Source organism: Escherichia sp. MR, from assembly GCF_005280595.1.
Taxonomy (GTDB): domain Bacteria; phylum Pseudomonadota; class Gammaproteobacteria; order Enterobacterales; family Enterobacteriaceae; genus Escherichia; species Escherichia ruysiae.
The window spans coordinates 1-56,797 of record NZ_SZVK01000009.1 but is presented as its reverse complement, the minus strand read 5'-3'; the positions used below and the strand labels follow the sequence as shown (position 1 = coordinate 56,797).

Genomic DNA, 56,797 nt, shown 5'->3' with positions numbered 1-56,797 from the left:
GGCAAGATGGTTCATATCTTGCCGAATTTCTCATTGAAAAAGGTTATGAAGTACATGGTATAAAACGGCGAGCATCGTCATTTAACACTGATAGAATTGATCATATTTATCAATCCCGATTCGTAGATGAGCCTAATTTTATATTACATTATGGAGATTTAACCGATACTTCAAATCTGATCCGTTTAATTCAGGAGATTCAACCAGATGAAATTTATAACCTTGGTGCACAATCTCATGTAGCTGTGTCATTTGAGTCACCAGAATATACAGCAGATGTAGATGCAATAGGGACGTTACGATTATTGGAAGCAATACGAATCTGTGGGTTGGAGAAAAAAACACGTTTCTATCAAGCATCTACTTCAGAACTTTTTGGTTTAGTTCAAGAGATTCCTCAACGTGAAACTACTCCATTCTATCCGCGTTCGCCATACGCTGTAGCGAAAATGTATGCTTATTGGATAACAGTTAACTACCGTGAGTCTTATGGCATATATGCGTGTAATGGAATTCTTTTTAACCATGAATCGCCACGCCGTGGAGAAACATTTGTCACTCGTAAGATTACTCGTGCAATAGCTAATATTTCACAGGGGATCGAGCAATGCCTATATTTGGGTAATCTAGATTCGTTGCGTGACTGGGGACATGCTAAAGATTATGTTCGCATGCAATGGATGATGCTTCAGCAAGATCATCCAGAGGATTTCGTCATTGCCACAGGTAAACAGATTTCTGTGCGTGAATTTGTCCGTATGGCAGCTAAAGAAGTCGGTCTTGAACTTGAATTCTCTGGTGAAGGTGTGGATGAGATAGCTACAGTAGTAAATAAAATTTCCGATTGTGCTATTGGTGTAAATGTTGGGGATGTTATAGTTCGGGTTGATCCTCGTTATTTCCGTCCTGCTGAAGTTGAAACCCTCTTAGGTGATCCTGCAAAAGCAAAAAATATATTAGGATGGGAGCCAGAGATTACAGTTGAAGAGATGTGCGCGGAAATGGTTGCTAGCGATTTGTTAAAAGCAAAACAACATGCACTTCTTAAAAGCCATGGCTATGATGTTTCGGTTTCTCTGGAGCGTTAATACATGATAAAGAAAAGAGTTTATGTCGCAGGACATCAAGGTATGGTGGGTTCTGCAATCTGTAGACAATTATCAGTACGTAATGATATTGAATTAATTGTTAAAACACATAAAGAACTCGATTTGACGATTCAGAAAGATGTTAAACATTTTTTTGAAGAGGAGTGTATTGATCAAGTTTATCTTGCCGCAGCAAAAGTCGGTGGGATCTATGCTAACAATACTTTTCCGGCAGAATTCATCTATCAGAATCTCATGATAGAGAGTAATATTATTCATTCAGCTCATAAAGTTGGAATTCAAAAATTACTATTCTTAGGTTCTAGCTGTATATATCCTAAGTTCGCAGATCAACCAATGAAAGAATCTGCGCTTTTAACAGGCATACTTGAACCAACAAATGAGCCGTATGCCATCGCAAAAATTGCGGGAATAAAATTATGTGAATCTTACAATCGGCAATATGGGCGTGATTATCGGAGCATAATGCCAACTAATTTGTATGGTATTAATGATAATTTTCATCCTGAAAATTCGCATGTTATTCCTGCCCTCATGCGTCGATTCCATGAGGCAAAAGAAAGCGGTGCACCAGAAGTTATTGTCTGGGGAACGGGAACTCCAATGCGTGAATTTTTATATGTTGATGATATGGCTGCAGCTTCGGTTTATGTTATGGAGCTTGAAGACAAAATTTATCAAGAACATACACAGCCAATGTTATCCCATATTAATGTAGGCACAGGTGTTGATTGTTCTATACGTGAAATGGCTGAAACAATGGCCTCTGTAGTTGGTTATCAAGGGAAAATTGTTTTTGATGCTACAAAACCAGATGGTACACCACGTAAATTAATGGACGTTACTCGCTTAAAAAATTTAGGTTGGGAATATCGCTATAGTTTATATGAAGGTTTATCATTGACATATCAATGGTTTCTCGAAAATAAAAATACTTTCCGAGGCTAATTGTGACTAAGAGATTAGAATTTGAGTTATTTAAAACAATAGTTGAGCATACTCCTCTAATCTCGATTGATCTCATAATTAGAAATGATAAAGGTGAGGTGCTGCTTGGGCAGCGCCTGAATCGCCCTGCGAAAAATTATTGGTTTGTACCTGGTGGGCGAATTTTTAAGGATGAGTCATTCGAGATAGCTTTTAAAAGGATAACATTTGAAGAATTAGGCTACCAAATCACTCTTGATCAGGCGAATTTTCTTGGGGTGTATGAACATTTCTATAATGATAATGTTTCTGGGACCGATTTTTCTACTCACTACATAGTGCATGGATACGAAACCCAATTTAATCCTCAGCAAATTCGACTACCAACGGCCCAGCATAATTCCTACAAGTGGTTTGATGTAGAAGCCTTACTTCATAGCACTATTGTTCATCAGTATACCAAAAATTATTTTATTCCAAGGTAATAAATATGCTACTTCCCGTTGTCATGGCCGGTGGTTCTGGGACCAGATTATGGCCTCTCTCACGTACACTTTATCCGAAACAGTTCCTGTCCTTAAATAGCCGGTTAACTATGTTGCAAGAGACTTTGCGACGGCTTGAAAAGGTTGAACACACTCCTGCTTTGATTATTTGTAATGAATCACATCGTTTTATCGTTGCTGAACAATTGCGTAAAGTAGGTTTAAAGCATAGTGGAATTTTGCTTGAGCCTGTTGGACGGAACACTGCACCTGCCGTTGCGCTTGCGGCACTTCAGGCAACGGTAGCTGGAGAGGATCCTATACTCTTGGTTCTTGCAGCTGACCATGAAATTCAGAATGAAGAAAGTTTTATTGCAGCAGTTTTGGCTGCTAAGGATTTCGCGACGCAAGGTAAGTTGGTTACCTTTGGCATAGTTCCAACTGCTCCAGAGACAGGATATGGTTATATTAAGTCAGGTGATTCACTTGGTGGGCAAGGTTATAAAGTTGCAGCTTTTGTTGAAAAGCCAGGGCTAGAATTAGCTCAGCGGTATTTGTCAGATGGTGGCTATCTTTGGAATAGTGGAATGTTTATGTTCAGAGCATCTGTATTTATTGATGAACTGAAAAAATTCCGCCCAGATATTTTAGAGAGTTGCCAACAATCCTTAGCTTCCTCGACACAAGATTTAGATTTTATCCGCTTGGATAACTCTTCTTTTTCTTGCTGCCCTGAAGAGTCAATTGATTATGCCGTTATGGAAAAAACATCTGAAGCTGTCGTCGTTCCGTTAAATGCGCAATGGAGTGATGTTGGGTCATGGTCTGCGTTATGGGAAATAAGCTCAAAAGATCAAAGCGGTAATGCCATTCGTGGTGACGTACTGGTCGAAGATGCTACAGATAGTTATCTTTATTCGCAGCATAGACTTATTGGTGCAGTGGGCATAAAGGATTTGGTTGTCGTTGAAACGAAAGATGCTGTATTGGTTGCACATAAAGACAAAGTTCAGCAAGTTAAGAATATAGTTGCACAGCTTAAAAAGAATAATCGAACAGAATATTTACAGCATCGGGAAATTTTTCGTCCTTGGGGTAGTCATGATACTATTGCTGAAGGGGAACGATTCCAGGTAAAGCATGTGATTGTATTACCTGGACACATTACGGCTAAACAGATCCATTATCATCGTACTGAACATTGGGTGGTTGTATCGGGGACAGCTAAGGTTCATCTTGAGGATAAGACCTATCTTGTTTCAGAAAATGAATCAACATATATTCCTGTTGGCGTTCCACATTCAATTGAAAATCCTGGCAAGATCTCACTTGAAATAATTGAAGTTAGATCCGGTGTCTACCTGGAAGAGGATGATGTTATAAGAGTTTCTTCATCAGGGGTTGGATACTAATGAGGATTTCTATTATTACAGCAACCTATAATAGTGAAAAAACTCTGCTTGATACATTGCTCTCTCTGGAAAAACAAACGCATCCAGATATAGAGTATATAATTATAGATGGGGCCTCTAACGATAATACAATTGAGCTAATTAAAAGTAATTGTACAAGAGTTTCAAAAATCATTTGCGAGCCAGATAAAGGTATTTACGATGCGCTGAATAAAGGTATTCAGGTAGCTACTGGTGATGTTATTGGATTTTTACATTCTGATGACTTACTTGCTTATGATGATGTTATTGCAGATATAGCAAAAACATTTGAAAATTCGGGGTGTGATGCTGTTTATGGTGATCTGGAATACGTTTCTCAGAATGATACGGCTAAACGTATTAGATTATGGAAAAGTGGCACGTTTAGCCGTGTGAGAATGAAATTAGGTTGGATGCCACCTCATCCATCATTTTATATGAAACGTGAATGTTATAATAAATTTGGTGATTTTTCATTAGATTATCGGATTTCTGCTGATTATGACTCATTATTGCGTTATATTCTAAAACAACGAGTTTCGGTAGCTTATTTACCTAAAGTATTAGTGAAGATGCGTGTTGGCGGAATTAGCAATCGCTCAATATCTTCAATGGTTAATAAGTCAATGGAAGATATTCGTGTTATGAGGAATAATGGTATTATCTGGCCATTAGCCTTAGCGTATAAAAATCTTTCAAAACTCCCTCAATTTATTAAAAAGTAATCATCATGTTAAATGCTAATAAAGTTATTGATCAAAGCAACATTGCTTTCGGCACTAGTGGTGCGCGCGGTTTAGTCGTTGATTTTACCCATGATGTATGCGCTGCGTTCACCCATGCTTTCCTTTCAGTTGTACAAAATAAATCTAACTTTAATACGGTAGCCTTAGCAATCGATAACCGTCCCAGTAGTTATAAAATTGCACAGGCATGCGCATATGCAATAAAACAACATGGGTTCAACGTTGAATATCATGGTGTCATTCCTACACCAGCGTTGGCATATTATTCGATGCAGAAAGGCATACCATGCATTATGGTTACCGGAAGTCATATCCCATTTGATCGCAATGGATTGAAATTCTATCGACCAGATGGGGAAATTACAAAAGAAGATGAAGTTGCGATAGCAAATAGTCAATATACGTTTTCTCCTGTAACTGCATTACCTCATTTGGAAACTAGTTCTCAAGGTGCTAATTCATACATAGCACGATATGTGTCATTATTTGATGAAAATATTCTAAAAGGCAAAAAAATCGGTATTTACGAACACTCTAGTGCCGGTAGGGATTTATATGCCCCATTATTTAGTCAATTAGGTGCTGAAGTCGTATCTTTGGGCAGAAGTGATGAATTTGTTCCCATTGATACAGAGGCAGTTAGTGAGGAAGATCGAGTAAGAGCGCGTGAATGGTCGGAGAAATTTAAGCTGGACGCTATCTTCTCCACCGATGGAGATGGTGACCGACCGCTTGTAGCAGATGAAAAAGGTGAGTGGTTAAGAGGTGATATCCTGGGACTTCTAACTGCTGATGCTTTAAAAATTCAGGCATTAGCGATTCCAGTCAGTTGTAATACCGCAGTTGAGCTATCAAACAAATTCACATGTATTCAACGTACAAAAATCGGTTCCCCGTATGTTATTGCTGCGTTTGAAGAACTTAAGAATCGATACGACGCTATTGCTGGTTTTGAGGCCAATGGTGGTTTTCTTCTGGCATCAGACCTGTTGATTAATGGAAAAACGTTAAAGGCGTTACCAACCCGCGACGCGATATTACCTGTATTAATGTTATTAACGACAGCCAGTAAAGGTAAAATATCAACATTAGTTGAAAGTCTTCCTCAGCGTTTTACTTGGTCCGATCGTGTAAAAGATTTCCCAAGCGTTGAAAGCAAAAAAATAATTAATGATGCGATTTCAGCGCCCGATGCTTTTTTAAATAAGTTGGGATTTTCAACACTGACTTGCATTGATATTGATGAAACAGATGGTGCAAGATTTACACTTTCAAACGGTGCTGTTATTCATCTTCGCCCATCAGGTAATGCGCCTGAGCTTCGTTGCTATACTGAAGCTAATGATGAGAGTCAGGCGAAAACATATGTCAATACAGTATTAAGTAATATTGTTCTTTTACGTAACTGACATAATCTTATGTAACAATGTATGCAAACGAGGGTATGCTCAACACTTAACAACCAACAGATATAAACAGTTTGTTGGGATGACTATGATATACAGCACTACACACATATATGTAACTTGAGTTAACATCTGTTTCATATTTCAAGCCGCGCAACCCCGCGGTGACCACCCCTGACAGGAGTAAACAATGTCAAAGCAACAGATTGGCGTCGTCGGTATGGCAGTGATGGGGCGCAACCTTGCGCTCAACATCGAAAGCCGTGGTTATACCGTCTCTATTTTCAACCGTTCCCGTGAGAAGACGGAAGAAGTGATTGCTGAAAATCCAGGCAAAAAACTGGTTCCTTACTATACGGTGAAAGAGTTTGTTGAATCTCTTGAAACGCCTCGTCGCATCCTGTTAATGGTGAAAGCAGGTGCAGGCACGGATGCTGCTATTGATTCCCTGAAACCATACCTCGATAAAGGCGACATCATCATTGATGGTGGTAATACTTTCTTCCAGGACACCATTCGTCGCAACCGTGAGCTTTCCGCAGAAGGTTTTAATTTCATCGGTACTGGTGTTTCCGGTGGAGAAGAGGGCGCGCTGAAAGGGCCTTCCATCATGCCTGGTGGTCAGAAAGAAGCCTATGAACTGGTTGCGCCAATCCTCACCAAAATTGCTGCCGTAGCTGAAGATGGCGAACCGTGTGTTACCTATATTGGTGCCGATGGTGCAGGTCACTACGTAAAAATGGTTCACAACGGTATTGAATACGGCGATATGCAGCTGATTGCGGAAGCCTATTCTCTGCTGAAAGGTGGCCTGAACCTTTCCAACGAAGAACTGGCTCATACTTTCACCGAGTGGAATAACGGTGAGCTGAGCAGCTACCTGATCGACATCACTAAAGATATCTTCACTAAAAAAGATGAAGACGGTAACTACCTGGTCGATGTGATTCTGGATGAGGCAGCTAACAAAGGTACTGGTAAGTGGACCAGCCAGAGCGCACTGGATCTCGGTGAGCCTCTGTCACTGATCACTGAATCAGTGTTTGCTCGTTACATCTCTTCTCTCAAAGAGCAGCGTGTTGCGGCGTCTAAAGTACTGTCCGGCCCGCAAGCACAACCTGCAGGCGACAAAGCTGAATTCATTGAGAAAGTTCGTCGTGCGCTTTATCTGGGTAAGATTGTTTCTTACGCTCAGGGCTTCTCACAGCTACGTGCCGCGTCTGAAGAGTACAACTGGGATCTGAACTATGGTGAAATCGCGAAGATCTTCCGTGCTGGCTGTATCATCCGCGCTCAGTTCCTGCAGAAAATCACTGATGCTTACGCTGAAAATCCGAAGATCGCTAACTTGCTGTTAGCGCCGTACTTCAAGAAAATCGCCGACGATTACCAGCAAGCTCTGCGTGATGTAGTAGCCTATGCGGTACAGAACGGTATCCCGGTTCCGACCTTCGCCGCTGCGGTTGCCTATTACGACAGCTACCGTGCTGCGGTACTGCCTGCGAATCTGATCCAGGCACAGCGTGACTATTTCGGTGCGCATACTTATAAACGCATTGATAAAGAAGGTGTATTCCACACCGAATGGTTGGATTAATCTGATTTAATCAGTAATAAACTAAGGCCCGGCATTTATCGCTGGGCTTTTTTTTGCCATAAATCTTATAGACTAAATTTCATTGCTTAATATTAACTTAATAAATATTAGCTATCCTTATAAAGAAAATCTGAATTGTTTTTCGTTGCGTTGACCAGTCATCATCGTAGCGTTAAAACTTTTAACTCTTATCAGGATGCTAAAAACATCATGATTCATAGTTAAGTTAATTCTGAGAGCATGAAATGAAAATCACCATTTCCGGTACTGGTTATGTAGGCCTTTCAAATGGGCTTTTAATCGCACAAAATCATGAGGTTGTAGCATTAGATATTTTACCAGCACGCGTCGCAATGCTGAATGATAGGATATCTCCTATTGTTGACAAGGAGATTCAGCAGTATTTGCAATCAGATAAAATATGCTTTAATGCCACTTTAGATAAAAATGAAGCCTACCGGAATACAGATTATGTGATTATCGCAACTCCGACTGACTATGATCCTAAAACTAATTATTTCAATACATCCAGCGTAGAATCAGTAATTAAAGATGTAACAGAGATAAATCCCCAGGCGGTAATGGTTATCAAATCCACGGTTCCGGTAGGTTTTACCGCCGCTATGCATAAGAAATACCACACCGAAAATATTATTTTCTCCCCCGAATTCCTTCGCGAAGGTAAAGCCCTTTACGATAATCTTCATCCTTCTCGTATCGTGATCGGCGAACGTTCTGAACGTGCAGAGCGTTTTGCCGCGTTATTACAAGAAGGGGCAATCAAACAAAATATTCCGACCCTGTTTACTGATTCAACAGAAGCTGAAGCAATTAAACTTTTTGCTAATACCTATCTCGCGATGCGTGTGGCGTACTTTAACGAACTGGATAGTTATGCAGAAAGTTTAGGATTGAACACCCGTCAAATTATTGAAGGCGTTTGTCTTGATCCGCGCATCGGCAACCACTACAACAATCCATCATTTGGTTACGGTGGCTACTGTCTACCGAAAGATACTAAGCAGCTGTTGGCAAACTATCAGTCTGTTCCCAATAATATTATCTCCGCCATCGTTGAGGCTAATCGTACCCGGAAAGACTTCATCGCTGATGCTATCTTGTCGCGCAAACCTAAAGTAGTTGGAATATATCGTCTGATTATGAAGAGTGGTTCGGATAACTTCCGCGCTTCGTCCATTCAGGGGATTATGAAGCGGATCAAAGCTAAGGGTGTTGAAGTTATCATTTATGAACCAGTGATGAAGGAAGAATCGTTCTTCAACTCGCGACTGGAACGTGACCTCACAACGTTTAAGCAACAGGCTGATGTCATCATTTCTAATCGTATGTCTGAAGAGCTTAAGGATGTAGCAAATAAGGTCTATACCCGTGATCTTTTCGGTAGTGACTAACCTATTGTTATCATGATGGTTTTCTGTACGCACGTCATTTAATGTTTGTGGATTAATTCAGTATTTTTATTGTTACTCCTATAGCATTCATGCAAATTATCGCTAAACTATGGCGACCTGAAATTTTCCGTCTGTTAGGGTAATGATGAGAGTTGAAAATAATAATATTCCTGGGCATAACCATGACCCGGAACAGATTGATTTAATTGATTTACTGATGCAGTTGTGGCGTGGGAAGGTGACCATCTTCATCACTGTTATTGTGGCAATCGCTCTGGCTATCGGATATCTGGCGGTAGCGAAAGAGAAATGGACGTCGACAGCCATTATTACTCAGCCAGATGTGGGGCAAATTGCTGGTTATAACAATGCCATGAATGTTATCTATGGTCCGGCTGCACCGAAAGTGTCGGATTTACAGGAGGCGTTAATTGGTCGCTTCAGTTCTGCCTTCTCTGCATTAGCTGAAACGCTGGATAATCAGGAAGAACCAGAAAAACTGACCATTGAGCCTTCTGTTAAAAACCAGCCGTTACCGTTAGCTGTTTCTTATGTCGGGCAGACTGCGGCGGACGCACAGAAGAAGCTGGCTGAATATATTCAACAGGTTGATGACCAGGTGAATAAAGAGCTGGAAAAGGACCTGAAAGATAATATTGCTTTGGGTATGAAAAACCTGAAAGACTCTTTGAAAACGCAGGAAGTGGTGGCGCAGGAGCAAAAAGATCTGCGTATCCGCCAGATTCAGGAAGCGTTGCAATATGCGAATCAGGCGCAGTTGGCAAAGCCGCAAATTCAACAGACCGAAGACGTAACGCAGGATACGTTGTTCCTTCTGGGAAGTGATGCGCTGGAGTCGATGATCAAGCATGAAGCGACCCGTCCGCTGGTTTTCTCGCCTGGCTACTATCAGACTCGTCAAAACCTGCTAGATATCGAAAGTCTGAAGGTTGATGATCTTGATATTCATGCCTACCGTTACGTTATGAAACCCACACTGCCAATTCGTCGCGATAGCCCGAAAAAGGCCATCACCTTGATTCTGGCTGTGCTGTTGGGTGGTATGGTTGGCGCGGGGATTGTGCTTGGGCGTAATGCGCTGCGCAATTACAACGCGAAATAATCTTTTTAGCTTTAAAGAAAACGGGCAGGGTGATGACACCGTGCCCGTTTTTTGTTGCCGATGCGATGGCAACATTACATCCAGTCAGCCCCAATTCACTGATGCCGCTTGCGTAAGTTCTCAATCACCGTCGTTAAATCCAGATCCTGATCCTGCAACAGCACCAGCAGGTGATACATCAAATCCGATGCCTCGTTGGTCAGCTCAAAGCGGTCATGTACCGTTGCTGCCAGTGCGGTTTCCACACCTTCTTCACCCACTTTCTGTGCGATACGCTTGGTGCCACTGGCATACAGTTTGGCAGTGTAGGAGGTTTCCGGATCGGCAGATTTGCGCTCGGCGAGCAGTTGTTCCAGTTGATACAGGAACAGCCACTGGTGAGCGGTGTCGCCGAAGCAGCTGTTGGTGCCTTTGTGGCAGGTTGGGCCGATGGGATTCGCCAGCACCAGTAGTGTGTCGTTGTCGCAGTCCGGCGCAATGCTCACTACGTTGAGGAAATTGCCTGACGTTTCGCCTTTGGTCCACAGTCGCTGTTTAGTGCGCGAGAAGAAGGTAACTTTGCCGCTTTCTATGGTTTTATCCAGAGCTTCCGGGTTCATGTAGCCCAGCATTAACACTTCGCCGGATACCGCGTGTTGCACAATTACCGGCATCATCCCGTCGGTTTTTTCCCAGTCCAGTTCGCGACGTTGTTGTTCTGTTAACATATCCTGATCTCCACGCCCTGTGTTGCCAGGTACGCTTTTAATTCACCAATATTGATTATTTGTTTGTGGAATACGGAAGCAGCCAGCGCGCCGTCAACGTCGGCATCGCGGAAGGCTTCGAGGAAGTGTTCCATAGTGCCCGCGCCACCGGAGGCAATCAGCGGGACGTGGCAAACTTCACGCACTTTTTTCAGCTGCTCGAGATCGTAACCGTTACGCACGCCATCCTGATTCATCATATTAAGAACGATTTCTCCGGCACCGCGTTTTTGCACTTCCTGTACCCAGTCGAGCGTTTCCCACTGGGTAACGCGGGTGCGGCTTTCATCGCCGGTATATTGATTCACATGATATTTACCGGTTTCGGCGTCGTACCAGGTGTCAATGCCGACCACAATACACTGCACGCCAAAGCGATCGGCCAGACGAGTAATTAATGTCGGGTCCGCCAGCGCAGGGGAGTTGATGGAGATTTTATCAGCGCCAAAGGAAAGAATTTTCGCAGCGTCATCCAGAGACTTAATCCCGCCAGCAACGCAGAAGGGAATATCGATCACTTCCGCCACGCGAGATACCCAGCTTTTATCTACCACACGTCCATCGCTGGAGGCGGTAATATCGTAGAACACCAGTTCGTCAGCGCCTTCTTCGGCGTAGCGTTTTGCCAGCGGTACAATATCGCCAATGATTTCATGGTTGCGAAACTGTACGCCTTTCACCACCTGACCATCACGAACGTCGAGACACGGAATTATGCGTTTTGCCAACATGCGATGGCCTCCTTCACGGTAAATTTACCTTCCAGTAATGCCCGACCAACTATTACGCCGCGCACACCAGTACCACGCAGAGCCGCGACATCATCAATGTCGCCAATGCCGCCGGAGGACTGAAATGCCACCTGCGGATATCTGGCGCACACTTCTTCATATAAAGAGACGTTAGAACCTGTCAGCGTGCCGTCGCGCGAGATATCGGTACACAGTACATGTTTCAGGCCGACGGGCAGATAGGTTTCCACCAGTTGTTCCAGTGAAACGCCCGAGTTTTCTTGCCAGCCGCTCACTGCCACCTGTTTGTTGCCTTGCTCGTCAATGCGTACATCCAGCGCCAGCACCAGCGCATCGGCACCGAAGCGTTCAAACCATCCTTTCACCACGTCAGGTGATTTTACCGCAGTGGAGCCGACGACCACGCGGGCAACGCCTGCGTCCAGTAATGCTGCCACGTCTTCTTCGCTACGCACGCCGCCGCCAACCTGCACCGGAACGTTAACGCCCGCGACCAGCGTTTTAATCAGGGGGATTTGGCGTTTAGCCGGATCTTTTGCCCCGGTCAGATCCACCAGATGCAGCACTTCGGCACCCTGCGCGGCGTAATCCTGTAAGCGTGGCAGCGGGTCGTTACCGTAATCACGCTGCTTGCCGTAATCGCCCTGATGGAGACGCACCACGGTGCCGTCGATTAAATCTAATGCCGGAATAATCATTACATCTCCAGGAAGTTTTTCAGCAACTTAGCGCCAGCGGCACCAGAACGCTCCGGGTGGAACTGCACGCCGTAGAAGTTATCTTTTTGCACCGCAGCGGTGAACGGTTCGCCGTAATTACATTGGGCGATGGTCCACGGATTGACCGGCATCGCGTAGCTGTGAACAAAGTAAAAGTAAGCGCCGTCTTCAATTCCCTGAAACAGACGGTTGCCCGTCTGCGGGTAAACGCGATTCCAGCCCATATGCGGCAGCGGCAGACCAAAGTCGGTCATTTTCGGCACATCCTCGTCGATGATGCCCAGCAAATCGACGCCGTTGCTCTCTTCGCTGCGTCGTCCCAGCAGTTGCATCCCTAAGCAGATGCCCAACACCGGTTGAGTACAGGCTTTGATGAGATCAAACAGTTCACGCTCACGCACCTGATCCATCGCCGCTTGTGCTGTGCCGACGCCGGGTAAAAACAGTTTATCGGCCAGCAACACTACGTCCGGGTCACGGCTGACTTTCGGTTCATAGCCGTGACGCGCAATAGCAGACTTCACCGAGTTCAGGTTGGCGCAGCCGGTATCAAGGATCACCACGTTCATTACAACACTCCTTTCGACGAGGGTAAGGTGTCGCCTTCCACGCGGATGGCCTGGCGCAGGGTGCGACCAAAGGCTTTGAACAAGCTCTCTACACGGTGATGATCGTTTTTACCTTTGGTTTTCAGGTGCAGGGTCACGCCCATGGTGTAAGAGAGTGAACGGAAGAAGTGCTCGATCATTTCAGTGCTGAGATCGCCCACGCGCTGGTAGGTAAATTCGGCTTTATATTCCAGGTGTGGGCGACCAGAGATATCCAGCGCGCAGCGGGCAAGGCATTCGTCCATCGGCAGCACAAAACCGAAGCGGCAAATACCGCGTTTGTCGCCGAGGGCGATTTTTAACGCTTCGCCCAGCGCCAGGCCGGTATCTTCGACGGTGTGGTGATCGTCAATATAGAGGTCGCCTTTGACGTTGATTTCCATACGGAAGCCGCCGTGGGTGGCGATCTGATCCAGCATGTGATCAAAGAAGCCAACGCCGGTGTTAATTTTGCTGCCGCCTTCGCGATCCAGCCACACCTGAACGTCAATCTGCGTCTCTTTGGTGTTGCGTACCACGTGAGCGTAACGATCACGTTTGGTGAGTTGCTCGCCAATCATCGGCCAGTTCAGGGTTTCGCGGTTGTAGCGTAAACCATTAATGCCCATGTTTTCTGCGAGTTGAATATCGGTCGCGCGATCGCCAATCACATAACTGTTGGCACGATCCATTGCTTGTTCAGCCAGGTAACGCTCCACCAGTTTTACTTTCGGTTTACGGCAGTCGCACTCATCTGCGGGCAGGTGTGGACAAATCAGCACTTCATCAAACTGAACGCCTTGTGAGGTGAAGATCTGCATCATCAGGTTGTGCGGGCCATCGAAATCCGCCTGCGGGAAACTTTGCGTCCCCAGACCATCCTGGTTGGTGATCATCACCAGTTTATAGCCCGCTTTTTGCAGCTTCAGCAGTTCCGGGATCACGCCTGGTTCAAAGGCGAGTTTGTCAAAACGGTCCACCTGAAAATCACTCGGCGGCTCGCTAATCAGGGTTCCATCGCGATCGATAAAAAGATACTTCTGACTCATCAAACTTGCTCCGCACGTAAGGCGTCAATGACGCGCTGGCTTTCTTCACGGGTTCCGACGGTAATTCGCAGGCAGCCGCTTAAAGAGGGTTGTTTATTCTGATCACGTAAGATAATGCCCTGATCCCACAAAGATTTAAACACCGCGCTGGAGGCTTTAAAGCGCGCCAGAATGTAGTTGGTTTCGGAGTCGAAAACCTGCTCCACGCAGGGAATTTCTTTTAGCGCGGCAATCAGGTATTCGCGTTCTGCAATAATTTGCGCCACCCGTTCGCGCATGGCGACGATTCCCTGCGGACTTAACGCCTGTGCGGCAATGTCGGCAACCGGCGTCGAGAGCGGGTAGGGGGCGATCACTTTCATTAACAGGTTGATGACTTCTTCGTTTGCCAGCGTAAACCCGCAACGAAGACCCGCCAGAGCGAAGGCTTTCGAAAGGGTGCGCAAAATAGCCAGGTGCGGATATTCCGCCAACCAGCCAGCCAACGATGCCTGTGGGCAAAATTCAATATAAGCTTCATCGGCGACCACAATGGCTTTACCGCGCGTTAACTCCAGCAACGTGCGAAAATCCTGCGGGTTGATCAGTTGCCCGGTTGGGTTGTTGGGGCTGCAAACGTAGACCACTTTCACGCCGTCCAGCTTGTCGGAAATCCCCTGCAAGTCCAGTTGCCAGTTTTCCAGCGTAGGTACGGTACGGCACTCGACGCCAATGGTTTCGGCGCTGACGCTGTACATGCCGTAAGTTGGCGGGCAATAGAGAATGGCGTCTTTCCCTGGTTCACAAAAAGCGCGAATCAGCAGTTCAATACCTTCGTCCGCGCCACGGCTGACCAGCACCTGCTCCGGTTTCACGCCTGCATACTGCGCATAATTTTCAATGACCGCTTTCGGCTGACATTCCGGGTAGCGGTTGAGCGTTTGCTGTGTTAGCTGAAACTCGACGGCTGTGGGATATTCGTTGGCGTTCAGCCAGACATCGCCGTTACCACCCAGACGACGTGCCGACTGATACGGCGTCAGGTTGCGAACATTTTCACGCGCTAAATCGGTAATAGTCACGGTGCTCATGCTTGCTCCTTAAGGGCGTTAACACGCAAAGTAACGGCATTTTTGTGGGCGGTCAGGCGCTCGGCGGCGGCCAGCGTTTCAATGGTCGAAGCTAGCGCGGAAAACCCTTCTTTTGACAGTTCTTGCACGGTCATACGCTTCTGGAAATCCGCCAGGCCGAGGCTGGAACAGGTGGCGGTATAACCGTAAGTCGGTAGCACGTGATTGGTGCCGGAGGCGTAGTCGCCCGCCGATTCCGGTGACCAGTCACCAAGAAATACCGAACCGGCACTGGTGATGCTATCGACCAGTTCACGGGCGTTGCGGGTCTGAATGATCAGGTGCTCCGGGCCGTACTGGTTGGAGATCTCTATGCACTGCGCTAAATCGTTGGTCACGATCAGGCGACTGGCGCTCAGTGCCTGACGTGCGGTTTCGGCACGCGGCAGTTCTGCCAACTGACGTTCGACGGCTTCGGCAACGCGACGCGCCATATCAGCATCGGGCGTCAGCAAAATCACCTGTGAATCCGGGCCGTGTTCTGCCTGGGAGAGTAAATCAGAAGCGACAAAATCCGGTGTTGCGCCGCTGTCGGCAATGACCAGCACTTCCGACGGGCCTGCGGGCATATCGATCGCCGCACCGTCCAGACGCTGGCTAACCTGACGTTTTGCTTCGGTGACAAAGGCGTTACCCGGCCCGAAGATTTTGTCCACTTTTGGCACGGATTCAGTACCAAACGCCAGTGCGGCAATGGCCTGCGCGCCACCGACGTTAAACACTTCTTGTACGCCGCACAGCTGCGCTGCGTAGAGGATCTCATCGGCAATCGGCGGCGGTGAGCACAGCACGACTTTATTGCAACCCGCAATACGCGCCGGAGTCGCCAGCATTAATACGGTTGAGAAAAGCGGGGCGGAGCCGCCAGGAATATACAAACCAACCGAAGCCACCGGGCGCGTGACCTGCTGGCAACGCACGCCTGGTTGAGTCTCGACATCTACCGGAGGCAGTTTTTGCGCAGTGTGGAAGGTTTCAATATTCTTTACTGCCACAGCCATCGCCTGTTTCAGGTCGTCGCTCAGGCGTTCGCAGGCTGCGGCAATTTCCTCAGTAGTTACTTTCAGCGCGGTAACCGTGGTTTTATCAAACTTCGCGCTGTATTCCCGTAAGGCGTCATCGCCGCGAGTTTTCACGTTATCTAAAATTTCACGGACGGTACGGGTGATGCTTTCAGAGGCGGAGATCGCCGGGCGCATTAACAGTTGGCGTTTTTGCTCCGCAGTACAGCTATTCCAGTCAATGATTGTGTTAAAGCTCATGGCTATTACTCCATCATCTTCTCAATTGGCAGAACCAGAATCGAGCTGGCGCCCAGTTCCTTCAGTTTTTCCATGGTTTCCCAGAACAGGGTTTCGCTACTAACCATGTGCATTGCTACGCGCTGTTGGTCACCCGCCAGCGGCAGAATAGTCGGGCGTTCTGCGCCAGGTAGCAGGGCGATGACGTCATCCAGACGTTCGGTCGGTGCGTGCATCATGATGTATTTCGATTCGCGCGCCTGGATCACGCCCTGAATACGGGTTAGCAGTTTGTCGATCAGTTGCTGTTTGGATTCTTCCATTTCGCCATCGCGCTGGATCAGGCAGGCTTTCGAGCGGTAGATAACTTCGACTTCGCGCAGGCCGTTGGCTTCCAGCGTGGCACCGGTGGAAACCAGATCGCAAATCGCATCCGCCAGTCCGGCGCGCGGGGCGACTTCGACAGAACCGTTCAGTAAGCAGGATTTAAAAGAGATACCTTTCTGGTCGAGATAACGTTTGAGCAGGTGAGGATAAGAGGTGGCAATACGTTTACCGTTTAAGGAGAGCGGGCCGTCCCAGGCTTCATCAACCGGCGTTGCCAGCGAAAGGCGGCAGCCGCCGAAATCCAGACGACGCAGGGTAAAGTAGCGCGGATCTTCACCCTGGGCGCGGCGGTTAAGCAGTTCTTCTTCCAGCACGTTTTCGCCGATAATCCCAAGGTCTACTACGCCGTCCATTACCAGACCGGGAATGTCGTCGTCACGCACGCGCAGAATATCAATCGGCATGTTTTCAGCCATTGCGATCAGGCGCTGGGTGTGAAGATTAATTTTAATGCCACAGCGCGCCAGTAATTCGCGCGAGTCATCACTTAAACGGCCGGATTTCTGCATAGCTATGCGTAAACGAGTGTTGTCTGTCATTTTCTTCTTCCTCTTTAAACCTGTCTGAATCGGTATCAACCACGCAATAAAAAAGCCCCCGGAAGGCGATCTTCCGGGGGCTTTCTCATGCGTTCATGCACCACTGGAAGATCTGAATGTCTTCCAGCACACATCGCCTGAAAGACTAGTCAGGATGATGGTGATGATGGTGGTGTTTAAATTGAACGCGTGTCATAAAATTCTCTGTGAATGTTTATTCAACTGATGCCTTTTAACCTAAACCACTTTCACGTTAGAAAGCAAGGGCTTTTTTATATATTTTATGGCGATGGATTTGTTTAATGAATGAGCGGGGAAAGGAGGGGGCCAGGAGTGGCTACGTTAAAAAAGTAATCGTGAAAATATGTCTTTAAAACCCTCAAGAACATTGTGTTCTGTAACTAAAGTGGGCTTTGTTCCTGCCGGATGCGGCGTGAATGCCTTATCTGGTCTACAAATGTTGCCTAAATTCAATATATTGATGTTTTTGTAGGACTGATAAGCGGAGCGCATCAGGCAATTGTATATTTGCTAACAGTTTCGATTTCATTCATAGAATGAATTGTCAGTTTTGATACGCTAGCGTAGCCTTATAGATCTAAGGTGTATCAGGAGAAAACGGATGAAAAAGGTCGCAATTGTCGGGTTAGGGTGGTTAGGTATGCCGCTGGCGATGTCACTTTCAGCGCGAGGCTGGCAGGTCACCGGGAGTAAAACCACACAAGATGGCGTCGAAGCGGCCCGAATGAGCGGGATTGATAGCTATCTGCTTCGCATGGAGCCTGAGTTAGTTTGTGATTCTGACGATCTGGATGCCCTGATGGATGCCGATGCGCTGGTCATTACGCTTCCTGCACGTCGCAGTGGCCCCGGCGATGAGTTCTATTTACAAGCTGTGCAAGAGCTGGTGGATAGCGCGCTGGCTCATCGTATTCCTCGCATTATTTTTACCAGCTCAACGTCTGTCTATGGCGATGCACAAGGCACTGTGAAAGAAACTACCCCGCGTAATCCGGTGACCAACAGTGGACGAGTATTAGAAGAACTCGAAGACTGGCTGCACAATTTACCCGGTACTTCGGTCGATATTCTGCGTCTTGCGGGGCTGGTCGGACCAGGGCGCCATCCCGGACGCTTCTTTGCCGGAAAAACCGCGCCTGACGGTGAACACGGTGTTAATTTAGTCCACCAGGAAGATGTTATTGGCGCTATCACCCTGTTGTTACAGGCACCTAAAGGCGGACACATCTATAATATATGTGCGCCAGCTCACCCTGCGCGCAATGTTTTCTACCCACAGATGGCTCGTTTACTGGGGCTGGAACCCCCGCAGTTCAGAAACAGTCTGGACAGCGGTAAGGGTAAAATTATTGATGGCAGTCGGATTTGCAATGAACTGGGATTTGAATACCAGTATCCCGATCCGCTGGTAATGCCGCTGGAGTAAACGATCACGCCAGCAGGACGCCGCATACACTGCAAGGGGGCGTGTATGAAACCACTGCTGGATGTGTTGATGATCCTCGATGCCTTAGAAAAAGAAGGCAGTTTTGCGGCGGCGTCGGCCAAACTCTACAAGACGCCGTCCGCTCTGAGTTATACCGTTCATAAGCTGGAAAGCGACCTTAATATTCAATTACTCGATCGCAGCGGTCACCGCGCTAAATTCACCCGTACCGGAAAAATGTTATTAGAGAAAGGGCGGGAAGTTCTCCATACCGTGCGAGAACTGGAAAAGCAGGCTATCAAACTTCATGAAGGCTGGGAAAACGAGTTGGTGATTGGGGTAGATGATACGTTTCCTTTTTCCCTGCTTGCGCCACTCATTGAAGCCTTTTATCAACATCATAGCGTGACGCGCCTGAAGTTTGTCAATGGTGTACTCGGTGGTTCCTGGGATGCCCTGACTCAGGGGCGAGCGGATATTATTGTTGGCGCGATGCATGAGCCACCGTCTTCCAGTGAGTTTGGTTTCTCGCGGTTGGGCGATCTGGAACAAGTTTTTGCGGTAGCGCCTCATCATCCGCTAGCCCAGGAAGAAGAACCGTTAAACCGTCGTATCATTAAGCGGTATCGGGCGATTGTGGTGGGTGATACTGCGCAGGCAGGCGCTTCTACGGCCTCGCAACTTCTCGATGAACAAGAAGCCATAACCGTATTCGATTTTAAAACCAAACTGGAGCTACAAATAAGCGGTCTTGGTTGTGGCTATTTACCCCGCTATCTGGCGCAACGTTTTCTCGATAGTGGCGCGTTAATTGAGAAGAAAGTGGTCGCCCAAACTCTTTTTGAACCGGTCTGGATTGGCTGGAACGAACAGACCGCAGGGCTTGCCAGCGCATGGTGGCGGGATGAGATTTTAGCAAATAGTGCGATTGCTGGAGTTTATGCAAAATCTGATGACGGAAAATCAGCCATTTAAATCAAAAATTTTATGACAAGCCTCTCATTCTCTTGTCATTTACCCCCCATTTAGGCACAATGCGCCGCTGTCAAAAAATGACTAAAAACCGACGTTTTATCCGCGTCGGTTATTTTTTGCTTCAAACCAATCATTCATACCAAGAGGCCGGGCTTCGTACCGGATAGATATTTACTAAAAATCGACAGTTGTTGTCGCTGAGGAATCCAAAAAAATGGGGCAATTTTTTGCTTACGCGACGGTTTTCACCGTAAAGGAGAATGACCATGTCGCATAACGTTACTCCAAACACCTCTCGCGTGGAATTGCGTAAAACGCTTACGTTAGTTCCGGTTGTAATGATGGGTCTTGCCTATATGCAGCCGATGACGCTGTTTGATACTTTTGGTATCGTTTCAGGCCTCACGGATGGTCATGTGCCGACAGCCTATGCGTTCGCATTAATTGCGATCCTGTTTACGGCTCTGAGCTACGGGAAGCTGGTTCGCCGCTATCCTTCTGCTGGCTCTGCATACACTTACGCCCAGAAATCCATCAGCCCGACCGTTGGCTTTATGGTGGGTTGGTCTTCTCTGCTCGACTATTTGTTCGCGCCGATGATCAACATTCTGTTGGCGAAAATTTATTTTGAAGCCCTGGTGCCTTCCATCCCATCGTGGATGTTTGTGGTGGCGTTGGTGGCCTTTATGACCGCCTTTAACCTGCGTAGTCTGAAATCCGTAGCGAACTTCAACACGGTAATCGTAGTGTTGCAGGTTGTGCTGATCGCGGTAATTTTGGGCATGGTAGTTTACGGCGTATTTGAAGGTGAAGGCGCGGGTACGCTGGCGAGCACCCGTCCGTTCTGGTCTGGTGATGCGCATGTTATCCCGATGATTACCGGTGCGACGATCCTGTGCTTCTCCTTTACCGGTTTTGACGGCATCAGCAACCTGTCGGAAGAAACCAAAGATGCAGAGCGCGTGATCCCGCGTGCGATTTTCCTGACCGCGCTGATTGGCGGCATGATCTTCATCTTTGCAACTTACTTCCTGCAGCTGTACTTCCCGGATATCTCTCGCTTTAAAGATCCGGATGCGTCACAGCCTGAAATCATGCTGTACGTTGCGGGTAAAGCGTTCCAGGTCGGCGCGCTGATCTTCTCCACCATTACCGTACTGGCGTCCGGTATGGCGGCACATGCAGGCGTAGCGCGTCTGATGTACGTAATGGGTCGTGACGGCGTGTTCCCGAAAAGCTTCTTCGGTTATGTACACCCGAAATGGCGTACCCCGGCAATGAACATTATCCTGGTTGGCGCGATTGCTCTGCTGGCAATCAACTTTGACCTGGTGATGGCAACGGCGCTGATTAACTTTGGTGCGCTGGTAGCATTTACCTTCGTTAACCTGTCGGTCATTTCGCAGTTCTGGATCCGTGAGAAGCGTAACAAAACGCTGAAAGATCACTTCCAGTATCTGTTCCTGCCGATGTGTGGTGCTCTGACTGTAGGTGCGCTGTGGGTGAACCTGGAAGAAAGCTCAATGGTTCTGGGTCTGATCTGGGCGGCAATCGGTCTGATTTACCTGGCTTGCGTAACCAAGAGTTTCCGTAACCCGGTTCCGCAATACGAAGACGTTGCATAATCTTACAAGCCGGATGGTATAACCATCCGGTAAGTCACTAAAAACCGGAGTTTATCGCTCCGGTTTTTTCTTTTCAGACGATCTCTTCTGCGTACTGCCAAAGCGCCTTTAACAGCGCCACTTTCTCTTTATCATCGGCATATTGTTGTGCCAGCATTTGCAATTCATCAGCATAATCTTGCAAAAACTCTGGCGTGAAGACCTGACGACGGTGCTCCAGCCAGCGTTGCTGTTCGGCGTAGTCCAGCGTTCCTGGGAAGTTACGCGCACGATAATTGAACAACAGCTTCTCAATGCGCTTATCGACAAAGGTGATATCCAGTGCCGGTAAATTACGCGGCTCGGTTTCCAGTACAATTTTCATTGCCGCGCGATCGGCGTCGCTGAAAAAGCCGTTATAAAGTTGGGCATCCACGTTATCTGAAGGCGTAAATGGTTCGGCTTCAGCGAATATCGCCACCACTTTTTCACGCACTTGCGGATTTTCACGCAGAATTTTCAGGTTATCGAGACAATGCTGGCGATTAATGCCCAGCCGATCGGCATCTTCCGGGCGAAGCGTATTCGCCTGTGCTAATACCGGACATTTATTAATATGCACCAGCTTAACCGGAACGGCGGCGTTATCGCCCAGATCGGCTTTCGCGGTATACAGGCGCTCGCGCAGCGTGTCGCTATCCAGTTCCAGTAATGGCGAAATATCTCCCGCTAAATCCACCATAATCACGGCATTGCGATTTTCAGGATGCCATGCCAGCGGCGCAACCCAACTGGTATTGCCACGCCATGCACCAAACATACCGGAAACGTGAACCAGGGGTTTCATCTGTGGCACATCAATCAACGCCATCAATTTGTGCTTGTTGCGATGGCTGTAGAGATAATCAAACAGGCGTGGCTGACGCGTTTTCACCAGTTTCGCCATCGCAATAGTGGCGTACACATCGGCCATCGCATCGTGGGCATTGCTATGTTCAATACCATTCGCTTTGGTTAAATGTTCAAGGCGAAAACTCGGTAGACCGTCATCATTTTCAGGCCAATTGATCCCCTCCGGACGCAGCGCATAACAGGCGCGCATGACGTCCAGCAGATCCCAGCGAGAGTTATCATGCTGCCAACTCCAGGCATAGGGATCGTAGAAATTACGATAAAAAATGTTGCGTGTGACTTCGTCATCGAAACGTACATTGTTGTAGCCCAGAATACAGGTCTTCGGTACGGTAAAAAGCGAATGAATGCGAGCGGCAAACGCAGCTTCGTTTTCTCCTTTCGCCCGCGCTTCCTGCGGGGTAATACCCGTGATTAAAACTGCTCCTGGTTGGGGTAAATAATCATCTGCAGGCTTGCAATAAAAAACCTCTGGTTCGCCGATGATATTGAATTCGCTATCGGTGCGAATGGCAGCGAACTGCGCAGGGCGATCTAACGCAGGGTGCGTGCCAAAGGTTTCATAATCGTGAAACAAAAAGGTAGATTGTTGCTTACCGTCATTCATCATTAGGTTAAATCCGTTATTTCTGCTGTATGTCAGAGTATCAAATATCACCGTGCTAATCAGCTTTAGAGCGACAATTTGACAGGGAGTAGCAACTGATAATGTCAGATTAAAAATGAGATAAATGTCACATTTTCTTGCACTTTATTCCAGCCAGTTCATCAGGATTTCCGTAAAAAGAACTGCTATTTGAAACTCCTGAGGATTTGCTGTTGAAACGCCGTCTTATTATTGCTGCTTCTTTGTTCGTTTTTAATTTATCGTCTGGTTTTGCGGCGGAAAATATTCCCTTTTCACCCCAGCCTCCACAAATTCATGCGGGATCATGGGTCTTGATGGATTACACAACCGGTCAGATCCTCACGGCGGGTAATGAGCATCAACAACGCAATCCTGCCAGCCTGACTAAGCTGATGACTGGCTATGTCGTTGATCGTGCAATCGATAGCCATCGTATTACGCCAGACGATATTGTTACGGTGGGGCGCGATGCATGGGCGAAAGATAATCCGGTATTCGTCGGTTCTTCACTGATGTTTTTGAAAGAGGGCGATCGCGTATCGGTACGTGATTTAAGCCGTGGTTTAATTGTGGACTCTGGCAATGACGCTTGTGTTGCACTGGCTGATTATATTGCCGGTGGGCAACGGCAGTTTGTCGACATGATGAACAATTATGCTGAGAAGTTACATCTTCAGGATACGCATTTTGAAACAGTGCATGGTCTGGATGCACCCGGTCAGCACAGTTCGGCCTATGATTTAGCCGTCCTTTCTCGCGCTATCATCCACGGCGAGCCTGAGTTTTATCATATGTACAGCGAAAAAAGCCTCACCTGGAACGGTATCACCCAGCAAAACCGTAACGGATTATTGTGGGATAAGACCATGAATGTTGACGGCCTGAAAACCGGGCATACTTCTGGTGCCGGGTTTAATCTCATTGCGTCGGCGGTGGATGGTCAGCGTCGTCTCATTGCGGTGGTGATGGGGGCTGACAGCGCAAAAGGTCGCGAAGAAGAAGCCAGGAAACTGTTGCGTTGGGGGCAACAGAACTTTACTACGGTGCAAATTTTACACCGGGGGAAAAAGGTTGGCACAGAACGAATCTGGTATGGCGATAAAGAAAACATCGCTCTGGGAACGGAACAAGAGTTCTGGATGGTGCTGCCAAAAGCGGAGATTCCTAATATCAAAGCAAAATACACCCTTGATGGTAAAGAACTGACCGCGCCAATTAGCGCCCATAAGCGGGTAGGGGAAATTGAACTTTATGACCGCGATAAACCGGTGGCGCACTGGCCGCTGGTCACCCTGGAATCTGTCGGAAAAGGCGGTATGTTTTCCCGGCTGAGTGATTATTTCGAGCATAAAGCCTGACCTTTCTTACGCCGCAGACTGGCAGGAGTGCGAGTCTGCTCGCATAATCAACACTCATTCCTTGTGGTTTTTATATTACAAATCATGCTGTATATAAAACCAGTGTAAGTGGAGGCGTCATGAACTACGAGATTAAACAGGAAGATAAACGTACCGTTGCAGGTTTCCATCTCGTTGGCCCGTGGGAACAAACGGTAAAGCAAGGTTTTGAGCAGTTGATGATGTGGGTTGATAACAAAAATATTGTTCCGAAGGAGTGGGTGGCGGTCTATTACGATAATCCAGATGAAACACCTGCCGAAAAGTTACGTTGTGACACCGTAGTTTCGGTGGCAGATAGTTTCACACTTCCCGAAAACAGTGAGGGCGTCATCCTGACAGAAATTTCGGGTGGTCAGTATGCGGTGGCGGTAGCCCGCGTAGAGGGGGATGATTTTGCGAAACCCTGGTATCAGTTCTTTAACAGCCTCTTGCAGGACAGTGCTTACGAAATGTTACCAAAACCCTGTTTTGAGGTTTATCTGAACAATGGCGCGCAAGATGGTTATTGGGATATCGAAATGTATGTCGCGGTGCAGCCAAAACGGCGCTGATAAATGACGTCGGGTCAGAGGTTAACCTGATTGCCACGCTGTTTTTCGTTATGTAAAAGAGTAAGATCCGTCTTCAGTTTTCTGACAACCAAACCGGGAACGTCCGCTATTCCCGGTTTGCCGGACAGATTTGTTACATAGCGTTATTGCACCTGGTTTGTCAGATTGCATTATGATCGTTTTTTCCCTCTTTCACGGAGTGCCCGCGTGCGTGCCGATAAGTCCTTAAGCCCGTTCGAAATTCGAGTCTACCGTCATTACCGCATTGTTCATGGTACTCGTGTTGCGCTGGCGTTCTTGCTCACCTTTCTCATCATTCGCCTGTTTACTATTCCGGAAAGCACCTGGCCGTTGGTCACTATGGTGGTGATCATGGGGCCAATTTCGTTCTGGGGTAACGTTGTCCCTCGTGCGTTTGAACGTATTGGCGGTACGGTGTTTGGCTCGATTTTAGGTCTTATTGCTCTGCGACTGGAGTTAATCTCTTTACCGCTGATGTTAGTCTGGTGCGCGGCTGCCATGTTTCTTTGTGGCTGGCTGGCACTCGGCAAGAAACCGTATCAAGGTTTATTGATTGGTGTGACGCTGGCAATTGTTGTTGGTTCCCCAACAGGTGAAATTGATACGGCATTATGGCGAAGTGGCGATGTGATCCTCGGCTCTTTACTGGCAATGTTGTTTACCGGTATCTGGCCGCAACGTGCGTTCATCCACTGGCGCATTCAACTGGCGAAAAGTCTGACCGAGTATAATCGGGTCTATCAATCTGCATTCTCACCGAACTTACTTGAACGCCCACGACTGGAAAGCCATCTGCAAAAACTCCTGACCGATGCCGTGAAAATGCGAGGGCTGATTGCACCAGCCAGCAAAGAAACCCGCATTCCAAAATCGATATATGAAGGTATCCAGACTATTAATCGTAATCTGGTTTGTATGCTGGAGCTGCAAATCAATGCCTACTGGGCCACGCGTCCCAGTCATTTCGTGTTATTGAACGCGCAAAAACTGCGTGATACACAGCACATGATGCAGCAAATAGTGCTGAGCCTTGTTCATGCGCTGTATGAAGGTAATCCGCAGCCGGTTTTTGCCAATACGGAAAAATTGAACGATGCTGTGGAAGAGTTGCGCCAGTTGCTCGATAGCCACCATGACCTGAAGGTCGTAGAAACGCCGATTTATGGCTATATGTGGCTGAACATGGAAACGGCACATCAGCTTGAGTTGCTATCGAATCTGATTTGCCGGGCCTTGCGCAAATAATTCCTGAACTTCAGAATCATCTTGCAGCTGCTTCGATTCAGCAAGGATAAAGGGTATGATAATGAAAAGGGATAAAAGCATTGTCATCTGCGGCAGCTATGAGTAATGTTGGCCCTAACGAATAGCGGTTGCTTAAACGAATCCGACTCTCACATTATCAGGGGTATAAAAATGGAAACTACCAAGCCTTCATTCCAGGACGTACTGGAATTTGTTCGCCTGTTCCGCCGTAAGAACAAACTGCAACGTGAAATCCAGGACGTTGAGAAAAAGATCCGTGACAACCAGAAGCGTGTCCTGCTGCTGGACAACCTGAGCGATTACATTAAGCCTGGGATGAGCGTAGAAGCAATCCAGGGCATCATTGCCAGCATGAAAGGTGACTATGAAGATCGCGTTGATGATTACATCATCAAAAACGCCGAGCTCTCCAAAGAACGCCGCGATATCTCCAAAAAGCTGAAAGCTATGGGCGAAATGAAAAACGGCGAAGCGAAGTAATTTCTGCTTTATTCGATGAGGGTTGCCCGGCAACCCTCATTATTCATTGACTCTTTTCTGTGTATCACAAGTCATCATTCCCATCTGATAACCTATCAAAATTAGCGACAGCCTTCTTCTGTATGCAGCAAGGCAAAAAGCTCTGCAACTCCGATGTTATTAACCGCACTGGTCACTAACACATTGCGCGCTCCAGCTTCCCGTAACCAGCATTTCACCAAAGATATTTGTTCCATGCTGGCTAAATCTGCTTTGGTTACTACTCCAATGACCGGGCGATTCATTGACGAGGTAAAGCCTGGCGAAAAAGGTGACCACGGTGCGTCCGCATTAAGCACAAGCGCGATAATGTCCGCTTCGCAGGCACTGACCAGCAGTGCGCTGTAAAGACTACGGTTTTCGAGGTATTCGCCTGGTGTGTCAATGGTGGCTGGTGACCAGACAATGGCCTGCGTTTTCTGATACTGAAGATCTTCTCCGCGCAGACATTGCGTGAGTGATGTTTTTCCGCACTGACTGGGGCCGATGAGCATCATACGTTGCATAACGTCAGGTCCGTGTAATGGGGCAGGCGGTAAAGTGCATCATTTCACCCAGCGTGCGGGTAACCTGATTAAGTGCATATTCGATAGCTGAAACATCGCCAGTCAGTACTACGGCACCAGTAAAACGATCAAGAAAACCAATTTCTACAGCTCCCGACTTTGTGGCGATATCGCACGCGATAATAGACGCTTCGCTGGGGGTAATCGTCAGAATGCCAATGGCGGAAACGGTATCTGGTAAACCTAATTTCTTAAACAGCTCCTTCCCTGGGTTAGCAATGACATGCGCCAGCGTAACCTGTTTACCGGGGACATATTCCTGAATCATCCGTTCAGTAGCGTGCTGAGTTGTCATTATCCCTCCACCATCTGACGCCACAAGGCTTCATGCGGACGGGCAATTACCGAGCGATAGACCAGCAATCCTTTTTCCCCCGCGCGCTCGCTGGCGACAGAGACCGCATTATTAACATCTGAAATATCGCCAGCAACCACCATGTAGCATTTACCGCCAATACCGAAGGCCATATGCACTCGAACGAGAGTGACATTCGCAGCTTTAACTGCGCAATCGGCAGCATCAATGCAGGCTGCCACACTCCAGGTTTCGACCACACCGATAGCCTGACGCTGTTCAACATGGTTCAGTCCGCTGATTGCGAGCAGAATGCTGGGATGAATATTAGGGAGGATCAGGCTGTCGACCAGCATTTCACCTGCAAGGGATGCGCCGCTGCTGATGGCCTGTTGCACCGCACCGACATCGCCACCGAGCATCAGCAGAAATTTCCCGGGACATAGCGTTTTGCTGACCAGTAACTCAACATTGGCGCTTTTCAGCATGGCATCGCCGGTTTCCATCCCTTTTGCGATACTGCTAAGTTCTAAAATACCTACCGCTTTCGACATGGTTAACCTCTCACAACCGTAATAGCGTTTTCTGTCACATCGCTGACCGTGCCATTAATACTGGCATGAATGGGAGCACCTAATGTGCCGTGTGGAATTTGGCCTACACATTGTCCACGAACGACACGATCGCCTTTTTGTACACACGCAATTGCGCTGGCACCGATATGCTGGCGTAACAATAGAGTCACTTTTTCGGGCTGAGGCACCTGTTCAGACAATGGCGCATCCTGATACCACGGGGTTAATCCCAGTCTGGTTACCAGCCGTTTTACTGGGATCAGCCGATAATTTGCCATGACATCCTCAGGATTTAAGGCACCTTCGTAGCGGAGATTTTTGGCGCGTAATTCCTGCTTAAGCAGGCGGTTTATGCGCATCGGCGAAATACCTACCGGACAGGCGACGCTGGCGCAGACGTTGCACTCCGAACAGGTGAGAGCTGTCAGTAACAGTTGTGGCGTAGCGAGCTGTTGATAGTTAACCGCACGTACTAACAAATGTGGCGACAGTTCGTGACCAATTAAATGACGCGGGCAGAGATCGGTACATAAGCGGCATTGCTCACAAACGGTTTTCGCGACGGCAAGTACGCTACGGTCATCCTGCATTTGACGTTGGATGATTGAATGAGAATTGGGTAAAACCAGCAAGCCGCCAGTGGTTTTGCTGATTGGCGTGTCGAGCGATGTGATCAAACTACCCATCATCGGACCGCCATTGATAAAACCAGGATTATCCACTGTTGCGCCGCCCGCCAGCGCCAGTACTTCGCGTAAAGACATCCCGATGGGAACGGTCACTGTGATTGGTTTAGCCACTGCACCATTAACAGTAAGCGTGCGTCGCGTCACCGGATACTGTTGTTCAACGGCTCTGGCAATATTCAGTACGGTTTGCACATTATTGACCACCACACCGACACTAACGGGTAACGCAGCGGGAGGAACGCGGCGACCTGTTGCCATCCAGATGGTCAGCACTTCGTCTCCTGCGGGGTAAACGTCGGGTAAAATATGCAGGCGGATATCCTGCGGAAGCAATGGTGTGAGTGCGTTTATTGCTGGTTGATACTTCTCTTTCAGCGCGATAATTCCGCTCCTGGCTCCGGTGGCTTTCATCGCATAGTGAACACCACGAAGCAGGCGGCTGGCTTGTTGTGCCATTAGCTGTTGATCCACTTTCAACATTGGTTCGCATTCCGCCGCATTCACCAGGAAAGTGTCAACCCGCGCCTGTAGCTTAATATGTGTTGGAAAGCCTGCGCCACCAGCGCCCACGACGCCTGCTGCCTGTACTCGCTCGCGGATCGTCTGTTCGTCAAAGGACATTAACTCGCCGTTCATACCAACTCCTCAAGCATTTCTGCTATAGCGATGGCATCAGCCGCTCGTGGATTGGTACGCAGTGTGGCATCCGCCAGCGCAGCCCGAACCATATCTGGAATACGTGATGACCATTCTGCTTTTTTATCTTTCAGTGCATTGGCGAGAGTCGGCATTGAACAGGCTTTTTTTAGCTGTTCAATATGTTGAATGAGTGCATTCAGGCTTGCGGTGTCATTGGCATCGTCAGGGCATAAATGGCACGTTTTCGCCAGCCGGGCATAGCGTTTGGCAGCACGCGGATCGCCAGCATTAAAACGAATAACCGTCGTAAGCAGGAGCGCATTCGCCAGGCCGTGTGGCAGATGAAACTGCCCGCCGAGTTGATGGGCAATTGCATGATTTAACCCAAGCCCAGCCTGACTAAAGGCCATTCCTGCAAGCGTAGAGGCATTATGCATTTTGCCGCGAGTAGCAAGACAATCGCCTTTATTCACTGCTGTGGGCAGGTAGTGAAAAACAATTTGCACGGCTTTTTCGGCCAGTGCATCCGTGAAGTCACTGGCATGGGGAGAAACATAAGATTCAAGGGCATGGGTTAAAACATCCATTCCGGTATTGGCAGTTATCGCGGCTGGCACACTGACGACCAGCGAGGGATCGAGCACCGCTATATCCGGATAAAGCGCATTATCGAAAAGAGGATATTTAATCCCTTTATCGGGATCGCTGATGACACAGGCGCTGGTCACTTCCGAACCGGTGCCGCTGGTGGTGGGAATAGCAACGCAGGTTTCAATCTCAATAGCACACTGGCGACTAAACCAGACAATCGCTTTTGCGGCGTCCAGTGCAGAGCCTCCGCCAAAACCGATAACCACATCCGGGCGTAAAGTCTGCATTTGTGCAATGCCTTTTACCACAGTCTGGATCGTTGGATCGGGCGTTATTTCGCTAAAAATACTGATGCGGTTGCTATCAGGCAACGACTGACACAACGTGTCAATCAATGGCGAACCAGCCAGGAAGGCGTCGCAAATAATCCAGATGTGCTTATTGGTGAAACGGCTAAGGACTTTGAGACTTCCCAAACCGCTGTATAAACGTGTCTGCAATGAAAAAGTATTCATTTCCGTTTCTCTAGCGAATGGAAAAGCCACTGGTTAACACGCAGCGTCGTGAGCGGGCAAAAGTCCGTGCTGACGTTGTCCCTTCGCCAGTCGGTGTAGCAATGGTGAAGGTCGTAAAGCCTTCGCCGCCGACGCCAATACCCGCCCAGGAGGGGCCGTTTTTGACAAAGATTGAGGTTTGCATAACGCGCGCAGCAAGGTTGAGTCGTGAGACGTTCTGCGAGTGCATAATTGCCGTGTGGTGCAAACCGTCTTCGACTTTCAGCGCCAGGGTGAGGGCGCTGTCAAAATCGTTGACTTTTACAATGGGTAGCATCGGCATCAGTTGTTCACAGGTAACCCAGTTATCATCGGCGTCAACAACGGCAATCAGTAATCGTGGCATTTTCTGCGGTAGAGGAATTCCAGCCGCTTCCAGAAGATGGCATGGGCTTTTTCCGACCAGTTTTTTGTTGGCGACGCCGTCGGGCAGACAAACGGCGCGCAATTTTTCAGTTTGCTGATGGTTAAGAAGAAATGCGCCAAAACTTTGCATCTGTTGAATTAAATACTCTGCCACTGACGCTACGACAATCAGGCTTTTTTCAGCGATACATGGCAGGTTGTAATCGAAAGAAGCGCCGTTGATGATGTCTTCGGCGGCTTTCACAATATCCGCCGTTTCATCGACGATACACGGCGGGTTACCCGCACCGGCACCAATCACTTTCTTACCACTTTTCATTCCCATCGCGACGATACCCGGACCGCCGGTAATCGCCAGAACGCTGATTTTAGGGTGCGCCATCATCTGTTCGGTGGCTGTAAAGGTCGGTTCAGATACGGTAACGATCAGGTTATGAATGCCACTACAGCGAAACGCGATGTCTTCGATTATGGCAATGAGTTTCAGCGATACGTTTTTGGCTCCCGGATGAAGACTGAAGTAGATGCTATTGCCTGCTGCCAACATGCTGATGCTGTTATTAATGACGGTTTCCGTAGGATTGGTACTCGGCGTGACCGAGCCAATAACACCAAACGGAGAGTATTCAAATAAAACCATGCCACCATCACCGGTTAGTGCCGTGGTGGTTAAATCTTCAATTCCTGGCGTGTTATCAAGTGCCGCTTTGTTTTTTAGATACTTATCTTCTTTATTTCCCATCCCCGTTTCGCTGGCGCTTTCTTCTGCCAGTTCGGTAAGGCGGGGCGTTAATTCTTCGCGAATGGCGCTGATAATGGCGCTGCGGGTTTTAAGCGGACACTGTTGAAAGCGCAAAAAGGCCTGGTGTGCAGCGCAGACGGCCTCATCGACAGTCTGGAAAATACCATTTCTTTGTATTTGTAAGGCACTGGGCATCAGTTTTTCGTGCAGGATATTGCGGATAATCATTTCTAATTCAGTCGTATTCATTGGTTTGCTCCTGCATTAATTGCTGCCATTGCGGCTTGTGCAATATCCATATCTTGTTCAACGCTACCACCGCTGATGCCAAGTCCCCCAAGCAATATCCCGTCTCGCCAGAGAGGAAAACCACCACCAAAAGTGACGACTTTGCCTTGCATATGGCTTTCGAGCCCGTAAAGTGGCGCTCCGGGTTGTACGGCGTCAGCAAGTTTGTGTGTTGCCGTTTTCATCGCCACGGCGGTCCAGGCTTTTTTCGGTGCCAGCTCACTGCTGACCAGTAGTGCATCGGGCATCCGCCAGGTAACACTTTCTGTCCCGTTGGCATCAACAATGCTGATGACAACGGGAATATGTAGTTCATCCGCGCGTATTGCCGCACTACGAATGAGCTGGTGAAGATCCTGAAAAGTGAGCGGCATCGTGCGTTCCTTCAATGCTGGAGTGTGATTGGCTTCGTGATAACGTTTTGTGATTTCCCGAATCATCAGGTTTTGATGAGCAACGTTGTCTTCCTCGCGGGCGAGGGCATACAAGCAATCGGAAAGTCGGTTGATATAGTGCAACAAAACATGGCGGACGGTGGCTTCCGTTGTCAGTTCAACCAGACGTCTTTCAGCCCGCCGGGCTACCGTGCGGGCGACATGCATACGGCTCGCGGCTTCACAACGACCAGGCAGTATGAAGCTGTGAACTGGAGGGACAGCGTTCATTGCGCTGTCGATCGCTTTTTCCAGCGCGGCAATTTCTTCTGTCCCGATGTAACGCTGCTGCGCTGACGGCTGTTCGCTTTCACTGGCGAGCTCGGCGCTAAACCAAAATATTTGTTGCTGAATAGCTTCCAGTAAGATGCGATGGCTTTCGATGGAGGTGGCGCAATAACACAGACTGAGTGTTGCGTTTAGCTCATCCAGCGTGCCATAGGCTTCGACACGTCGATGAGTTTTACTGACACGCTGTCCGGTAAATAGAGACGTACTTCCTGAATCACCTGTTCGGGTATAAATCGCCATCGTTAAAGTCCTTAGCGTGAAAGCGTATCGACAATGCCGACCACTGCCAGATCAATGGCTTCGTTGGGGCCGGAAAAAACATGTCTGGCGCTGGAGCCGCTGCTGAGGAGTACCAGTTCACCAACGCCTGCGCCGACTGAATCAACGGCAACTTCGTCGCCGGTTAACGGTGTAAGAGGCAATTCGCCGTCGGCACTGACCCGGCGAACCAACAGCAGTTTTTTCCCGATCAGAGAAGGTGATTTTTGCGTGGATACCACCGTGCCGGTGACTCGAGCCAGATGCATGAGTTACTCCTGCCTGATTAACTGAATGTTTCGGGTAATTGCCGCTTCACGCGCAAGTGCGGTCACACAACATTTCCGCTGTAGTACCAGTATCCCCGCGCATAACGGTGCTACGTCGGCATAACTTAAAAGTCGACCACGATGAAGGTGGATTGGTTGTCCTTGTTCGTCGCACCAGCTTAGCGGTAGACGGGCGAGAGTCTTCAATTCAATGGTGTTCAGTAAATGACGCTGCAACGATAATTGAAGGTGCATTCCCCATGCTAACGTCTCGTGAAGGTGGGTTACTGCTCCGCCTGACGTATCGTTCTCTGCAAGCTGTCGCAACAACGGCAGATCGACGTATCGAATTTGTAACGATGCATACTGATGAACTATCTTGTGAACGCTGGCTTCTCGCAGTTGCGAAACGGTCAGCGTGAGTGTTTTTTCCGCACGTTGTTTCAGGCGAAAAATCACTTCGTCAACAATGCGTTGCATCAGCACATGATTCATGGCAGCGCCACCAGCATGGCAAAAACGTCAGGATTATCAGCGCCTGCAGCGTTGGCTTCGTCGGTATCAATATGCATTTCAAGACGCATATCCGGTGAGACGCGAACAGCCACGTTATCGAATATCAGTCGTCGCTCATCACCTTCAATGGCGACCGCCACTTTATCGCCATGCGTAACGCCATAAATCAGGGCATCAAGCGGAGACATATGGATATGCCGTTGCGCGACAATTACGCCAGAAGCGATTTCCAGTTCGGCAAACGGACTTATCAGCCGAATCCCCGGTGTGCTGCTGAGATCGCCTGACATGCGTAGCGGAGCAGTGATCCCCAACGTTCTGGCATCTGTCCGGGAAATTTCCACCTGGCTTGCGTTGCGTAGTGGTCCCAACAAGCGAACGTTGTGCAATTTGCCTTTTGGTCCCACCAGCGTAACAACTTGTTCAGCAGCGAATTGACCTGGTTGCAATAACGGTTTTTTCTCGCTGATCGGTTGTTCAGGAAAAAGGCGCACATAATCCGCAGTCGAAAGGTGAATATGACGACTGGAGACGCCCAGAGGGATAGGGCGCTCGCGCATCTCATCCAGAACCTGGCTCACTGTTTCTTGCAAGGTTTGTTTGTCCATTGTTACTCCTCTCGCTTATCGGAGTGGAGGCAAAGTGAACGTGGCTCACCTTTTTGCCGTTGACACGCCGGATCAAGACACAAATTACAACTGATACTCTCCGGGGTGACTGTGGCTGCTGGTGTTTCGCTTGCTTCAACCCTTACATTCAATGCTTCTGTTGTGCGGGACAGTATTCCCTCTCCTGGACGGGCAATCACTTTGTGCGCGACAAAGCCATTTCGCTGCCCGGCGAAGCTGGCACCCGTCTCGATCGCTGCATTAACCGAGGCGACGTCACCGGTGATTTTAATGAGCGTCCAACCTGAGCCATTGGTCTTCTCAAGACCAACCAGCGTGATGGACGCGGCTTTTGCCATAACATCCGCGCAACTGATGGCGAGTGCCAGACCACTGACTTCAAGTAATCCCAGTGATTGCTTCACGCTGTGCTCCTTAGCGAATTGGGTTATGCAGATTTTGGTAAAATGGCCTCAACATCGCTGTGCGGCCGTGGGATGACATGGCAGGATTTCACTTCGCCAACGGCGCTTGCGGCGGCGCTCCCCGCGTCAACGGCGGCTTTTACTGCGCCAACATCGCCGCGCACCATCACTGTGATCAGACCTGAACCAATCTTTTCATAGCCGACCAGTTGTACGTTGGCGGATTTAACCATGGCGTCTGCGGCTTCAATCGCGCCGACTAACCCTTTTGTTTCAACCAGTCCCAGTGCGTTATTCATACGGTGTTTCTCCTGTGGATTATGAGTGGTATTCCTTGAAGGGAATCCCTTTGACCAGCCGGGCTGCGTTATTGCCGGTGCTGCGCCGGGCATGGTTATCTTGTTGATGCATCAGCGTAAACAGTGGCGCTGATGCCGGTAAGTTTTTGTAATGCACAATCAGTTTTTCCTGGTCACAGGCTATGCCAACCAACAGGGGAGACTGACGAGCAGCCTGCCAGGCGCTATCGATGATTTCACCTGATGGAATGTGTTGAATGCGAAAGGGAATACCTTCCTCTTCAATGCCAAGAAGAACCTCATTCCATTTATTGATACAGTCACCGATTTCAGTGACGACAATGGTTGGTGCTCGCTCTTTACTTTCCATGAACCGACGCCTTGTGCCAGGAGATGAGTAGCCCGGTAGCCACCGCATTGCGCGGGCCTTCTCTACCACGGATATTCCCACGCCCTGCGACCAGTCGATAATGTGCCAACGCATCGGTGACTAACTGCGGGACTTCGAAATCCAGTGAAGAGCCGCCCACCAGAACGACGAACGGAATGTTGCGAATATTTCCACCAGGACTCACCTGACGTAGTGCGCGCAGGGCGTTCGTTACGAAGACCCGCTCTTTTGCACTGCGACGAATAGTTCGCACTTTTTCCAGCGTTATATCACCGGGAATGGGCACCAGTTCGTCGGGTTTCACCACACAAACGCGGGCAAATACCTGAGGGGATAGTGGGGTAGGGAGGAACTGAACGCTGCCGTCTTCATGGCGTAAGTGGAACAGGCTTTCTACTTTTGCCAGTGGGTGTTTTTTGATCTCTTCTGCCAGATAGCGATCATTTAAGCTCAGTTCCCTGGCGATAATCATCGTCACCATGTCGCCCGCTCCCGCAAGGTGAGTGGCAATCATTTCCCCTTTTTGATTGATGATGGAGGCATCGGTAGAACCTGCGCCTAAGTCCAGAATTGCCAGGGGACGTGTAGTTCCTGGGGTAGTCAACGCTCCCTGAATTGCAGCTTCTGCTTCTGCGCCTCCGACCTGAACATCAATGTGCAGTTTTTGCTTAATTTCACTGGCGATCATCGCCATTTGCAGACGGTCGGATTTCACCATTGACGCTATACCAACAGCCTGTTCCAGTGAAAATTCGCCTGCCAGACCACCGGTAACGCTGACGGGTACAGAGGTATCTATCGCCAATAAATCCTGAATAAAAATTTCGTTGCTGGGTTTATTGGTCAGCTCCGCCATGGTCTGGCGAACATTTTCCAGCATCCCGCCGATGTTGGTGCCCGGTTCGCCCGTCACATTTTCCAGTTTTGGGCATTCACCGACTGCTTTCATTATTGCATCGGCACCAGCGGCAACATCAACCCGAGTTGTGCGCCCGGCAGAAAGAAACTCGATATTTCCGGCGGGTATCGAACGGGCTTTAACGTCGCCAGAAGGCGTTTTCACGACCACAGCTGAACGGTTGCCGATTAGCGCCCGTGCGACAGGAACGATATTTTTAGTCTCTTCAGCATTGAGGGCGAAAACGGTGGCAATCCCATATGGGTTAGAAAGGGTTTCGATAACTTTCCCGGGAACAGCGACTTCAATAGCAGCTAACATGCCGAGCGGAATACGATCGATGTAGAGGACTTCATCAACAATGGGTAAAGGGATTTCCAGGCGATTACTGACCAGTACGCCATCGTCGCGTTGCAGAATGACGCCCGTTAGCTGATATCCGGCACGCACGGAGGCATTTATCATGGTTGCGATATCGGCAAAATCAAAAGCCGATGACACGACCAGAATGTACGGTGTGTCCGCCGGGCGTGTTAACAACTCTTGCGGAGTGATGGTGAGTCCTACACCCAGCCCCACTCCGCCTGGAGTTTTCGGGTTGTGACCGATCATGGTTGATTCAGTGATAATGGTTTCCGTAATGGTTTCCATCGCCACATCGCCAATGACCGGGGTTGCTTCGTTGATACGAATAAGCGAAATATCACTGACATTGATGCCGGCTTTTTTCGTTGCCTGCGCGAGTGCCTCCTGAATGCCATGTACGTTACGCAACGTACCTTTGATTCCGGTGGTTTCTGCCAGGGCGCTGCTCACGAACGACAATTCGCCAGACGCACTGAGCGTTGCCAGCGCAACTTCTGTGGATGAGTTGCCGATATCAATGCCTGCTATATATCGCATAGTTCGCCCTTAATCGTCGCCTTTCAGTTTATTACGCTCGACATAGAGTTCCGCAGCTTCACGGACAAAAGCGGCACAAATTCTGGCCTGATAACAACGCTCAAGATCGTCGGCAATGGCAATGAGTTCTTGCTTAGTCGAACGATAAGGGCGTAACGCATTGTAGATTTCGAGGATGCGATCATCCGGCACTGAGGTAAGCTCGGCGGCGCGTTCAAAATTCATCGCCAGGCGATCGCGTCCAGCATCTCTGGCAATTGCGGCCTGAATGCGCAACGTTTCCGGGGTTATGCGCATGTCCTGGGCGGTGACTTTATCGCTGAGTACATTTTCCAGGGTGAAATCGTCGAGCGTTTTATTCGTCGCCGTTTTGACCCATTCTGGATGTTTATTTGCCAGCGGGTAATCACTCACTTTGGCGTTCAGTGTTGATGAGTGGGATGGCGCAGAGACAGGAGCTGTATCCTGGAGACTGTTCATTCGGTTCAACACGTCCCTGACCATCGACTCAATTGCATCGGTATTCATGAAGGTTTCCTTTGTTAAAACGTCACGCGCAGTTCTTGCGGTTTTTTGCCAGTGACCACGTACTTAGTCTCTTTGATATGTAAGATGGCGGACTTGGCCTGGTATTTCGGCCGCGCCATTTGATCGTTGAGGGTCGGAACAGGTTGTGGAGACTCGCGCTTCGCATAACGCGCGGCGTTTTTGCCAATCTGGCGATAAGTTTCCAGCGTCAACAAAGGTGCTTGCGGGAAAAGTTCCAGGTTAGACAAAGGGGGAAGCCCCTGCTGGTGGATAACTGTGGTGCCTTTTGACTGAATACCAATAGCAATGCCGGAACCGCTAAGACGATCGCCTTCAACCGCCACGAAGGCAACATCAGACGATTTAAAGCAGCGAATCACACGGGCTTTAACACCTTCTTCTTCGATACCGGCAATCACTTCGCGCAATATGTTTTTATGCGGAATACCGATGATATTGACGGTTTGCGCCAGGCCAAACGCCGGGCCTACAGCGATAATAACTTCATCTTGCTGAGTGCCTTGTTGGGCTTCGCCAATTTCGGTCAGAAAACTTTCGCTATCCGGTGCGGAAGAGACCGGTGCGCGAAATGAAACGGACTTATCGCTGGTTTGCATTTCTGCCAGCACGTCTTCGATTATCTGACGTAGTAATTTTTCGTTAATTTCCATTTCTCACCCTTAGTCAATATCGTTGGGATCAAGTGCACCGGGAATATTTTTGATCTCTTCCCAGCGTTCCCCTTGCAGGCGATAACCTGTAGCCGGTCCGGCGTAATCATTGACGTCATTGACCGCAGAGCGCACTTGTCCGTCATCGACGATAATGGCGGAGGTATGGAGATAGTCGCCGGTCAGTTTTGCTTTTTGCATGTTGAGCATGTCCTGGGCGACATCGGTAAAACCGGCTTGCGCCAGGGCTTTCACCACTTCCAGGCTGTTACGGTTTTTATTGATAATTTCCTGGGCGAACTTGATGTCTTCCACGATGTTGCGCTCTGGCATATCTTTCGAACCGTGGGCATAGGTTGCCGCTTCGACCTCTTCATCGGTGATAGGGGGTAATCCCATACCGGCAAAAACAGCCTGTAAAGCGCGTGCGGCTTTATTGCGGATAGCGATAACATCTTCTTCGCGCACTGGTCGCAGGCCACCATCAACCTTGAGGTCACGTTGAATGACGTTGTAATCATCGAAGTCTTCGGCATCTTCGTTTGAACCAGCAAACATGTTGTCGTAGTTCGGCACAGCGGAAAAACCGGAAGAGATAAAGTCGGTGCCTGGCAGAAACTGCATCAGAAAACGTGCGGTACGGCGCATATCTGAGTGGGTAAAGGTCTGGTCATTACTGGAGGCGCATTCCAGATCCAGTGATGAACAAATTAAGTTTTCCGCCAGCACTGCGCGGATGCCTGACGGCACTGCCGATGGAACGCCGATGCAGCTTACGGAACCGTTCTGTAGACCCTGAACACCTGCGGCTTTGGTGATGTAAATGCAACGAGCCTCAAGGTAAAGCATTGATTTACCTTCCGCATAGCCCATCTGCACTTCAGAGCCGGAGCCGGAAGTAAAGCGCATTTTTAAGCCGCGAGAAGCATAAGATGACGCGAGAAATCCTTTTGACCACGGTGTATCGTCGCCGTCGGTGAAAACAGGTTCCGTGCCGTAGACAGAAATCGTTTCGGCGTAGCAGGTATGGCCTAACATACCGAGTTTCAGTTCGGTGGCTTCCTCAAGTGAACACTGGGTCAACACGCCCGGGCGTCCTACCTGTGAACCGACCAGAAGAGCGATAGCGTTGAACGGTGCATAGCGAGCAACGGCAACGGTGGTTTCCTGTTCGTCAAATCCGCGCCATGCGCCTTCAGCCGCGTCGGCAGCAATTTGTACCGGATTGTCTTTGATGTTGGTGACGTGAGCCTGTTGCGATGGTGTTCGACGAGCGCGCATTTTCTGCATCGCCATCATCATCTCTACCACGTTCATCTGTGAAACCACTTCGACGATTTTGGCGGGCGTCATCGCAGTGGTCAGGGGAACAATATCGCTACGTTTGACATTTGGATCGCACAACATATTGGCAAGTTTAACCGAATCCATTGCGATGACTTCTTCGGCGCGCGCGAGATTGATACCGTAGCGGGCGATAAAATGGTCGATCAGGTCAAACTGGCTGGCAGGTTTCCCATCCAGTTCGGTGACGACGCCGTTAACAATTTTGATTGACGGTTTAGGATCGTTCGGGCTTTCCATCGCAATGAAGCCTTCTTCAATCCACTCTTTAACGAAACCGTCCTGGTTGACCGGGCGTTTTGCCAGTGCTTCAAATCTTTTCGATCTCATGAATCTGCCTCAGGGAATTCAGATGTAGGAAGGGCGATCGTTTTTCGGTGTATCGCCGAGAGTCGAAAGTACGGTTTTACCGATTTCGCGTGCGGAGATGACCGCCTGACGGACTGCGCCGGAGTCTCCTGAGATAATCAGGATGACCTCATTGCTAAAGCTGGTGCCATGAGCCGGGGAGCTGTATGCCACGACATCCACATTGGCGGACTTCAGGGCGGTATCGGCCATCAGAACACCTACAGCGGCAGGAGCGCCGACAATAACGCCGCAAGCGCGACCCAGTGGTGCGCCAAACGCTTTTTCCAGTGCATAGCTGGCGCGGGCGGTATATTGCAGTTCCAGATGTCCGGCTTCGTTGGCATAGACATCACCAAAGGTTCTGTCGAGTTCTTTTAGAGCAACTTCAATACCGCGTTTCACGTCGGAAACATCGTTGCCACCTAAAAGGATTAACGAGCCGTGTCCGGCACCGCCTTTAGTATCGCGAGGAAGTTCAATGCTAATAACTTCGGTGTTGGTGGCTTTTACGGCTTCATCAGCGGCCATAATGTGTGGCCCTGCACCAATACGTGCGCCCAGAATGCCAATGGAGCGATAGCGTTTTTCAAGTTTCATCGCGTCCAATAGGGCGCTATCAACGTTTGCAATGACCAGACCTACAGTGTCGCCAATAGCGGTGCCAACAAATTCCGTTAACGTGCAGCTTTTTTCTGCCATAGCCGTCTCTCGTGTTTGATGATTGGTTTCCGGGAGAACCTCATGCTTCGGTGTCGCTACGCGTGCGATGACCTGCGCCATGATCTGTTCGACCAGTTCACTGCTGCTCATGGGTTAATTCCCTTTGGTAAGATTTTTTCGACATCGGTATGTGGGCGGGGGATAACGTGTACGGCTTTCACTTCGCCGACATTACGCGCAGCGACGGCACCTGCATCTGTTGCCGCTTTAACCGCCCCGACATCACCACGAACGATGACGGTCACCAGCCCGGAACCAATTTTTTCGTAGCCGACCAGCAATACATTTGCCGACTTCACCATGGCGTCTGCGGCCTCTATGGCGGCAGTTAATCCTTTGGTTTCTACCATTCCTAACGCTTCTTGTTGCATAAAGACCTCGCCTGGATTTTTTGACGATATGACTATAAAAAAAAGCGAGGAAAAAGAATGGCTGACTTAATCGCTAATGAGAAAAATTAATAGAGGGCAAATATTATAAAATTGCTTTCAGAGATTATATGTTATTCATTTATTGGTTGTTTTTGACGTGGTTTAATGTGAATTAATTGCATTGGGGACGGTGTTTTAATTTGAAATAATACTTCGTCGAGTTTGGTTTTCTGAAATTAACTGTGATATTTGTTTAAATTTTATTATGCAGGCATGGCAATTTTTTATTGTATCAGATTGGCGATATATATAACGCCAATAGTGATGATTGCTGTAGTGAATGCTATAGCAATGACAATAATTTGCTATAGCAACACTATTTTTCCACGAATCTGACATGCATGTTGGCAATATTTTTTTTCGCGCAATTTTTATAGTTGCGTTCGATATACACAACAATCAGCGCATTGTTGGCTGATAAAGAAAAAACTCTGTGAAAAAGGTGTCAGTATGAATGATTCACTCAAGGCGCAATGCGTTGCCGAGTTTTTGGGCACCGGACTGTTCCTCTTTTTTGGCATTGGTTGTTTGTGTGCCCTAAAACTTGCCGGTGCAAGCCTGGGACTGTGGGAAATTTGTATTATTTGGGGGTTAGGTATTTCACTTGCTGTTTACCTTACGGCAGGCACTTCCGGTGCCCATCTTAACCCGGCGGTTACTATTGCTCTGTGGTTGTTTGCCGCTTTTCCTGGTCGTAAAGTGCTGCCATTTTGTGTGGCGCAATTAGCGGGAGCCTTTGGTGGCGCAGTTCTGGCATATTTTTTATACAGCAATTTGTTTGCCGATTTTGAATCTGCTCACAATATGGTTCGTGGTAGTGCAGAAAGTTTACAACTCGCCAGTATCTTCAGTACTTACCCGGCAGCAGCGATAAATGTATGGCAGGCTGCCTTGGTTGAAGTGGTCATAACGTCCATGTTAATGGGGTTGATTATGGCGTTGACCGATGACGGCAATGGCGTACCCAAAGGGCCGCTTGCGCCTTTACTTATTGGTATTCTGGTTGCTGTTATTGGTGCTTCTACCGGACCATTAACCGGTTTTGCCATGAATCCAGCGCGTGATTTTGGACCAAAAATTTTCACCTGGCTTGCTGGTTGGGGAGAAATTGCGATGACTGGCGGACGTAATATTCCTTATTTCATTGTACCCATTATTGCTCCGGTCATTGGAGCCTGTGCTGGCGCGGCGATTTATCGCTTTCTTATTGCACAAAATTTACCTGTCAATAGTGTTACGCCTAAAGAGAACAGCGAATAGTGAAATAGCCTGGCAGTTATAAACGTTTATTTTTTTAGTGTTTGTGATCTGCTTTCCGAACTTATTAAAAAGTCTCCCGCTTCATGGAGGCTTTTGTTATTGTCCGTTTTGCTTCTCGTCAGTAAATCATTAAGGATGATGTGAAGATTAAATGTAAAACAATTGTTTTACCATAACAATAAATTAACTGGGAGGTTTTATCATGATTTCTGCGGCGACACTTAATTCAGAACTCATTAATAAAATCGCACAGGATTTTGCGCAGGCGACTAGTCTTGCGGTTGTCGTGGTCAATATCCACGGTGATGAAATCTCCGAGCTGTTTAACTTCACTCCATTTTGTCAGATGATGCGCCAACACCCTCAGCTTAGCACTCGCTGTCGCATGAGCGATCGTTGTGGTGGTCTGGAAGCCTCTAAATCAGATCAGCCTTGTATTTACCGCTGTCATGCAGGGTTAACTGATTTCTCTATTCCTCTGGTGATTGCCGGGCATTTAGTCGGCTTTGTGTTGTGTGGACAAGTTCGCCTGCGTAATGATGATGTTGATTTGATCAATATTCTGAATGTCGATGATTGTTGGCAAGCCGACCCAGAACTACTTAATGAATTTCGCAAAGTTCCTGAGATGGATTACTCGAGAGTTATGGCCTCTGCTGATTTATTGAAGTTGATTGTGGAAAATTGCCTCAAAAAGCAACTCAATTTTGTCGTTATTAAAGAGAATAAATCTCATTCGGGTTCAGTTCGTCAGACCCGTGCGCCTAATCCCCATGATAATAAAATGAAAAAAGCATTGCGCTATATCGATGCACATTTGTCAGACGATTTGCGTCTGGAAGATGTTGCCTCGCATGTTTATCTAAGCCCTTATTATTTCAGTAAGTTGTTTAAGAAATATCATGGGATTGGTTTTAATGCGTGGGTAAACCAACAACGAATGGCCAGCGCGCGTGAGCTGCTGTGCCATAGTGACTGGAGTATCGCCAGTATCGCGCGTAATTTAGGCTTCTCACAAACCAGTTATTTCTGCAAAGTTTTTCGCCAGACGTATCAGGTGACTCCGCAGGTATATCGTCAGCAAATTAGTGAAAATGTAGCAGCGGAAACAGCATAAAATTAATGTGGAAAATGAGGGATGATTAAATAGACGCTGGCAATATTAATTAACGTTATTTACGTGTTATGGGATAAGTGAGATCAGCTCATAACATACGTTGACAGGTTCGGCACATTTGTGCCTGGGAAGAGGGTGAAAATCCCTCGCAGCCCCCGCTGCTGTAATGCTGACAACCCCGAAAATACCACTGATCGCGAGATTGGGAAGGCCGGGGAAGGATGATGCGAAGCCAGAAGACCAGCCTGTCAGTCAATACCAACAACTTCGGTGGGAAGTGGGTTGTCCGGAAGCGCCCGGTTGAGTATTGGCGCGTCTTTATACCCCTACCACCCTGAGAGGATCAGGGTATGGCGGCATCATTTAGTTCCTTCATTGTAGTGCCGACAGGCACCTGGGCTGCTCTCAATGCGCGGCAATCGTTTTTCATGGTATATCAGCCTGACCGTCATTACAGGAAACGAAGCGGAGGACGGGGGATATGAAAACGATAAAACCCGAATCGATAGCCCTTTTTTGCCTCTCCTCTGGCGATATTAATCTGGCGAAATATCTGGCTGAAATGTTGCCAATGACCTGTTTTGTTGGTGAGGACTGGCAGCAAGGTTTCTTGCCTTTTAAAGGTGGGGCTGTTCAATCGTTATCAGACGCGTATACCGATTATTCAGTGCTGTTATTGATTGCTGAAAACAGGGTCTCCATACCAGAAAATTTCTCTCATCCTGATGGCGCGACGGTAATCGTAATCACACGGCATAATGCCCGTTTGCTGGCTGGTTCGGCTGGTGGTGCAGTAGCATTAATCCATTATCTGAATGAAATATGTCAACGCAGTGAAAATATTGCCAATGACGCATTCTGCCAGAAGTTTACACAGGGAAATCGGACTATTTCACAACACCGCCTTCGTTCGTAATGGATTGAGAACGCTGGATTTTTATTTTCATTACGCGCAGTATTAATTGCGGAAATGTTATTACGATCAGCAACGATGGTTCTGGTCAATGAATACCATCATACAATTGAACCAGGAGTCCGTATGATGATTTTGGTGACAGGTGGTGCACGGAGCGGGAAGAGTCGGCACGCCGAGGCGCTTATTGGGGATACTCCACAGGTTCTGTATATCGCCACTTCGCAAATCCTTGATGATGAGATGGCGGCACGGATTGAGCATCATCGGCAGGGGCGTCCGGCGCATTGGCACACGGTGGAACGCTGGCAGCAGCTTGATGAGTTCATTAATGCAGACATTAATCCGCAGAACGCTGTGTTGCTGGAATGCATTACGACAATGGTGACTAATCTGTTGTTTGATTATGGCGGCGATAAAGATCCTGAAGGATGGGATTATGTGGCGATGGAGCAAGCGATAAATGGCGAGATTCAGTTGTTGATTGCTGCCTGTCAACGTTGCCCTGCAAAGGTCGTATTAGTGACCAATGAAGTGGGAATGGGTATTGTGCCGGAGAATCGTCTGGCGCGACATTTTCGTGATATCGCCGGGCGAGTGAATCAGCAACTGGCCGCTGCGGCAGATGAAGTATGGCTGGTGGTTTCGGGTATTGGAGTAAAAATCAAATGAGTAAATTATTTTGGGCGATGCTCTCTTTCATTACGCGTCTGCCTGTACCGCGTCGTTGGTCCCAGGGGCTGGATTTCGAACATTATTCTCGCGGTATCATTACTTTTCCCTTAATTGGGTTATTGCTTGGTGCGATTAGTGGGCTGGTCTTCATGGTGTTGCAGGTATGGTGTGGTGTACCACTGGCGGCACTATTTAGCGTGCTGGTTCTGGCGCTGATGACAGGGGGATTCCACCTGGATGGTCTGGCAGATACCTGTGATGGTGTATTTTCTGCACGTAGCCGAGATCGTATGTTGGAAATCATGCGTGATAGCCGTTTAGGCACCCACGGCGGTCTGGCATTGATTTTTGTTGTGCTGGGAAAGATTTTGATTTTGAGCGAACTGGCTCTGCGTGGTGAGCCTATCCTGGCATCGCTGGCTGCAGCATGTGCTGTCAGCCGTGGTACTGCCGCATTATTGATGTATCGTCATCGTTATGCTCGGGAAGAAGGGCTTGGCAATGTGTTCATTGGCAAAATTGATGGGCGACAAACCTGCGTCACACTAGGCTTAGCCGTAATTTTTGCTGCTGTATTACTGCCTGGTATGCATGGTGTGGCTGCTATGGTGGTGACGATGGTGGCAATTTTCGTCCTCGGTCAGCTTTTCAAACGTACTCTGGGCGGGCAAACTGGCGATACGCTGGGAGCTGCTATAGAGCTTGGTGAGCTGGTCTTTCTGCTGGCGCTGCTATAAAGAGACGCAACATGCAAACACTTGCCGATTTACTGAATACGATCCCGGCCATCGATCATGCTGCTATGTCGCGCGCACAACGGCATATTGACGGGTTACTCAAACCCGTCGGTAGTCTGGGAAGGCTGGAGGCGCTTGCCGTACAACTGGCAGGAATGCCGGGGCTGAATGGTGTTCCTCATGTGGGTAAAAAAGCGGTAGTGGTTATGTGTGCCGATCACGGCGTCTGGGATGAGGGTGTCACTATTTCCCCGAAAGCGGTGACAGCCATTCAGGCTGAAAATATGACACGCGGAACAACCGGCGTGTGTGTTCTGGCAGCACAGGCGGGGGCTAAAGTTCATGTAATTGATGTAGGCATAGATACTGCGGAGCCAATACCCGGACTTATCAACATGCGTGTCGCTCGAGGTAGCGGCAATATAGCTTCAGGTCCTGCAATGAGGCGCTGTCAGGTTGAAGAGTTGCTTCTGGAAGTCATTCGTTATACGCGTGAACTGGCGAAAAATGGCGTCACGTTGTTTGGCGTGGGTGAGCTGGGAATGGCAAACACGACGCCGGCTGCGGCGATAGTCAGCACAATTACTGGACGCGATCCCGAAGAAGTGGTTGGTATTGGCGCAAATCTGCCGACAGATAAACTGGCAAACAAAGTTGATGTTGTTCGTCGGGCAATTACGTTGAATCAACCGAATCCGCTGGATGGTGTTGATGTACTGGCAAAAGTTGGTGGATTTGATTTGGTCGGAATGGCTGGCGTGATCTCAGGAGCCGCTTCCTGTGGTTTACCCGTGTTGTTGGATGGCTTTCTTTCTTATGCCGCCGCGCTTGCTGCGTGCCAGATGTCACCTGCAATCAAACCGTATCTTATTCCTTCCCATTTGTCGGCAGAAAAAGGGGCGCGTATTGCGCTGGCACATTTGGAGCTGGAGCCGTATATCAATATGGAAATGCGTTTAGGTGAGGGGAGTGGTGCGGCGCTGGCGATACCCATCATCGAAGCTGCTTGCGCGATATACAACAACATGGGCGAACTTGCTGCCAGCAACATTATTCTACCGGGGAATACAACTTCTGAATTGAACAGCTAAAAACGAAAAGTCTGATAAAAGCTATACTTATCGGATGGCTTTCGCGACTTAGGAAAGGGATATGATGCGTCGTGTAAATATTCTTTGTTCATTTGCTCTGCTTTTTGCCAGTCATAATAGCCTGGCGGTAACTTATCCATTACCCCCAGAGGGGAGTCGTTTAGTGGGGCAGCAACTTACAGTAACGGTTCCCGATCACAATACCCAGCCGCTGGAAACTTTTGCCGCGCAGTACGGACAAGGGCTGAGTAATATGCTGGAAGCGAATCCGGGGGCTGATGTTTTCTTGCCGAAGTCTGGTTCGCAGCTCACCATTCCGCAGCAACTGATTTTACCCGCCACTGTGCGAAAAGGAATTGTGGTTAATGTCGCCGAGATGCGTCTGTATTACTACCCACCAGACAGTAATACTGTGGAAGTGTTTCCTATTGGTATTGGTCAGGCTGGACGAGAAACCCCGCGTAATTGGGTGACAGCCGTTGAGCGTAAACAAGAAGCACCAACCTGGACGCCAACCCCTAACACTCGTCGTGAATATGCAAAGCGTGGGGAGAGTCTGCCTGCATTTGTCTCAGCCGGACCCGATAATCCTATGGGGTTGTACGCTATTTATATCGGCAGGTTATATGCCATTCACGGTACTAATGCCAATTTTGGGATTGGCCTACGGGTAAGTCAGGGTTGTATTCGTCTGCGCAATGTCGATATCAAATATCTGTTTGATAATGTCCCGGTAGGGACGCGCGTGCAACTTATTGATCAGCCAGTGAAATACACAACGGAGCCGGATGGTTCAAAGTGGCTGGAAGTTCATGAGCCGCTGTCGCGCAATCGTGCAGAATATGAGTCCGACCGAAAAGTGCCATTGCCGGTAACCCCATCTTTGCGGGCGTTTATCAACGGGCAAGAAGTTGATGTGAATCGCGCGAATGCTGCGTTGCAACGTCGATCGGGAATGCCAGTACAAATTAACTCTGGCTCAAAGCAGATGTTTTAAAATAGCTGTTGTATAAAAAGCAAAAAGCCTGCTCTAAAGCAGGCTTTTTTGAATTTGGCTCCTCTGACTGGACTCGAACCAGTGACATACGGATTAACAGTCCGCCGTTCTACCGACTGAACTACAGAGGAATCGTTTGAACGGGGCGCATATTAATGGCAGTACATGGCGATGTCAAAGGGGGAAATGCATTTTTTTGTTCGTTTGCTGCCAATTTCAACAAAACGATGAACTTTCAATCTTTTTAATCATGTTCCATCGTGGTGCATGACATCCTTTCATGGGGCAGGGAATGCTTCTCCTGGCTTAAAGAGCCAATGACGAAACAATCATAATCTCTTATTTGACGGGCGATTAGCTTTCGTATCAACGCCAAAACGAAACTGGCAAGTATCTTGCAATCTGGTTGTTAGTAATGTCGGCACTCGGGCTGACGCTTAAAAAAACCGGAGGCACCATGAACTTTAGACGCTTGAAATACTTCGTCAAAATTGTAGATATTGGTAGCCTGACTCAGGCTGCTGAAGTATTGCATATAGCACAGCCTGCGCTCAGTCAGCAGGTTGCCACGCTGGAAGGTGAGCTAAATCAGCAACTTTTGATTCGCACAAAACGTGGCGTTACGCCGACAGACGCCGGAAAAATTCTCTATACCCATGCGCGGGCAATTTTACGTCAGTGTGAACAGGCCCAACTGGCGGTGCATAATGTAGGTCAGACATTGTCAGGTCAAGTCTCGATTGGCTTTGCGCCAGGAACCGCAGCGTCATCTATCACCATGCCTTTATTACAGGCGGTACGCACTGAATTTCCGGAGGTCGTTATCTATCTCCATGAAAATAGCGGTGCTGTGCTTAACGAAAAACTTATAAACAACCAGCTTGATATGGCGGTGGTTTATGAGCATTCCCCTGTGTCTGGTGTATCCAGTCAGACTTTGTTAAAAGAGGATCTGTATCTTGTCGGAACTCAGGATTGCCCAGGGCAAAGCGTTGATGTTAATGCGATAGCGCAAATGAACCTCTTCCTTCCCAGCGATTACAGTGTAGTAAGACTTCGTGTTGATGAAGCTTTTTCCCTGCGCCGGCTTACAGCGAAAGTCATCGGTGAAATTGAGTCTATCGCTACGCTTACCGCTGCGATTGCCAGCGGTATAGGCGTTGCAGTATTACCTGAATCGGCCGCACGTTCGTTATGTGCCGCAGTTAACGGTTGGATGTCACGTATTACCACGCCTTCAATGAATCTCTCGTTGTCATTAAACTTACCCGCCAGATCAGTTTTATCGCCACAGGCGCAGGCAGTGAAAGAGCTATTATTGTCAGTGATTAGTTCTCCAGCCATGGAAAAAAGACAATGGCAATTGGTGAGCTAAACGTTATACCTGGATGGAATAAGATGCGGGTTTTTATTATTTGTTATGCCGGGCATTAGACTCTAACAATAATGGATGTCTGATATACCCGGAGTTTACCGTGAATTTCCAACAACTAAAGATAATCCGCGAAGCTGCCCGTCAGGATTACAATCTGACAGAGGTTGCGAATATGCTCTTTACCTCACAGTCAGGTGTCAGCCGTCATATTCGAGAGCTGGAGGATGAACTTGGTATCGAAATATTCGTTCGTCGTGGCAAGCGGCTGCTTGGCATGACTGAACCGGGCAAAGCATTACTGGTCATTGCAGAACGTATTCTGAATGAAGCCAGTAATGTTCGACGGCTTGCAGACCTGTTTACCAACGACACATCTTGCGTACTCACTATTGCAACGACGCATACTCAGGCTCGTTACAGCTTGCCTGGGGTCATTAAAGCCTTTCGCGAACTTTTCCCCGAAGTGCGACTCGAGTTTATCCAGGGGACGCCGCAGGAAATTGCGACTCTGCTACAAAACGGCGGAGCTGATATTGGCATAGCCAGTGAGCGTTTGAGCAATGATCCCCAACTCGTCGCTTTCCCCTGGTTTCGTTGGCACCATAGTTTGCTCGTTCCTGTCGATCATCCCTTAACACAAATTACGCCATTGACGCTGGAATCAATAGCGAAGTGGCCGTTGATCACTTACCGACAGGGAATTACGGGGCGCTCACGTATTGATGACGCCTTTGTCCGCAAAGGTTTACTGGCAGATATTGTATTGAGTGCTCAGGATTCTGATGTCATCAAAACCTATGTCGCCCTCGGTTTGGGGATAGGATTAGTTGCCGAACAATCCAGCGGTGAGCAAGAGGAAGAGAATTTAATTCGTCTGGATACGCGGCATCTTTTCGATGCTAATACTGTCTGGTTGGGACTCAAGCGAGGACAACTTCAGCGTAACTATGTCTGGCGTTTTCTGGAATTGTGCAATGCTGGATTGTCGGTTGAGGATATTAAGCGGCAGGTGATGGAAAATAGCGAAGAGGAAATTGATTATCAAATATAGCAAAAAGCCCGCTATCAAAGCGGGCTTTTCAAAATTTGGCTCCTCTGACTGGACTCGAACCAGTGACATACGGATTAACAGTCCGCCGTTCTACCGACTGAACTACAGAGGAATCGCTGTTGAGGCACATCTTAACGGCGAAAAATCATTTGTCAAACCTGTTTTTTAAATTCATCAACCGTTTGCCGTTTCTATCAACAGTTTGTTGCATTTGCAGACAATTTGTCGGCGAAAATCTTTGCAGCTTTTCTGATTCTCCCTCATTATTTGAAATGTGGTTTCACTTTCTGCAATTAAGGTCGGCTTTGAATATCCCCTCAGCTTTACGCCAGGTTGTTCGCCACACTCGCTGGCACTCAAAACGTAAGAGTTACAACGTGTTGTTCTGGCGCGAAATAACTCCGCTTGCTGTTCCTATCTTTATGGAGAATGCCTGTGTCCTGTTGATGGGCGTGCTGAGCACTTTTCTGGTCAGTTGGCTGGGAAAAGATGCAATGGCGGGCGTTGGGTTGGCGGACAGCTTCAACATGGTCATTATGGCCTTTTTCGCAGCTATCGATCTTGGTACTACTGTCGTTGTGGCATTTAGTCTCGGTAAACGTGATCGACGGCGAGCCAGAGTAGCAACACGGCAATCATTGGTGATCATGACGTTATTTGCCGTGCTGTTGGCAATTCTCATTCATCATTTTGGCGAACAAATTATCGATTTTGTTGCAGGTGATGCCACGACAGAGGTTAAAGCACTGGCGTTGACTTATCTGGAACTGACGGTGCTCAGTTATCCAGCCGCTGCCATCACCTTGATTGGCAGTGGGGCACTTCGTGGCGCCGGGAATACGAAAATACTGCTACTTATAAATGGTAGCATGAATATTTTTAATATTATTATTAGCGGTATATTGATTTACGGGCTTTTCTCCTGGCAGGGGCTGGGGTTTGTTGGCGCAGGGCTAGGATTAACTATTTCCCGTTATATTGGCGCAATTGCAATTTTGTGGGTACTGGCGATTGGCTTTAATCCTGCACTACGAATCTCGTTAAAAAGCTATTTTAAACCATTGAATTTCAGCATTATCTGGGAAGTTATGGGGATTGGTATTCCCGCGAGCGTTGAATCAGTATTGTTTACCAGTGGTCGGTTATTAACACAAATGTTTGTTGCTGGTATGGGAACCAGCGTTATTGCCGGAAATTTTATCGCTTTTTCGATTGCGGCTCTTATCAATTTACCAGGGAGTGCGCTCGGTTCTGCTTCTACAATAATTACTGGTCGAAGGCTGGGAGTAGGGCAGAGAGCGCAAGCAGAAATACAGTTGAGGCATGTTTTCTGGTTGTCCACCCTTGGGTTAACGGCGATAGCCTGGTTAACGGCTCCCTTTGCCGGGGTTATGGCGTCATTTTATACCCAGGATCCCCAGGTTAAACACGTGGTTGTGATTCTTATTTGGCTAAATGCTTTGTTTATGCCTATTTGGTCGGCCTCATGGGTATTACCTGCTGGTTTTAAAGGTGCTCGTGATGCCCGCTACGCTATGTGGGTATCTATGTTGAGTATGTGGGGATGCCGAGTGGTAGTAGGTTATGCGCTGGGAATTATGCTTGGCTGGGGCGTGGTTGGCGTTTGGATGGGGATGTTTGCTGACTGGGCCGTGCGTGCTGCGTTGTTTTACTGGCGGATGGTGACCGGGCGCTGGCTATGGAAATATCCTCGCCCTGAACATGAAAAGTGTGAAAAAAAGGCAGTTGTGTCGGAATAAACGACAAAACGCAGAATATTTCAGCAAACGATTTCAAAATTAAAAAACAGGCTTTGACAATGTAGATGGGCATCGTTAATATTCGCCCCGTTCTCACGATTCCTCTGTAGTTCAGTCGGTAGAACGGCGGACTGTTAATCCGTATGTCACTGGTTCGAGTCCAGTCAGAGGAGCCAAATTATGAAAAGCCCGCTTTTATAGCGGGCTTTTTGCTTTTTACTTATAAAATCCTTCACATCTTTTCTTGATGCAAAGGATCTTCGCTCATTATCGGAACGGCGGCTCATTAAAGGTGCGCAGTTTACGGGAATGCAGTCGATCGCCTTCCGCGCGCAGTAAATCAATTGCCCGGATGCCAATCTGCAAGTGTTCGGAAATCGCACCTTCATAAAAACGGTTAGCCTGGCCGGGAAGTTTAATCTCACCATGCAATGGCTTATCTGAAACACACAGTAGCGTCCCGTATGGCACGCGGAAACGGTATCCTTGTGCTGCAATGGTTGCACTTTCCATATCAATCGCTACGGCCCGACTTAAGTTAAAACGAAGTGCAGAAGCCGAGTAACGCAATTCCCAGTTCCTGTCATCAGTAGTTACCACAGTGCCAGTACGTAGCCGCTGTTTAACTTCCTCACCCGGCCTGCCGCTGACGAGTTTGGTGGCGTCATAAAGCGCGCGTTGCACTTCAGCAATGCTCGGAATAGGAATATCGGGGGGGAGAACCGCATCAAGAACGTGGTCATCGCGTAAATAAGCATGTGCAAGTACATAATCACCAATGGACTGGCTTTCACGTAATCCACCGCAGTGACCAATCATCAGCCAGACATCCGGGCGTAGCACCGCCAGATGATCGCAGATGGTTTTAGCATTTGATGGCCCCACACCAATATTTACCAGAGTAATACCCTGGCCATCGGCAGTGATTAAATGCCATGCTGGCATCTGGTGTTTTTTCCATGCGAGATCAGAAATCGCTTCTTCAGGGGCTTCTGTTTCGGCGGTGATCCATATCCCTCCAGCACAGGAAAGAGCAATGTAGGGACTATCAGGATCGAGGATCTGGCTGCACCCCCAACGAACGAATTCATCCACATAACGTGTGTAGTTGGTAAACAAAACGAACGGCTGAAAATGTTCGACTGGCGTGCCGGTATAATGGCGTAACCGCGCGAGGGAAAAATCGACCCGGCGCGCATCAAAATGCGATAGCGGAGAAAATTCCGTTGGATGATAAATGCCGTCTGCAGTTTCATCGCCAATTTGCGCCAGTTCTGTTGTCGGGAAGTAACGAGTTAGCCCGGCGCTCATCGAACGATCAAGTGTCAGTTCAGAGCCATCGATGACATAGGGATAGGGGATTTCATGCTGCGAGGGTTGCACGGAGATGTGCGCACCATAATCTTGATACAGTAACGTTAGTTGTTCATTGAGATACGAACGAAAGAGAGCAGGGTGGGTAATAGTGGTGGTATAGCTGCCAGCGTGAGTAAAACGTCCAAATGCGCGTGTTTTGGGAGGATTTGTGGCGCAGCCATCCCAGGTCACGGTCAATGATGGATAGACAAAAAGACCTTGTTTGCGGGCGTTTTCATCAGGTAATTCGCCGCTTTTAATATAGTTGCCAATGGCATTGCGTAAAGCGACTACAGATTGCTCATACAGCGCGTCAAGTTTATCCAGTGCCTGAGCTGGGGTCAGACCGGAGCCCTTATTATTCATGTGTGTCTCCTGTTCCATACAATTACCGCACATCCGATAGTATGTCACAGGAATGTGAAACAAAAGTGTAAGGCGAAGATCGAATGATCTTCGCCAGACCATCAGATGCGTTGATTGTCTTTCATCAACAAAGCGGTCATTGCGGAAATCAGGCATCCAGCCAGCAAATAAATGGCGACGCTATGCCAGTCCCCGGAAAAATAAGTAATGAGGGCGGCGGCAATAAAAGGGGTAAATCCTCCACCTACCACACTGGCAACTTGATATCCTACACCAGCGCCGCTGTAGCGATAACTGGCACCAAACATCTCTGTGAACATCGGTTGTTGCACACAAACCACCATGTCATGCGCAATATTCGCCAGCATAATGGAGAAGAAGACTATCCAGAAAATGGATTGAGCCTCGAGCGCCATGAAGAAAGGAAACGCGCTTAAGGTTCCGATAACTGCGCCAGTGATATAAACCCTGCGGCGACCAAAACGATCGGCAAGCCAGGCAAAACAGGGAATTGTCAGGCAGCTTAACCCTCCCACCAGCAAACCAATATTCAGGAATAATTCGCGTGGCAGCCCCATATTCTGGGTTGAGTAGTTAAGCGCAAAGGCGGTAACGATATACATCGTCAGCAACTCGCACAGTCGCAGCGCAATAATCTTCAGAAAAGCACCTGGATGTAGTAACAGTGCCTGGATAACAGGGATTCGCTTTTTCACTGCCGCTTGATTATGTTGCTGTTGCTCAAATTCAGCGGATTCCTCCATACCATTACGCACCCACAATGCCCCCAACACCAGTACGGTGCTAAACAGGAAAGGAATGCGCCAGCCCCAGCTCAAAAACTGCTCGTCTGTCGTCATCATACTAATCAGAGAAACCAGTCCAGTTGAAAGCAGTAACCCTACACCGTAGCCAACTTGTACACCGCTACTGTAAAAGGCTTTTTTATTTTTCGGCGCGCTTTCAACGGACAGCAATGCTGCGCCTCCCCATTCTCCGCCGACGGCAAATCCCTGAATAGCACGCAGCGTCACCAGTAAAATCGGTGCCCACCAGCCAATAGTCGAGAATGAAGGAAGAATACCAATCAATGCTGTTGCGATCCCCATCATCCAGACAGTCAGCATCAACATGCGCTTACGCCCCAGGCGGTCGCCAAAATGGCCGAAAATGACACCTCCAAGTGGACGGAAAAGGAATCCGACGCCAAAAGTGGCAAATGCTGCGAGAGTTCCCATTGCCGGGCTCACTTGTGGGAAAAACTCTCGATTAAATACCAGTGCTGCAGTAATGCCATAGAGTAAAAAATCGTACCAGTCGACGACGGCACCGGCAAAACTGCCTAATGCAGCTCGTCGGGCGCGACTTAACGGAAGCGTTCCTTCATCGGGACGCGTGGAGATGAGCGTGGAGTCCATAGTGTTCCTGTCTGTACTGTCTTTTTATAATTAGTATGGAAAAAGGTCACTCACATTGCCGTCAATCTATAAACGAACCTTATGAGACTACCGCGACAGAGAGCATCTGCAAATATTTTTATACCTGAAAATGAGCATGGAGGGCGGATAGGGTCTACTGTAATGTGCTGGAAACGAACAAAATTGTGGATTCAGGTGCGTATTAGAAAATCAAAAGACAGAGAAATGTGATCGCTAAGGTAGCACTGGCTACTTGCTGGCGTTATTTTTGCAGATGAATTTTTCGAATTTTCTCAATGAGATTTGTGTCACTGACACGGAGTGGGCTAATTGCTTGAATGATTGGCGGAGAGAGGGGGATTTGAACCCCCGGTAGAGTTGCCCCTACTCCGGTTTTCGAGACCGGTCCGTTCAGCCGCTCCGGCATCTCTCCGTTCAGATTGTTGCAATGATGCCAGGAAATTTGGCATTTTAACAGTCCCTGTCCGTGCAATTTTGTTCAAGTGACGAGTTTGCGAGCAAAACGATGATTAAGTGGCCCTGGAAAGTACAAGAAACCGTTCATGATGATGCAATTCCGTGGAAGGAAGCTCTGTCGATACCTCTTTTGACAAGTTTGACTGAGCAGGAGCAAAACAAATTAGTCACTCTTGCTGGACGTTTTTTGCAACAAAAACGGTTGGTTCCTTTACAAGGGGTTGAACTTGACGCTTTGAAAAGCGGTCGTATCGCCTTGCTGTTTTGTTTACCTGTTATGGAACTGGGGCTGGAATGGCTGGATGGTTTCCATGAAGTGTTAATTTACCCAGCGCCATTTGTGGTAGACGATGAATGGGAAGACGATATAGGACTGGTACATAATCAACGCATCGTTCAGTCAGGTCAAAGCTGGCAGCAAGGCCCCATCGTACTGAATTGGCTCGATATACAGGATTCCTTCGATGCCTCTGGGTTTAATCTGATCATCCACGAAGTTGCACATAAACTGGACACCCGGAACGGCGATCGCGCCAGTGGTGTCCCCTTTATTCCTTTACGTGAAGTCGCGGGCTGGGAACACGATCTTCACGCGGCGATGAATAACATTCAGGACGAAATTGAATTAGTGGGCGAAAATGCCTCCAGCATTGATGCTTATGCCGCCAGTGACCCTGCAGAATGTTTTGCCGTGCTTTCCGAATACTTTTTTAGTGCCCCGGAGCTTTTTGCTCCTCGTTTCCCCTCTCTGTGGCAACGTTTCTGCCAATTTTATCAGCAGGAACCGCTGCAAAGAGGCTTTGTTGAATAAATCAGATTTCGGGTAAGTCTCCCCCGTAGCGGGTTGTGTTTTCAGGCAATACGCACGCTTT

The 56,797-nt window shown here is 48.3% G+C and carries 59 protein-coding genes, 4 tRNA genes, 1 riboswitch and 1 other annotated feature (1 of these 65 cut by a window edge); of the genes, 29 read left to right on the top strand and 34 right to left on the bottom strand.

The window, feature by feature from the left end; translation table 11 throughout:
• From gmd to wzzB, 9 genes are all read left to right on the top strand, one after another.
• Positions 1-1,088, top strand: partial view of a GDP-mannose 4,6-dehydratase gene (gene gmd, locus FC814_RS06160; RefSeq protein ID WP_024165189.1) — the 3' portion only. 37 nt of this gene lie to the left of the window's left edge; 1,088 of the gene's 1,125 nt are visible here — the last part of the coding sequence; its start codon lies beyond the left edge, outside the window; its stop codon occupies positions 1,086-1,088.
• A gap of 3 nt (positions 1,089-1,091) precedes the next feature.
• On the top strand, positions 1,092-2,057 hold the full coding sequence (locus FC814_RS06155; RefSeq protein ID WP_010347078.1) for a GDP-L-fucose synthase: 966 nt from the start codon (positions 1,092-1,094) through the stop codon (positions 2,055-2,057).
• A gap of 2 nt (positions 2,058-2,059) precedes the next feature.
• Positions 2,060-2,521 carry a GDP-mannose mannosyl hydrolase gene (locus FC814_RS06150; RefSeq protein ID WP_000166825.1) on the top strand — a complete coding sequence of 154 codons (462 nt, stop codon included), beginning with the start codon at positions 2,060-2,062 and terminating at the stop codon, positions 2,519-2,521.
• 5 nt (positions 2,522-2,526) lie between these two features.
• Entirely contained in the window at positions 2,527-3,933 is a 1,407-nt protein-coding gene (locus tag FC814_RS06145; protein ID WP_000926415.1) for a mannose-1-phosphate guanylyltransferase/mannose-6-phosphate isomerase, read from the top strand.
• Positions 3,933-4,679, top strand: a complete 747-nt coding sequence (locus tag FC814_RS06140) for a glycosyltransferase family 2 protein (protein WP_001222850.1) — start codon at positions 3,933-3,935, stop codon at positions 4,677-4,679. Before FC814_RS06145 ends, FC814_RS06140 begins: the two co-directional genes overlap by 1 nt.
• 5 nt (positions 4,680-4,684) lie before the next feature.
• Positions 4,685-6,109: a phosphomannomutase gene (locus tag FC814_RS06135; RefSeq protein WP_000930628.1), complete on the top strand. Its 1,425-nt coding sequence runs from the start codon at positions 4,685-4,687 to the stop codon at positions 6,107-6,109.
• Positions 6,110-6,296: 187 nt separating this feature from the next.
• The gene (gndA, locus tag FC814_RS06130) at positions 6,297-7,703 is read left to right on the top strand and encodes an NADP-dependent phosphogluconate dehydrogenase (protein ID WP_105279385.1); all 1,407 of its coding nucleotides are present in this window, start codon (positions 6,297-6,299) and stop codon (positions 7,701-7,703) included.
• A 245-nt stretch (positions 7,704-7,948) separates the two neighbouring features.
• On the top strand, positions 7,949-9,115 hold the full coding sequence (ugd, locus tag FC814_RS06125; RefSeq protein ID WP_000704838.1) for a UDP-glucose 6-dehydrogenase: 1,167 nt from the start codon (positions 7,949-7,951) through the stop codon (positions 9,113-9,115).
• Positions 9,116-9,260: 145 nt separating this feature from the next.
• Entirely contained in the window at positions 9,261-10,238 is a 978-nt protein-coding gene (gene wzzB / locus FC814_RS06120; protein WP_024165188.1) for an LPS O-antigen chain length determinant protein WzzB, read from the top strand.
• A gap of 95 nt (positions 10,239-10,333) precedes the next feature.
• Here wzzB and hisIE read toward each other — a convergent pair whose 3' ends face one another.
• The 9 genes from hisIE to hisL all read right to left on the bottom strand — a co-directional run bounded on the left by hisIE (position 10,334) and on the right by hisL (position 17,563).
• Positions 10,334-10,945: a bifunctional phosphoribosyl-AMP cyclohydrolase/phosphoribosyl-ATP diphosphatase HisIE gene (gene hisIE, locus FC814_RS06110; RefSeq protein ID WP_137325658.1), complete on the bottom strand. Its 612-nt coding sequence runs from the start codon at positions 10,943-10,945 to the stop codon at positions 10,334-10,336.
• The gene (gene hisF / locus FC814_RS06105; RefSeq protein WP_000880156.1) at positions 10,939-11,715 is read right to left on the bottom strand and encodes an imidazole glycerol phosphate synthase subunit HisF; all 777 of its coding nucleotides are present in this window, start codon (positions 11,713-11,715) and stop codon (positions 10,939-10,941) included. The genes hisIE and hisF overlap by 7 nt, the downstream gene beginning before the upstream one ends.
• Positions 11,697-12,434 carry a 1-(5-phosphoribosyl)-5-[(5-phosphoribosylamino)methylideneamino]imidazole-4-carboxamide isomerase gene (gene hisA / locus FC814_RS06100; protein ID WP_137325657.1) on the bottom strand — a complete coding sequence of 246 codons (738 nt, stop codon included), beginning with the start codon at positions 12,432-12,434 and terminating at the stop codon, positions 11,697-11,699. The genes hisF and hisA overlap by 19 nt, the downstream gene beginning before the upstream one ends.
• Positions 12,434-13,024, bottom strand: a complete 591-nt coding sequence (gene hisH / locus FC814_RS06095; RefSeq protein WP_137325656.1) for an imidazole glycerol phosphate synthase subunit HisH — start codon at positions 13,022-13,024, stop codon at positions 12,434-12,436. Before hisH ends, hisA begins: the two co-directional genes overlap by 1 nt.
• Complete coding sequence (gene hisB, locus FC814_RS06090) at positions 13,024-14,091, bottom strand: bifunctional histidinol-phosphatase/imidazoleglycerol-phosphate dehydratase HisB (RefSeq protein ID WP_000080099.1); 1,068 nt, start codon at positions 14,089-14,091, stop codon at positions 13,024-13,026. Before hisB ends, hisH begins: the two co-directional genes overlap by 1 nt.
• On the bottom strand, positions 14,091-15,161 hold the full coding sequence (hisC, locus tag FC814_RS06085) for a histidinol-phosphate transaminase (protein ID WP_000108967.1): 1,071 nt from the start codon (positions 15,159-15,161) through the stop codon (positions 14,091-14,093). The genes hisB and hisC overlap by 1 nt, the downstream gene beginning before the upstream one ends.
• Complete coding sequence (gene hisD, locus FC814_RS06080; RefSeq protein ID WP_000009583.1) at positions 15,158-16,462, bottom strand: histidinol dehydrogenase; 1,305 nt, start codon at positions 16,460-16,462, stop codon at positions 15,158-15,160. The genes hisC and hisD overlap by 4 nt, the downstream gene beginning before the upstream one ends.
• Positions 16,463-16,467: 5 nt before the next feature.
• Positions 16,468-17,367, bottom strand: a complete 900-nt coding sequence (hisG, locus tag FC814_RS06075; protein WP_000131781.1) for an ATP phosphoribosyltransferase — start codon at positions 17,365-17,367, stop codon at positions 16,468-16,470.
• Between the two features lie 46 nt (positions 17,368-17,413).
• Positions 17,414-17,537, bottom strand: a sequence feature (His leader region).
• Positions 17,513-17,563 (bottom strand): his operon leader peptide, encoded by a 51-nt coding sequence (gene hisL / locus FC814_RS06070; RefSeq protein WP_001364200.1) that lies wholly within the window; start codon positions 17,561-17,563, stop codon positions 17,513-17,515. (Overlaps the previous feature by 25 nt.)
• A 426-nt stretch (positions 17,564-17,989) precedes the next feature.
• On the opposite strand from hisL, the gene FC814_RS06065 reads away from it, so the two are divergent.
• The 4 genes from FC814_RS06065 (at position 17,990) to plaP (ending at position 21,414) form a co-directional block, all read left to right on the top strand.
• On the top strand, positions 17,990-18,814 hold the full coding sequence (locus tag FC814_RS06065; RefSeq protein WP_000754742.1) for an SDR family oxidoreductase: 825 nt from the start codon (positions 17,990-17,992) through the stop codon (positions 18,812-18,814).
• Positions 18,815-18,859: 45 nt separating this feature from the next.
• On the top strand, positions 18,860-19,789 hold the full coding sequence (locus tag FC814_RS06060) for a LysR substrate-binding domain-containing protein (protein WP_000803376.1): 930 nt from the start codon (positions 18,860-18,862) through the stop codon (positions 19,787-19,789).
• Positions 19,790-20,003: 214 nt separating this feature from the next.
• Positions 20,004-20,066: a membrane protein YoeI gene (yoeI, locus tag FC814_RS06055; RefSeq protein ID WP_105279388.1), complete on the top strand. Its 63-nt coding sequence runs from the start codon at positions 20,004-20,006 to the stop codon at positions 20,064-20,066.
• Positions 20,056-21,414, top strand: a complete 1,359-nt coding sequence (gene plaP / locus FC814_RS06050) for a putrescine/proton symporter PlaP (protein ID WP_000019197.1) — start codon at positions 20,056-20,058, stop codon at positions 21,412-21,414. The genes yoeI and plaP overlap by 11 nt, the downstream gene beginning before the upstream one ends.
• Before the next feature lie 73 nt (positions 21,415-21,487).
• Here the strand turns inward: plaP and sbcB are convergent, their stop codons facing one another.
• A complete protein-coding gene (sbcB, locus tag FC814_RS06045) occupies positions 21,488-22,915 on the bottom strand; it encodes an exodeoxyribonuclease I (RefSeq protein WP_000980575.1) in 1,428 nt (475 codons plus the stop codon).
• A 209-nt stretch (positions 22,916-23,124) separates the two neighbouring features.
• On the opposite strand from sbcB, the gene dacD reads away from it, so the two are divergent.
• The 4 genes from dacD (at position 23,125) to FC814_RS06025 (ending at position 26,651) form a co-directional block, all read left to right on the top strand.
• Positions 23,125-24,291, top strand: coding sequence for a serine-type D-Ala-D-Ala carboxypeptidase DacD (gene dacD, locus FC814_RS06040; protein WP_010347049.1), 1,167 nt, complete (start codon positions 23,125-23,127; stop codon positions 24,289-24,291).
• 119 nt (positions 24,292-24,410) lie between these two features.
• On the top strand, positions 24,411-24,884 hold the full coding sequence (gene sbmC, locus FC814_RS06035; RefSeq protein WP_001105402.1) for a DNA gyrase inhibitor SbmC: 474 nt from the start codon (positions 24,411-24,413) through the stop codon (positions 24,882-24,884).
• Between the two features lie 207 nt (positions 24,885-25,091).
• Entirely contained in the window at positions 25,092-26,150 is a 1,059-nt protein-coding gene (locus tag FC814_RS06030; RefSeq protein WP_137325655.1) for an FUSC family protein, read from the top strand.
• Positions 26,151-26,321: 171 nt separating this feature from the next.
• On the top strand, positions 26,322-26,651 hold the full coding sequence (locus FC814_RS06025; RefSeq protein ID WP_000450409.1) for a DUF496 family protein: 330 nt from the start codon (positions 26,322-26,324) through the stop codon (positions 26,649-26,651).
• Between the two features lie 101 nt (positions 26,652-26,752).
• Here FC814_RS06025 and pduV read toward each other — a convergent pair whose 3' ends face one another.
• The 19 genes from pduV to pduA are packed head-to-tail and all read right to left on the bottom strand — an operon-like array spanning position 26,753 to position 41,272.
• A complete protein-coding gene (gene pduV, locus FC814_RS06020) occupies positions 26,753-27,196 on the bottom strand; it encodes a EutP/PduV family microcompartment system protein (RefSeq protein ID WP_001189427.1) in 444 nt (147 codons plus the stop codon).
• Positions 27,197-27,200: 4 nt separating this feature from the next.
• The gene (gene pduU / locus FC814_RS06015; RefSeq protein WP_032225599.1) at positions 27,201-27,551 is read right to left on the bottom strand and encodes a propanediol utilization microcompartment protein PduU; all 351 of its coding nucleotides are present in this window, start codon (positions 27,549-27,551) and stop codon (positions 27,201-27,203) included.
• Complete coding sequence (gene pduT / locus FC814_RS06010; protein WP_137325654.1) at positions 27,551-28,105, bottom strand: propanediol utilization microcompartment protein PduT; 555 nt, start codon at positions 28,103-28,105, stop codon at positions 27,551-27,553. The genes pduU and pduT overlap by 1 nt, the downstream gene beginning before the upstream one ends.
• 2 nt (positions 28,106-28,107) lie before the next feature.
• Positions 28,108-29,451 (bottom strand): 4Fe-4S dicluster domain-containing protein, encoded by a 1,344-nt coding sequence (locus tag FC814_RS06005; RefSeq protein ID WP_085460835.1) that lies wholly within the window; start codon positions 29,449-29,451, stop codon positions 28,108-28,110.
• A complete protein-coding gene (locus tag FC814_RS06000) occupies positions 29,448-30,560 on the bottom strand; it encodes a 1-propanol dehydrogenase PduQ (protein ID WP_001091430.1) in 1,113 nt (370 codons plus the stop codon). Before FC814_RS06000 ends, FC814_RS06005 begins: the two co-directional genes overlap by 4 nt.
• Before the next feature lie 10 nt (positions 30,561-30,570).
• Positions 30,571-31,956 (bottom strand): CoA-acylating propionaldehyde dehydrogenase PduP, encoded by a 1,386-nt coding sequence (gene pduP, locus FC814_RS05995; RefSeq protein ID WP_137325653.1) that lies wholly within the window; start codon positions 31,954-31,956, stop codon positions 30,571-30,573.
• A complete protein-coding gene (pduO, locus tag FC814_RS05990) occupies positions 31,953-32,960 on the bottom strand; it encodes a two-domain cob(I)yrinic acid a,c-diamide adenosyltransferase PduO (protein ID WP_137325652.1) in 1,008 nt (335 codons plus the stop codon). Before pduO ends, pduP begins: the two co-directional genes overlap by 4 nt.
• Positions 32,961-32,971: 11 nt before the next feature.
• Positions 32,972-33,247, bottom strand: coding sequence for a EutN/CcmL family microcompartment protein (locus FC814_RS05985; protein WP_000549832.1), 276 nt, complete (start codon positions 33,245-33,247; stop codon positions 32,972-32,974).
• A 3-nt stretch (positions 33,248-33,250) separates the two neighbouring features.
• The gene (pduM, locus tag FC814_RS05980) at positions 33,251-33,742 is read right to left on the bottom strand and encodes a microcompartment protein PduM (protein WP_137325651.1); all 492 of its coding nucleotides are present in this window, start codon (positions 33,740-33,742) and stop codon (positions 33,251-33,253) included.
• The gene (locus FC814_RS05975; protein ID WP_137325650.1) at positions 33,739-34,371 is read right to left on the bottom strand and encodes a phosphate propanoyltransferase; all 633 of its coding nucleotides are present in this window, start codon (positions 34,369-34,371) and stop codon (positions 33,739-33,741) included. Before FC814_RS05975 ends, pduM begins: the two co-directional genes overlap by 4 nt.
• A gap of 2 nt (positions 34,372-34,373) precedes the next feature.
• Positions 34,374-34,796, bottom strand: coding sequence for a BMC domain-containing protein (locus FC814_RS05970; protein ID WP_137325649.1), 423 nt, complete (start codon positions 34,794-34,796; stop codon positions 34,374-34,376).
• Between the two features lie 23 nt (positions 34,797-34,819).
• Complete coding sequence (gene pduJ / locus FC814_RS05965; RefSeq protein WP_001057752.1) at positions 34,820-35,095, bottom strand: propanediol utilization microcompartment protein PduJ; 276 nt, start codon at positions 35,093-35,095, stop codon at positions 34,820-34,822.
• Between the two features lie 19 nt (positions 35,096-35,114).
• Positions 35,115-35,465, bottom strand: a complete 351-nt coding sequence (locus FC814_RS05960; RefSeq protein WP_105290014.1) for a glycerol dehydratase reactivase beta/small subunit family protein — start codon at positions 35,463-35,465, stop codon at positions 35,115-35,117.
• Positions 35,455-37,287 (bottom strand): diol dehydratase reactivase subunit alpha, encoded by a 1,833-nt coding sequence (locus FC814_RS05955; protein WP_137325648.1) that lies wholly within the window; start codon positions 37,285-37,287, stop codon positions 35,455-35,457. Before FC814_RS05955 ends, FC814_RS05960 begins: the two co-directional genes overlap by 11 nt.
• A 9-nt stretch (positions 37,288-37,296) precedes the next feature.
• On the bottom strand, positions 37,297-37,815 hold the full coding sequence (gene pduE / locus FC814_RS05950) for a propanediol dehydratase small subunit PduE (protein WP_137325647.1): 519 nt from the start codon (positions 37,813-37,815) through the stop codon (positions 37,297-37,299).
• 14 nt (positions 37,816-37,829) lie between these two features.
• Positions 37,830-38,486 carry a propanediol/glycerol family dehydratase medium subunit gene (locus FC814_RS05945; RefSeq protein WP_000405044.1) on the bottom strand — a complete coding sequence of 219 codons (657 nt, stop codon included), beginning with the start codon at positions 38,484-38,486 and terminating at the stop codon, positions 37,830-37,832.
• Positions 38,487-38,495: 9 nt separating this feature from the next.
• Positions 38,496-40,160: a propanediol dehydratase large subunit PduC gene (gene pduC / locus FC814_RS05940; protein WP_001256909.1), complete on the bottom strand. Its 1,665-nt coding sequence runs from the start codon at positions 40,158-40,160 to the stop codon at positions 38,496-38,498.
• 18 nt (positions 40,161-40,178) lie between these two features.
• Entirely contained in the window at positions 40,179-40,991 is an 813-nt protein-coding gene (gene pduB, locus FC814_RS05935) for a propanediol utilization microcompartment protein PduB (RefSeq protein WP_000098932.1), read from the bottom strand.
• A complete protein-coding gene (gene pduA / locus FC814_RS05930) occupies positions 40,988-41,272 on the bottom strand; it encodes a propanediol utilization microcompartment protein PduA (RefSeq protein WP_001183616.1) in 285 nt (94 codons plus the stop codon). Before pduA ends, pduB begins: the two co-directional genes overlap by 4 nt.
• 510 nt (positions 41,273-41,782) lie before the next feature.
• Here pduA and pduF point away from each other — a divergent pair.
• The 7 genes from pduF to ldtA all read left to right on the top strand — a co-directional run bounded on the left by pduF (position 41,783) and on the right by ldtA (position 48,122).
• A complete protein-coding gene (pduF, locus tag FC814_RS05920; protein ID WP_137325646.1) occupies positions 41,783-42,592 on the top strand; it encodes a propanediol diffusion facilitator PduF in 810 nt (269 codons plus the stop codon).
• A gap of 202 nt (positions 42,593-42,794) precedes the next feature.
• On the top strand, positions 42,795-43,709 hold the full coding sequence (gene pocR, locus FC814_RS05915; RefSeq protein WP_137325645.1) for a regulatory protein PocR: 915 nt from the start codon (positions 42,795-42,797) through the stop codon (positions 43,707-43,709).
• A gap of 88 nt (positions 43,710-43,797) precedes the next feature.
• Positions 43,798-43,973: riboswitch (cobalamin riboswitch) on the top strand.
• 217 nt (positions 43,974-44,190) lie between these two features.
• Positions 44,191-44,625, top strand: coding sequence for a hypothetical protein (locus FC814_RS05910; protein WP_032225592.1), 435 nt, complete (start codon positions 44,191-44,193; stop codon positions 44,623-44,625).
• Positions 44,626-44,748: 123 nt separating this feature from the next.
• Positions 44,749-45,294, top strand: a complete 546-nt coding sequence (gene cobU, locus FC814_RS05905; protein WP_137325644.1) for a bifunctional adenosylcobinamide kinase/adenosylcobinamide-phosphate guanylyltransferase — start codon at positions 44,749-44,751, stop codon at positions 45,292-45,294.
• Positions 45,291-46,034, top strand: a complete 744-nt coding sequence (cobS, locus tag FC814_RS05900; RefSeq protein WP_010347019.1) for an adenosylcobinamide-GDP ribazoletransferase — start codon at positions 45,291-45,293, stop codon at positions 46,032-46,034. Before cobU ends, cobS begins: the two co-directional genes overlap by 4 nt.
• An 11-nt stretch (positions 46,035-46,045) precedes the next feature.
• The gene (cobT, locus tag FC814_RS05895) at positions 46,046-47,125 is read left to right on the top strand and encodes a nicotinate-nucleotide--dimethylbenzimidazole phosphoribosyltransferase (RefSeq protein WP_137325643.1); all 1,080 of its coding nucleotides are present in this window, start codon (positions 46,046-46,048) and stop codon (positions 47,123-47,125) included.
• A 61-nt stretch (positions 47,126-47,186) separates the two neighbouring features.
• Positions 47,187-48,122 (top strand): L,D-transpeptidase, encoded by a 936-nt coding sequence (gene ldtA, locus FC814_RS05890; protein ID WP_137325642.1) that lies wholly within the window; start codon positions 47,187-47,189, stop codon positions 48,120-48,122.
• A 55-nt stretch (positions 48,123-48,177) separates the two neighbouring features.
• Here ldtA and FC814_RS05885 read toward each other — a convergent pair.
• Positions 48,178-48,253, bottom strand: a tRNA-Asn gene (locus FC814_RS05885).
• A gap of 326 nt (positions 48,254-48,579) precedes the next feature.
• On the opposite strand from FC814_RS05885, the gene nac reads away from it, so the two are divergent.
• Both nac and cbl read left to right on the top strand, forming a co-directional pair.
• Positions 48,580-49,497: a nitrogen assimilation transcriptional regulator NAC gene (gene nac, locus FC814_RS05880; RefSeq protein WP_024165186.1), complete on the top strand. Its 918-nt coding sequence runs from the start codon at positions 48,580-48,582 to the stop codon at positions 49,495-49,497.
• A gap of 100 nt (positions 49,498-49,597) precedes the next feature.
• On the top strand, positions 49,598-50,548 hold the full coding sequence (gene cbl / locus FC814_RS05875) for an HTH-type transcriptional regulator Cbl (RefSeq protein WP_137325641.1): 951 nt from the start codon (positions 49,598-49,600) through the stop codon (positions 50,546-50,548).
• Positions 50,549-50,584: 36 nt separating this feature from the next.
• Here the strand turns inward: cbl and FC814_RS05870 are convergent.
• Positions 50,585-50,660 (bottom strand) — tRNA-Asn (locus FC814_RS05870).
• A 160-nt stretch (positions 50,661-50,820) separates the two neighbouring features.
• On the opposite strand from FC814_RS05870, the gene yeeO reads away from it, so the two are divergent.
• Both yeeO and FC814_RS05860 read left to right on the top strand, forming a co-directional pair.
• On the top strand, positions 50,821-52,308 hold the full coding sequence (yeeO, locus tag FC814_RS05865) for a toxic metabolite efflux MATE transporter YeeO (RefSeq protein WP_301546357.1): 1,488 nt from the start codon (positions 50,821-50,823) through the stop codon (positions 52,306-52,308).
• Between the two features lie 100 nt (positions 52,309-52,408).
• Positions 52,409-52,484 (top strand) — tRNA-Asn (locus FC814_RS05860).
• Between the two features lie 91 nt (positions 52,485-52,575).
• Here FC814_RS05860 and amn read toward each other — a convergent pair.
• From amn to FC814_RS05845, 3 genes are all read right to left on the bottom strand, one after another.
• Complete coding sequence (gene amn, locus FC814_RS05855) at positions 52,576-54,030, bottom strand: AMP nucleosidase (RefSeq protein WP_137325639.1); 1,455 nt, start codon at positions 54,028-54,030, stop codon at positions 52,576-52,578.
• Between the two features lie 101 nt (positions 54,031-54,131).
• A complete protein-coding gene (gene shiA / locus FC814_RS05850) occupies positions 54,132-55,448 on the bottom strand; it encodes a shikimate transporter (RefSeq protein WP_137325638.1) in 1,317 nt (438 codons plus the stop codon).
• A 343-nt stretch (positions 55,449-55,791) separates the two neighbouring features.
• Positions 55,792-55,881: transfer RNA gene (locus tag FC814_RS05845), tRNA-Ser, on the bottom strand.
• 93 nt (positions 55,882-55,974) lie between these two features.
• Here FC814_RS05845 and mtfA point away from each other — a divergent pair.
• On the top strand, positions 55,975-56,736 hold the full coding sequence (mtfA, locus tag FC814_RS05840; RefSeq protein ID WP_137325637.1) for a DgsA anti-repressor MtfA: 762 nt from the start codon (positions 55,975-55,977) through the stop codon (positions 56,734-56,736).
• Positions 56,737-56,797: the final 61 nt, after the last annotated feature.

What these genes read in the sequence shown, in the direction of transcription:
- FC814_RS06155 (WP_010347078.1), top strand. Translation starts at nt 1,092, where the DNA reads ATGATAAAGAAAAGAGTTTATGTCGCAGGACATCAAGGTATGGTGGGT.
- FC814_RS06145 (WP_000926415.1), top strand. Translation starts at nt 2,527, where the DNA reads ATGCTACTTCCCGTTGTCATGGCCGGTGGTTCTGGGACCAGATTATGG.
- FC814_RS06140 (WP_001222850.1), top strand. Translation starts at nt 3,933, where the DNA reads ATGAGGATTTCTATTATTACAGCAACCTATAATAGTGAAAAAACTCTG.
- FC814_RS06135 (WP_000930628.1), top strand. Translation starts at nt 4,685, where the DNA reads ATGTTAAATGCTAATAAAGTTATTGATCAAAGCAACATTGCTTTCGGC.
- gndA (WP_105279385.1), top strand. Translation starts at nt 6,297, where the DNA reads ATGTCAAAGCAACAGATTGGCGTCGTCGGTATGGCAGTGATGGGGCGC.
- ugd (WP_000704838.1), top strand. Translation starts at nt 7,949, where the DNA reads ATGAAAATCACCATTTCCGGTACTGGTTATGTAGGCCTTTCAAATGGG.
- wzzB (WP_024165188.1), top strand. Translation starts at nt 9,261, where the DNA reads ATGAGAGTTGAAAATAATAATATTCCTGGGCATAACCATGACCCGGAA.
- hisIE (WP_137325658.1), bottom strand. Translation starts at nt 10,945, where the DNA reads ATGTTAACAGAACAACAACGTCGCGAACTGGACTGGGAAAAAACCGAC.
- hisF (WP_000880156.1), bottom strand. Translation starts at nt 11,715, where the DNA reads ATGTTGGCAAAACGCATAATTCCGTGTCTCGACGTTCGTGATGGTCAG.
- hisA (WP_137325657.1), bottom strand. Translation starts at nt 12,434, where the DNA reads ATGATTATTCCGGCATTAGATTTAATCGACGGCACCGTGGTGCGTCTC.
- hisH (WP_137325656.1), bottom strand. Translation starts at nt 13,024, where the DNA reads ATGAACGTGGTGATCCTTGATACCGGCTGCGCCAACCTGAACTCGGTG.
- hisB (WP_000080099.1), bottom strand. Translation starts at nt 14,091, where the DNA reads ATGAGTCAGAAGTATCTTTTTATCGATCGCGATGGAACCCTGATTAGC.
- hisC (WP_000108967.1), bottom strand. Translation starts at nt 15,161, where the DNA reads ATGAGCACCGTGACTATTACCGATTTAGCGCGTGAAAATGTTCGCAAC.
- hisD (WP_000009583.1), bottom strand. Translation starts at nt 16,462, where the DNA reads ATGAGCTTTAACACAATCATTGACTGGAATAGCTGTACTGCGGAGCAA.
- hisG (WP_000131781.1), bottom strand. Translation starts at nt 17,367, where the DNA reads ATGACAGACAACACTCGTTTACGCATAGCTATGCAGAAATCCGGCCGT.
- FC814_RS06065 (WP_000754742.1), top strand. Translation starts at nt 17,990, where the DNA reads ATGAAAAAGGTCGCAATTGTCGGGTTAGGGTGGTTAGGTATGCCGCTG.
- FC814_RS06060 (WP_000803376.1), top strand. Translation starts at nt 18,860, where the DNA reads ATGAAACCACTGCTGGATGTGTTGATGATCCTCGATGCCTTAGAAAAA.
- plaP (WP_000019197.1), top strand. Translation starts at nt 20,056, where the DNA reads ATGTCGCATAACGTTACTCCAAACACCTCTCGCGTGGAATTGCGTAAA.
- sbcB (WP_000980575.1), bottom strand. Translation starts at nt 22,915, where the DNA reads ATGATGAATGACGGTAAGCAACAATCTACCTTTTTGTTTCACGATTAT.
- sbmC (WP_001105402.1), top strand. Translation starts at nt 24,411, where the DNA reads ATGAACTACGAGATTAAACAGGAAGATAAACGTACCGTTGCAGGTTTC.
- FC814_RS06025 (WP_000450409.1), top strand. Translation starts at nt 26,322, where the DNA reads ATGGAAACTACCAAGCCTTCATTCCAGGACGTACTGGAATTTGTTCGC.
- pduV (WP_001189427.1), bottom strand. Translation starts at nt 27,196, where the DNA reads ATGCAACGTATGATGCTCATCGGCCCCAGTCAGTGCGGAAAAACATCA.
- pduU (WP_032225599.1), bottom strand. Translation starts at nt 27,551, where the DNA reads ATGACAACTCAGCACGCTACTGAACGGATGATTCAGGAATATGTCCCC.
- pduT (WP_137325654.1), bottom strand. Translation starts at nt 28,105, where the DNA reads ATGTCGAAAGCGGTAGGTATTTTAGAACTTAGCAGTATCGCAAAAGGG.
- FC814_RS06005 (WP_085460835.1), bottom strand. Translation starts at nt 29,451, where the DNA reads ATGAACGGCGAGTTAATGTCCTTTGACGAACAGACGATCCGCGAGCGA.
- FC814_RS06000 (WP_001091430.1), bottom strand. Translation starts at nt 30,560, where the DNA reads ATGAATACTTTTTCATTGCAGACACGTTTATACAGCGGTTTGGGAAGT.
- pduP (WP_137325653.1), bottom strand. Translation starts at nt 31,956, where the DNA reads ATGAATACGACTGAATTAGAAATGATTATCCGCAATATCCTGCACGAA.
- pduO (WP_137325652.1), bottom strand. Translation starts at nt 32,960, where the DNA reads ATGGCGATTTATACCCGAACAGGTGATTCAGGAAGTACGTCTCTATTT.
- FC814_RS05985 (WP_000549832.1), bottom strand. Translation starts at nt 33,247, where the DNA reads ATGCATCTGGCTCGAGTCACCGGCACGGTGGTATCCACGCAAAAATCA.
- pduM (WP_137325651.1), bottom strand. Translation starts at nt 33,742, where the DNA reads ATGAATCATGTGCTGATGCAACGCATTGTTGACGAAGTGATTTTTCGC.
- FC814_RS05975 (WP_137325650.1), bottom strand. Translation starts at nt 34,371, where the DNA reads ATGGACAAACAAACCTTGCAAGAAACAGTGAGCCAGGTTCTGGATGAG.
- pduJ (WP_001057752.1), bottom strand. Translation starts at nt 35,095, where the DNA reads ATGAATAACGCACTGGGACTGGTTGAAACAAAAGGGTTAGTCGGCGCG.
- FC814_RS05960 (WP_105290014.1), bottom strand. Translation starts at nt 35,465, where the DNA reads ATGGAAAGTAAAGAGCGAGCACCAACCATTGTCGTCACTGAAATCGGT.
- FC814_RS05955 (WP_137325648.1), bottom strand. Translation starts at nt 37,287, where the DNA reads ATGCGATATATAGCAGGCATTGATATCGGCAACTCATCCACAGAAGTT.
- pduE (WP_137325647.1), bottom strand. Translation starts at nt 37,815, where the DNA reads ATGAATACCGATGCAATTGAGTCGATGGTCAGGGACGTGTTGAACCGA.
- FC814_RS05945 (WP_000405044.1), bottom strand. Translation starts at nt 38,486, where the DNA reads ATGGAAATTAACGAAAAATTACTACGTCAGATAATCGAAGACGTGCTG.
- pduC (WP_001256909.1), bottom strand. Translation starts at nt 40,160, where the DNA reads ATGAGATCGAAAAGATTTGAAGCACTGGCAAAACGCCCGGTCAACCAG.
- pduB (WP_000098932.1), bottom strand. Translation starts at nt 40,991, where the DNA reads ATGAGCAGCAGTGAACTGGTCGAACAGATCATGGCGCAGGTCATCGCA.
- pduA (WP_001183616.1), bottom strand. Translation starts at nt 41,272, where the DNA reads ATGCAACAAGAAGCGTTAGGAATGGTAGAAACCAAAGGATTAACTGCC.
- pduF (WP_137325646.1), top strand. Translation starts at nt 41,783, where the DNA reads ATGAATGATTCACTCAAGGCGCAATGCGTTGCCGAGTTTTTGGGCACC.
- pocR (WP_137325645.1), top strand. Translation starts at nt 42,795, where the DNA reads ATGATTTCTGCGGCGACACTTAATTCAGAACTCATTAATAAAATCGCA.
- FC814_RS05910 (WP_032225592.1), top strand. Translation starts at nt 44,191, where the DNA reads ATGAAAACGATAAAACCCGAATCGATAGCCCTTTTTTGCCTCTCCTCT.
- cobU (WP_137325644.1), top strand. Translation starts at nt 44,749, where the DNA reads ATGATGATTTTGGTGACAGGTGGTGCACGGAGCGGGAAGAGTCGGCAC.
- cobS (WP_010347019.1), top strand. Translation starts at nt 45,291, where the DNA reads ATGAGTAAATTATTTTGGGCGATGCTCTCTTTCATTACGCGTCTGCCT.
- cobT (WP_137325643.1), top strand. Translation starts at nt 46,046, where the DNA reads ATGCAAACACTTGCCGATTTACTGAATACGATCCCGGCCATCGATCAT.
- ldtA (WP_137325642.1), top strand. Translation starts at nt 47,187, where the DNA reads ATGATGCGTCGTGTAAATATTCTTTGTTCATTTGCTCTGCTTTTTGCC.
- nac (WP_024165186.1), top strand. Translation starts at nt 48,580, where the DNA reads ATGAACTTTAGACGCTTGAAATACTTCGTCAAAATTGTAGATATTGGT.
- yeeO (WP_301546357.1), top strand. Translation starts at nt 50,821, where the DNA reads ATGTGGTTTCACTTTCTGCAATTAAGGTCGGCTTTGAATATCCCCTCA.
- amn (WP_137325639.1), bottom strand. Translation starts at nt 54,030, where the DNA reads ATGAATAATAAGGGCTCCGGTCTGACCCCAGCTCAGGCACTGGATAAA.
- shiA (WP_137325638.1), bottom strand. Translation starts at nt 55,448, where the DNA reads ATGGACTCCACGCTCATCTCCACGCGTCCCGATGAAGGAACGCTTCCG.
- mtfA (WP_137325637.1), top strand. Translation starts at nt 55,975, where the DNA reads ATGATTAAGTGGCCCTGGAAAGTACAAGAAACCGTTCATGATGATGCA.